The sequence below is a fragment of the Rhodomicrobium sp. genome (genome assembly GCF_047605405.1).
Taxonomy (GTDB): domain Bacteria; phylum Pseudomonadota; class Alphaproteobacteria; order Rhizobiales; family Rhodomicrobiaceae; genus Rhodomicrobium; species Rhodomicrobium lacus.
Genome location: NZ_JASGFR010000024.1, coordinates 1 through 57,671, shown reverse-complemented (window position 1 = coordinate 57,671; position 57,671 = coordinate 1). Strand labels below are relative to the sequence as shown.

Here is a 57,671-nt window from a genome sequence, read left to right as displayed (position 1 = left end):
CGTTGCACGGCTTGCGCCGGTACGGCAATGCCGTCGATGTCGATCGCTTCCTCAATAACCACTCGCACATACATCCCCGGAAGAAGTTCTGATTTCGGATTGGGGAATTCGCCTCTCAGCATCACCTTTGCGGTGCCGGGGTCTACGGTTACGTCCGAAAACAGGAGACGGCCGGGGAATGCATAGGCCGAGCCGTCATCGAATAGCAGGCGCACGCTCGCCGTGTCAGGCGACACGCGTCTGAGGTTCCCATCGGAAAGGGCTCGTTTCATGTCGTTGACTTCGGTCACGGACTGGGTGAAGTCGGCATAAATGGGATCGAGTTGCTGGATCGTCGCCATATGCGTGGCTTCGGTTCGGCCCACGAGTGCCCCCTCCGTAACAAGCGCGCGACCGATGCGCCCGGCAATCGGCGCGCGGACTGTTGCATAGTCGAGGTTGAGCTTGGCCTGCTCTACGGCCGCTTTCTGTGCGGCCACCTCTGCTTCCGCCTGTTGCCTCGCGGCAAGAGCGAGATCGTATTGCGCCTGGGTGGTCGTCTGGCCGGTCAGAAGCGTTTTCAGGCGTCCTTCCTGCCGCGTCGTCTGCTGGGCGACGGCCTGGGCCTTGGCCAGAGCGGCTTCCGCGCGGTCGAGTTCGACCTGAAACAGCGCGGGATCGATACGGTAGAGCACTGCGTTGGCCTTCACCAGGCTGCCCTGCTGAAAGGTTCGCTCGATGACGATACCGCCGACTCGCGGGCGCACCTCAGCGACGCGGATTGGCGTAATCCGCCCGGGAAGCTCCTTCGTGAGCGTGATCGGCGCCTTCGTCACGGTCAACACCCCGACCTCGGGCGGGAGGGCTGTGTTTGATGTCGTCGTTTTTTCCTCGGCGCAAGCACCAAGGACCAACGCAACGGCGGCAATAGCGAGCAACGGCGGCCGCAAGCCAAAGCGCGGACGCAACTGAAGGCCATTATGTAGGTGATAGCGCAAGCTTAAGTCCCAATCGACGACATTGTTTTATTCGACTCATCGGCTAAGATGACGATGCGGGATTGCACATTATTACGGGTTTATTGAACAGACCGTGCGCTAAACAGCAAGAATTTTCGACGAAACGAAAATTCCCGTTTAGAGGGCGGCGTTTTTCGACAGAGGCGTTTTTCGACAGAAATGAGTTCGAGCAGGCGCTCGCACGACGCGGTATGACCGAAGCACGCTCAGATGCGGATCAACCGCACGCTCTTCAGAAGGTCGCGGTGCTGCGCGCGGCGCAGATCACGCGGTGCACCCGACGAACAACAAACCGCCCGGCAGCATTAAACCCCGTGCACCTGAGAGCTGTTTCGCAATATTCGGCTTTTTGCTGAACATACCGCAGTTCGCGGTGGGGAGCCGTCCACAGTACGACCCGGTTCGCGCTTTGCTCGCACCAGAGTTTCCGTGCGTCGAAGAAGCCGTTCCCGCCCCTGACGATGCCCATGAAGAATGCCGTTGACACCACCGCTTGATACTCCGGTGGCAGATCAAGTCATTGATTTTGCTGTTGTATCTGAAGGAACAGACACTTGAAAAAATGTTGGCGCACCCGACAGGACTCGAACCTGTGACCCCTAGATTCGGAATCTAGTACTCTATCCAGCTGAGCTACGGGTGCGTGTGCCAAGGCATACCGGTTCGCAAACCGATATGCAAGCATCTGGCCGCAGCATAGCCGAAGCCCCGCGCCGTCGCAATAAGTCATCTCGGTCGGCGCGCGGGCAAACGTCATGCTGAAAGCGCTGGCGCCACTCACACGCCTGTCGATGCCCGCCGATTGGGGTTGGCCGGTCGCCTCGAACCCGCCTATATTCGCCGCATGACAGCCGCCCCATCGCTCGCCGAAACGCCCGTTTCCACCGCCCCCGCCGAAGCCGCCGTGCCGCCCGGCAGCCGCGTCTATCTTATCGACGGCTCGGGCTACATCTTCCGTGCCTTCCACGCGCTGCCGCCGCTGACGCGCCCGTCGGACGGGTTGCCGGTCGGCGCGGTGCACGGTTTCTGCAACATGCTGTGGAAGCTGCTTCGCGAGACGAAGGGCGAAAAGGCGCCGACGCATCTCGCGGTGATCTTCGACCACAGCCGCGCGAGCTTCCGCACCGAAATTTCCGCGGCCTACAAGGCGCAGCGCCCCGAGCCGCCAGCCGAACTCGTCCCGCAATTCGCGCTGATCCGCGATGCTGTGCGCGCCTTCAACGTCGCCTGCATCGAGCAGGAGGGCTACGAGGCCGACGACATCATAGCGGCCTACACCTGCCAGGCGGCGGACGCGGGCGCGGAAGTGGTGATCGTCTCGTCCGACAAGGATCTGATGCAGCTCGTCCGCCCCGGCGTGACCATGCTCGACACCATGAAGAACAAGGTGATCGGCGAGGCGGAGGTGATCGAGAAGTTCGGGGTGCCGCCGGCGAAGGTCGTCGACGTGCAGGCGCTCGCGGGCGACTCGGTCGACAACGTGCCGGGGGTGCCGGGCATCGGCATCAAGACGGCGGCGGAACTCATTCGCGAATATGGCGACCTCGAAAACCTGCTCGCCAATGCGCCGCTCATCAAGCAGAAGATGCGGCGCGAGCGGCTCATCGAGTTCGCCGACCAGGCGCGGCTTTCGCGCCGCCTCGTCGAGCTTAGCTGCGACATGCCCGTCGAAAAGCCGCTCGACCTCGCCGCCGTCGAAGAGCCGGACCCGCACGCGCTGCTCGAATTCCTGCGCACGATGGAATTCAACTCGCTGACGAAGCGGATTTCCGAGGCGTTCGGCGTGGAGCCGTCCACGGGGGAGATGACGCGCCCCGCACCCGGTGGCGAAGTCGACGCCGAGGCACCGGAGAAAGCGCCCGGCGGCGATACGCCCGCTGATGAGGTGCGCCGTGTGGAGGCGTGGCTGAAGGCGATCCCGTTCGACCGCTCGCTTTACCAGCAGGTGACGGACCTCCAGACGCTCGAAGACTGGATCGCAGCCGCCACCGAACAAGGGTTCGTCGCCTTCGACACCGAAACGACAGCGCTCGACGCCATGTCCGCGAAACTCTGCGGCGTGGCGCTGGCGCTCGAACCCGGCCGCGCCTGCTACATCCCGCTTGCGCATCGCGCGGGCGACGGCCTCGACTTTACGGGCGCGGGCGAGATCGCCCAGCTTCCGATGGAAAGCGCCCTGCCCCGCCTGAAAGCGCTCCTCGAAGACGACAGCGTGCTGAAGATCGGCCAGAACATCAAATACGACGCGCTCATCATGCGCCGCCACGGCGATATCCGCGTCACGCCCTACGACGACACCATGCTGATGGCCTATGCCTGCGATCAGGGGCGCGGCGGGCTCGCGGGTTTCGGCATGGACGAGTTGTCGAAGCGCCATCTCGGCCACACGCCCATCGCCTTCACCGATGTTGCGGGCAAGGGGAAGGCACAGTCCACCTTCGACTGCATCGCGGTCGACAAGGCGACGGAATACGCCGCCGAAGACGCCGACGTGACGCTTCGCCTGTGGCACTTGTTCCGCGCGCGCCTCGCCGCCGAGGGCATGGCCGCCGTTTACGCGACGCTCGAACGCCCGATGCCCGCAGTGCTCGGCACCATGGAATTCAACGGCATCAGGGTCGATCGCGCGGTCCTCTCGCGCCTTTCCGCCGACTTCGCGCAGAGCCTCGCGCGCCTTGAGGATGAGATCTACGAGCTTGCCGGCCAGCGCTTCAATATCGGCTCGCCGCAGCAGATCGCCGACCTGCTTTTCGGCAAGTTCGGCCTGCCCGGCGCGAAGAAGACTTCCACCGGCAAATGGAGCACGGGCGCGAAGGTGCTCGAAGACCTGGTATCGAGCGAAGACCTCACCGAAGACCAGCGCCGCCTGCCGGGCAAGCTCCTCGAATGGCGGCAACTCGCGAAGCTGAAAAGCACCTACACCGACTCGCTGCCGCAGCACATCGACGCCGACACGGGCCGCATCCACACCTGTTTCTCGCTCGCCTCCACCTCGACAGGGCGGCTGTCATCGACCGAGCCGAACCTGCAAAACATCCCCATCCGCACGCGCGAAGGCCGCATGATCCGCTCGGCCTTCATCGCGGAACCGGGCAAGAAGCTCATCTCAGCCGATTACAGCCAGATCGAGCTTCGCGTGCTCGCCCATATGGCCGACATTCCGGCGCTGAAACACGCCTTCGCCGAAGGGCTCGACATCCACGCGATGACGGCGAGCGAGATGTTCGGCGTGCCGGTGAAGGACATGCCGGGCGAGGTGCGCCGCCGCGCGAAGGCCATCAATTTCGGCATCATCTACGGCATTTCAGCGTTCGGCCTGTCGCAGCAGCTCGGCATCCCGCGTCAGGAGGCGGGGGACTACATCTCCAGGTATTTCGAGCGCTTCCCCGGCATCCGCGCCTATATGGACGCAATGCGCTCGAAGGTGCACGAAGACGGCCATGTGGAAACACTGTTCGGCCGCAAGATCCACTTCCCCGAGATCAACACACCGAAGTGGAACATGCGGCAGTTCTTCGAGCGCGCGGCGATCAACGCGCCGATTCAGGGCACCGCCGCCGACATCATCCGCCGCGCGATGGTGCGCGTGCCCGCCGCGCTGGAAAAGGCGGGCGTTCGCGCGAAGATGCTGCTTCAGGTGCACGACGAACTCGTGTTCGAGGCCGACGATGCGGAGGTGGAAGCCACGATCAAGGCCGTGACCCGCGTCATGGAGCGCGCCGCCGAGCCCGCCGTGGCCTTCTCCGTGCCGCTGAAGGTGGACGCCCGCGCCGCGCGGAACTGGGACGAGGCGCATTAGGTAACCCTCCGCTCACGAGGTAACCCTCCGCTCACGCGGACCCGGTTTGACGCAGGGAAGCTGATCGACAGCGGAAACATGGAGCGTCGGGCCGCCTCCGATTTGCGGCACCACGCTGTAGGCAAAAGAAGCGAGTTCCGATCTTGCATCGGAATTCGCTTCGAATGTTTTGCCCTATTCGGCGGCCTTTTTCGCCTGCACCTCGGCGGCGAGCTTCTTCAGTTCCTCGCCAAATTTGGGGCCGAGGTCGGAACGCGCCAGCGCAAATGCCACGTTCGCCGTGAGGAAGCCGAGCTTCGAGCCGCAATCGTAGCTCTTGCCGCGGAACTTGTAGGCGAAGAACAGTTGATCCTGCATCAGCGTGCGCATCGCGTCGGTAAGCTGGATCTCGTTGCCCGCGCCGCGCTCCTGATATTTCAGGATGTCGAAGATTTCGGGCTGGAGGATGTAGCGGCCCATGATGATGAGGTTCGAGGGCGACGTGCCCTTCGCGGGCTTTTCCACCATCGAATCGATGCGCCACAGACGGTCGCCCTCGACGCCCGCGAGGCCGACAACGCCGTAGGAACTCGTCTCCTCGGGCGCCACCTCTTCCACGGCGATGATGTTGATCTTCGCCTCGGGATATTTCTCCACGAGGCCGTCATAGACCCGGATCATCTGGCCGAGGCAGCTTTCGCCATCGGGCAGCACGATCACGTCGGGCAGAAGCAGCGCGAACGGATCGCGGCCCACGATGTCATGCGCGCACCAGACCGCGTGACCGAGGCCGAGCGGCTCCTGCTGGCGGGTGAAGCTCGTAGCGCCGGGCTTCGGCAGGTGCGTTTCGAGGTTCAGCAGCTCTTCCTGCTTGTTGCGCCGCCTAAGCACTTCTTCCAACTCGAATTGCCGGTCGAAATGATCCTCGATGACGCCTTTATTGCGCCCAGTTACGAAGATGAAATGTTCGATGCCGCCGGTGCGCGCCTCGTCGGCCACGTGCTGGATGATGGGGCGGTCGACCACGGTCAGCATCTCTTTCGGCATCGCCTTCGTGGCGGGGAGAAAGCGCGTGCCGAGACCGGCGACGGGGAAAATGGCCTTGCGGATAGGCTTGCTCATGGGACTTCTCGGTGAGGGTTTGAGCTTATCGACGAAGATTCTCGGGCGCTTCAGCGGTGAGACCGTTCGCGAACGATATAGCGAACGCGCGCCGAGATAGAAGCGCTAATTGCGGCTCCCGCGAGGCACGCTGAGGGAGAATCGATTTGCACAGGGTCGCCGCGCGGCTGGCCGCCGCGCTGATCGCGATGATGACGCTCGCAGGCTTCGGAAGCGCGCGCGCGGAGGAGTCACAGGACACGGCATTCGGCGCCCTGAAGTCGGAGCTTTGGCCCCTGGCGGAACGAGAAGGCATCGCACGCGACACATTCGACGCGGCTTTCGCGGGCCTCGAACCGGACCCGGAAGTGCTGCGGCTCGCCAACCGCCAGCCCGAATTCACGCTTACCGCGACACAATATCTCGACCGCATCATCACGCCCGCGCGCATTGCCGACGGCAAGGCCGCCTATCTCAAATATGAGGGAAAGCTCAAGGTGCTTGAGCGGCGCTATGGCGTGAGCCGCTTCATTCTCGTCGCGATCTGGGGCGCCGAATCCGATTTCGGCAACAAGCAGGGATCGTGGGCGGTCTTCCGCTCTCTGGCGACGCTCGCCGCAGCCGGACGCCGCGCGGATTTCTGGAAGACGCAAATCGTGGAAGCGCTCAAGATCGTCGAAAACCAGCGCATCTCGCCCGACAAGCTGTCAGGCTCCTGGGCGGGCGCCATGGGCCACACGCAGTTCATACCGTCCACTTACAACAAGTTCGGCATCAGCTTCTCGGGCAGGCCGCGCGGCGACATATGGGACGACCCGGCCGACGCGATGGCCTCCACGGCGAACTACCTCGCCCAATCGGGCTGGCAGCGGCGGCGAACCTGGGGCTACGCGGTCCGTTTGCCGGATGGCTTCGCGCCGACCGACGCACAGGAAGCCAGGCCCATCGCAAGCTGGCGCAAGATCGGCGTGGCGCGCGAAACGGGTGAACCTTTCCCGAAGCCGGGTGAAACCGCGCGCCTCTTCCTGCCGGAGAAAACAAATCCGTTCACGGGCGAAAAAACCAACACATTGGCATTTCTCACTGTCGCGAACTTCGATGTCATTAAGACATACAACAATTCGGATCTGTATGCTCTCGCGGTAGGGCTGCTCGCCGATCGTCTGGCCGCCGAGCTTTCATCGCGATAGACGTGCGATAAGCGTAAGCCGGGGTTCTGGCGGAGGGAAGCGCGCTCTCCCTGAGACAGGTGGAAAAAGGTGTGCGGCCACGGTGCAGGCTTGATCCTGACACATTCCCGCATAAAACAAGGCCGTGAGGCAAAATGGGGTGGAGTTTAGTCTTTGGCGCGTTCAGCGAGGATAATCAGATGACCTCGATATCCCGCGCCCTGGCGTCACTGGTCGCCATCGTCTTCGCCCTCGCCGCAGGGGGCGGGATCGTCCTTGCGCAGACACCGAACCCCCTCTCGTCGAGCTACGTGACGCCCTTTCCGCTGACGGATCGATATCAGGTCCGCATTATCGGCGACTGGCTCGGGCCGGGCCTGACAAACGGCCTTCAGGACGCTTTCAAGCAGGATGCATCGGTGCAGATTCAGGATGCGTCGAAATCGAATTACGGCCTCGCGCGAACGGAGCAGATCGGCCTCTTTGCCGACATCGACAAGCTGGTCGCGTCGACACCCCCCGTCAACGTCGCCGTGATCATGCTCGGCGTGAATGACGTGACCTCGATGAAAGCGCCGACCGGTACAGGGCGACTTCAGCCCGGCACCGCCGAATGGAAGGATGTCTACGGTCGGGAAGCCGAAAAGCTCATTCGCAAGCTGAAGGCCGCCAACATCTCGGTTTACTGGCTCGGCCTTCCCGTCATGGCGAATAGCCAGAGAAACGAAGCGGTAGCGGCCATGAACGACGCGGTACGCCAGTCGGCCTACGTCAACGGCGCAAAATTCATCGAAACGAGCGCGGGCTTTACCGATCAGTCCGGGGCCTACACGGCTTATGGCCCCGACCTCAGCGGACAGACGAAACGTTTGCGCGAAGGCGACGGCGTGGGCTTTACGGCGGCAGGCAGCCGCAAGCTCGCCAATTACGTGGAAATCGTGCTCAGGCGCGATCTTGCCCAGGCGAAGGCGCAGCGCAACATCCCGCTCGCGGGCGACGAGGAAGAACAGGCGCGCGTGGTCCCGGGTGCAAGCCGCTCGGCAAAGGGTGCTGGCGGCAAATCCGTCTGGACGACGGAAACGGATGCAAGGCCCGACGGCCCAGCCGCCGTTACAGGGACGGAAACGAAAGCTGCTTCAGCAAAAGACAATGGTCCGGCAGCGGGGCCAGACACCGCGCCGGCCGGCGCCGGCGACGAACGCCGCGAGCATGCTGCCTTCGCCGGTTCCTCAGGCTTTCAGGGCGGTGAACTGATCTTCGGCGACCTCGGCGACGGCATGACGGCCATTGCTGCCATATCGCCTGTGGGTGAATTCTCGATGCGGGAGATCCAGCGGCAGACGCCCCTCGCCGACCGCCTGTATTTCAAGGTTCTGAGCCGTGGCGATGCCTTGCCATCGAAAGAAGGGCGAGCCGATGATTTCACGTGGCGCGAAGACAGCGCCACGTCGCAGCAGTAATTCTACTTCGTGTTGTCAGATGTCGTCGAGTAAGTGTGCCGGAGTCTTCATGCAGGGAAGTCAACGACCCGATCGGCGCTTCTGGTGGAAGCGATTGCTGCCCGCATTGGGACTGGCAGCCCTTCCGCTTCTGGGCGGATGCCTGCCCGGCATGGGATGGAGCGACGATACGGGCCGTGCGCCTCTCGCGGAAGACAACGACGGCTCACCCGCGCTGAACCGGTCCTACAAGACAAACTTCCTGTCGTTCCAGTCTCCGTCTTCTGCCGGATCGCACCCCGCTCCGACGCTCATGCCCGACAGCGGACCGTCGCTCTTCGCGTTCTCCACCTTCGAAGCGCGCCGCCCCTCCCCTTCAGACGCCTCGCTCGCGCTTGCCCTCAACACAACAGAGGCTTACGAGCCGCAGGCCATCACCGCCGCCGAAGCATTGCAGAACTTTTACGGCGCGCTCACGCGGTTGAACGCCGGAAAGCGTTCGGGCGCGGCTAAGATCGTCCATCTCGGTGGAGACGAAATCGTTGACGACCGTTTCGCTGGCGCTCTCAGGGAGCATCTCACGAGCCGCTTCGGCAACGCCGGGCGTGGCCTCATGCTGCCCGGCCTCTATCCCGTGCGGGGGATGAAGATCGATCGCGGGGGCGCGTGGTCGCTTGCCAGCGCGGCGAGCAGCGCGTCGGGTCCGTTCGGCCTGTCCGGCGTGCGCGTGACCTCGGCCGCCTCTGATGCATGGCTGCGGTTCACCTCCGCGGAAACCGCCTTCGACTGGGTCGAAGCCTCTTTCATGACAGGGCCGCAGCAGGGCACCGTCGCCATCAGCGTCGATGGAGAGATGAAGCTCGTCCCGACGCGGGCGCCGAACGTGAGCCAGACCTCGATACGCATCATGGCGAAGGCGCGCGAAGTAACGATCCGCCCGCGCGGCGACGGCGAAGTGACGATGCTGTCGCTGACAACCGGCACGCAAACGCCAGGCATCGTTTATTCGAATGCCGGTGTCCCCGGCGCGACCGCGATGACGCTCGGCAAATGGTCCCGCGACTTCGCAGCGAATGATCTCAAGAAGCTCGACCCGGATCTCGTGATCCTGAGTTTCGGGAAGAAGGAAGGCTTCGATGACGATCTCGACATTCGCGATTATGAGGCCCGTCTCAGGCTGACGGTGGAGCAGATCAAGAGCGCCGTGCCAGGTGCGTCGCTCCTTTTGATCGGACCACCTGACGCAGCGCGGCTGCCGACCTTTTCCGGTTCCGGCGGCGCGCAGGTCTGCCGCGCCCTCAATCCGCAGGAAATTGCCGGCTACACGCGCCTTCTCGGCCGCAGCAACGAGCGCCTCGGCCGCTGGCACGCACCGCCGCGCCTCGAAGCGGTCCGCTCCGCGATCCGGCGCACCGCCGCAGCAAGCGGGGCCTTTTATTGGGACTGGGCGAAATACATGGGCGGCCACTGCTCGATCCATGCATGGACGACTGTCAACCCGCCATTGGCCGCCCCCGACCATTTCACGCTGACGGAGGCCGGAAATCTGCGTTCTGCGCGCGCGTTGTTCGCGGAACTGATGGCAGGCTTCGACGGGTATCAGCGCCTTGCCGCCGCGAAAGCCGCGCCGGCGCCACAGGCTGCAACCCTTGTCATCGCAGCGCCTCCGAAGGCCGCCGTCAAGAAACGCCGGTAGATCGAGCGCTATCAGGCCGGTTTACTGAATGGCCGAATAGCGGCAATTTCCTCCTTGATTGAACCGGGATTCAAGATGCGGGCCGGAGGAAGCCGGCATTGATGCCACGTTCCTCTTTCGCACGATCTGTGTCAGCGTGTGTTGCTCGACCGGCGGCGTGAGCAGCAGAGCGGCCACAGCCCGCTTTGATGACGCATTTTCCAGCGCTTGCGACGCGATCCCCCCGCGCGAGGGGCCGGAGGAGCTGGTCTCAAACTGGCCCTGAAAAAGGAAGCCCCGCCTTCCGCGTGAGGGGCCGGAGGGGGAGCATTCGTTCGCCAGCATTCCGATGAATCGGCATTGGCCCAGACATCGAGATTCTAGAGATCGACTGTCAACCCGCTCCGACTGGAGTCGACGAAGAAGCCTGCATCATTACGATCCGACGAAAGCGGCTCTGAAGAAGCCGTTTGTCCCATCCGCTCTCGTTTCCATAACTTCAGACGCGGCTGGGGTGACGCCGATGCGGCGTTACCGGACGACGGGCTCGTCGCACGGGCAAGATGGGCGGCCACGGCAAGCGAAGCCTCGTGCCGAGCAGCTCAAACGGGTGCCGCACGTTTCGCTGCACGAAAAGAAGCAGGTCGAGGCTGAAACATAAAGCGCAGGCCACATCGGACTTGCGGCAGGATGCAGCAAGGGCGGTGGCGCGCACCTTATTGCGAGATCCCGACCCGCGAAGGCGGCCGTCGCACGACAAGCTTACGCTCGCCAACGACCAAGAAGGCCGCTTTGGGCTCCGTCAAGTGGAGCGAATTTGACTTCTAAGCCCCGGTTGCTTCGAGCTTTCAATCAAAGGTAAAAATTCGAAAGCTCCATTAGAAAGCATCGCTTGCCAATGGTCCTTTTGATCCCGGCCCCGCAAGCGTGCTGCAAACGGATGCAATTGTCGGAATCGGACAACTAGATATCGCCGCGGCTCGCTACGATGCGAAGGCGCGTCGAAGCTGGCTTGGTTGCATCGACGATCTCCGGAAGTCTCACCGACTCCTGCTTGACAACGCCGGTCTTGGCCCTGACGCTCCAGTTCCAGAGCGCCTCGGCCGGGATGGGCAGCACGAGAAACCAGTGCTCGATGATGCCAAGCGCCAGGATTACGATCGAAAATGTCAGCGCGAGCGCGTCAAAGGGCGAATGCTGCATCTCGACCGCCTTGTGCACAAGGACGGCCGCGAAAACGGTCGATACGGTGATCGAAACCGGGAACAGGAGGTTCATCGGCTTCTTGCGCAGGTAGGAGCTTAGATAGCGCAGATGCTCGGGGAAGAAGTGATCGTTGAGATTGCGGACACCGAGGACGGCGTTCACCTTCGCGCTCGCATGCATGAGCCAGATCACCGTATACGTCCAGGACCCGATGTGATTCGTGCCGTTGAGCGTTGCGAAGCAAACGGCAACACCGAGAAGCGCCGCGCTAGCCTCGTGATAAAGGCAAGTTTCAGCGGCATGCCACATGTGCCGGGAGCCGGAGCAGCCCGGAGGACAAGCGGTCTTGCGCGGTCCGGTGATGACGCCGGTGTAGAACGTCAGTTGCGTCCACGCCCAGGCGAGAAGACCGCAGGTAAAGCTGACATAGGCTGCCAGAACCGTCTGGCTCTGGCTGGAGACGTACAGACCGTAGAGCGAGCCCAGCAGCACGAGCGTTCCGCCGAGCACGCTCCATTTGTAGGTGTGTTTTGGCAGATTATTGAGATACAGAACAGCGCCGGTGCTGAACCACCAGACAAAGAGAACGTAGAGGGTCGGAAGCCCGTAATGTATCAATGCCCTACCCTCGCTAGCTCGCCGTTCGCGACCGCACTGCCCGCGGCGCGCCAGGCGCCCTGAAAGGCAGCCGCGCGATAACCGCGCGCAAGGACAAAGCTGGCTTCCCCGATGAGCGCGATATTTCTTTCAGCGGCAAGCGCCGCGACGCGTCTGATGCATTTATGACAAATAGAGGCTCCCGATCCTTGATATCAATCAAGTCCGCTCGCCCGGGTTCGCCGACGCCGGGGTTCGCCCGCTTCTTCTGCGCTACAAGAACACGCCTGTTGCTCTGAAGCCACCGCAGCCGCACCGCCATGGAACGGCTCTGTGTTGCGAAGGAAGCAAGGGCACCGACGCCTTCCATGCTCTGTGGACACGGCGAGTTGCAAGCCACCGATGTTCTTTCGACAGCGTTCAAAAATCCCGGACCGGCATGCACGCCAAAAATCTGCGCGACCCCACGAGAGCCCCCTTCTGCGCGAACCGGCGTCATCGAGGCACGCTCGTATCGGGAAGGAGTTGCGCGAAGGTTTCGGCGTTCTTCTGACCGTAGGCGGCAAGCTCCACCGTTTCGCCGGTCGATGGGTCGGTCAGGGTCAGCCTGCCATCGCTCCACTGTGTGACGACGAACGGCGCGTCCGGCCCGGCCTTGGATCGCGCCTGACGCACCTGGCGAAGAATGCGCATCGCCGTCGCCATGAATGAATTCTTTTCGCGGTCGAGGATCTGGAAGGGCTCGGTTGCTCCCTGATCGAAGACGGCGATCCCCCCGGAAGGCGCGTCCCGGAAGATGACGGCCCGCGAAACGACGGGGCGGCGCGAAGCATCCGCCACGCCGCCGCCGAGCCTATCGACGACGCTTGAGCCGATGACGATAACGAGGAGAGCGGCGACGGCCGCGCTTCCCAGAAGCAGCGCTTTGTTCACACCCTTGAACATACCGGTGCGTTTCCAATTCGATTACGCTGCCTCGGCAGCGGGCTGACCGGGGTCAGTCACCTTTTTTTCCGCATCCTGCTGATCGGTTGCAGCCTGCGTCTCTTTATTTTCATTCTCATCTACGCTCTGCGCCGCAAACGGTGCAAGTGCCTGTTTGAGAATTTCGGCAACCTTTTCCGGCTCCGCTACCGAGCGGAGCATCGGCTGCGTCGGCGAAACGCGCCATGGCCGCGCATGAGGCCACAAGATGAGATAGGCGATGCGGTCCTTGCCGCTCGTTTCAAAAGCGATATCCGCGCAGCCGTTCGAATGCCTGTTCATGGCGACGTTCTTGACGAAGCGGAGCGGCACATTCACGGCCTTCGTCAACGCGATCCCGTAACGCAACACCACGCGGCGTGTCGTGACTGTGTAGATCGTCGTCTTGGCGAGAAGGATCGACCAGATCACCGCTATCGAGACCAGGATGCCGTTCAGCAGCGCGAGAAAGGCAGCGAGTTCGTACGCTTCCGATACGGGCTTGCCGTCGGCCGCTGTGGCAACGACCCTCCACGCGATCAAAAGCGCGAAATAGAGCGTGATCGTGCGCACATGGCAGAGATGAACGGCCAGGGACCGCCATTTAGGCGATCCCTGCCAAAGGATTTTTTCATCCTCGGGAAGCCGGTACGGGAGACCCCGTATCGGCTCGTAGTCGTATTCACTCATAAAAGAGGCTCCTGACGAGCCGGCGTAGCGTACAAGATGCCGCCCGCATAGTACGCGGCGACCTTGTCTTCCTCGAGTCGCGTCACGCGATCCGGGTTGGCGAGCTTCGGCGCATCTTCGATCTGGGCGCCGAGGATCGATTCGAGAACGACCTTGCCCTTGCCCTGGTCGACCTTGGCGAGCGTGATCGGAACGAGAACATTCCGGCCCTTCGGCGTCGTAACTTCGAGATAGCGGATGATGACTTCCGAGCGGTCGAGCCACGCATCGCGGATCTTGCCGGCCTTGGCACCATCGGCGCCATAAACCGTGAACCCGCGCGGGTCGCGGTCATGCTCGTCGACGGCATAATCGGTGGCGACGCGCAGGGGAGCGATGCGGGTCAGACCGTCATAGGTCAGATCCGGTACGTCCTGACGCTGCACCCACGCAGCCGGGCCGACGCCGTCGATCAACGGATTGCCGGTCGGAATGAGCGGCGAGCCGGGATGATTGGTCGCGGGCTTGGCCTTGATCTCACGCTCGGGCTTGTAGGGCTGAGGAGAGGTCGTCGTGCCGCCATGGAAAAGACGGAAGATCTTCTTGTCCGGGATCGTGAGATAGCCGTCGTTCTGCGGCTTGCCGGTCGATTCGTTGATCAGGGGATACCCCTCACGCCGGTCTTCACGGCGCAGGTAAAGGATCAGGAGCGCGAAGAAGATCCAGAACGCGTACAACGTCACCTGGGCGACGTCGAGATGTGATGTCAGTGCGCCGGTTGGCATTAAAACCTCCAAAGTTTTTTCTCAACCCGGATAATCAGCTAGGCCGAATTGCGGCGGCTTTTGCCTTGATGTATCACCCGCTGTGCGCACCAAGGGGCCGATGGCCACGAGCGTCGCGAACAACAGGGCAATTTCGATATGATAGACAATGAGGTAACTTGTGTCTGTGCGCATTAGCGCCTCACCCAGGCTACCGTTCGCCGCAAGGGTCGCGCTAATGTCACGGATGGCACCGCCGAGTGCAATTCCGCCTCCTGTCGCAGAGGCACCGACTGCACCCCACGCACCAAGCGCTAAACCGGCCTGAGAGGCTTTTGCAAGCTCCATTGCGGCCGTCAGAGTGCCTGCGGCAAAAAAGCCGCTGCCAAATCCGAGCGCCACGACGCCCACCTCGAACAGGAGGCGTTCGCCGACGGGCGCGGAAAAGACGAACGCAGCCAGCGCCGCGAGGCCGACCATCACGCCTTGCGCGGCGAGCCGGTGCGGATTGACGCCCCTGTCGAGGCGACGCGCGGCAATGGCGAGCGAAATGAGCGCGCCCAGCGCGAAAAAGGCCGTCAGCGCCGTCGTCTGCGACACCGTCATCCCGAGAACCTGACCGCCATATGGCTCGATCAGGATATCTTGCATGCTGAAGCCGACCGTGCCGAGCCCCAGCCCCACAAATATGCGCTTCCAGTTGCCGGTCGCCATGAACGTGCGCCACGCTTCCCCGAAATCGGGTTTGGGCTCGTGCTCGACGAGGCGGCGCGGCCTGCGCGGCTCCTGCTTCCACAATGCGACAATATTCAGCACCATGGTCGCGAGCGCTGTGCCCTGAATCACCTCGATAAGCCGCATCTGGCTGAAATTCGTGAGGAGATCGCCGAGAAGCAGCGCGCTTACGCTCATGCCGATCAGCAGCATGACATACAGGAACGCGACGACTCGCGGCCGCTTCTCGGCGGGCGACAAGTCCATCGCGAGCGCGAGTCCGGCCGTCTGGGTCGTGTGCATGCCCGCGCCGACGAGCAGGAAGGCGAGCGCGGCCGCGAACTGACCGAGGATCGGCGGCCCTTGCGTGTCGCCCGACAGGAGGATCAGAGCAAAAGGCATGATGGCGAGGCCGCCGAACTGGATCAGCGTGCCGAACCAGATGTAAGGCACACGCTTCCAGCCGAGGAGCGAGCGGTGCGTGTCGGACTTGAAGCCGAGGAGAGCGCGGAACGGTGCGAAAACGAGCGGGATCGCGATCATCAGGGCGACAAGCCACGCGGGCACGCCGAGATCGAGGATCATCACGCGGTTCAGCGTGCCGTTGACGAGCACCAGAGCCATGCCGACCGTCACCTGAAACAGGGAGAGGCGCAGCAGCCGGTGCAAGGGAAATTGCGGCGTCGCCGCGTCCGCAAAAGGCAGAAACTTCGGCCCAAGGCCCTTCAGGAACAGGAAAGCGGCGCTTGGATGTGAGGTTGCTGGCGGCGCCTTTGGTTCGGTTGCCTTTTGCGAGCCGGAAGGCTCCGACGGGTTTACGGTGGAAACCGAAATCGGCGGAATATCGGTTGCTTTGTCGCCCACTGAAGTCAGGGTGGCGTTAGCGGGCTGCGGCGCGGCGTAAGCTGTCGAATCGGACACGGCAGCTGTTTCGTCCGGCATCTCTTTCGGAGTGCCGGGCGCGCCTACCTGCCTATGACCTCCGACATCCGTCACGCGGCGACCAACTCCATGGCGTGCGAGGTGTAGAACCCGTTCACGATCCGCTCCGAGCGACCCTGTGTGAAGCCCGCAAGGCGGCTATCCTTCGTGATCATCCCTGAAAGTCTGGTTTCCGCAATAGGTTCGATGGCCGGCGACCGATCCGAACGGGGGAAAAGCTTGCCCGCGCTGTGCATGACGGAGAGCGCGAATGTCTTTGGCGCGAAGGTGAAAAGCACCTGCCGATCTGCAAGCGCGGCGAGACCCGAAAGCGCGCTTACGAGGTCGTCTGCCTTGTAGTGAATAAGCGAATCCATCGCGACGCAGAAATCGTAGCGACCGCGCGAAGCGTCCAGCATATCGCCGGAATGGAATTCGATTCGGTCGGCGACATCTTCCGGCATGCGCTCCTGAGCGATGCCGACGAGCGTCGGGGAGAGATCCACCGCCACCACATGCGCGCCGCGACGCGCCGCTTCGACCGAGAGAAGCCCCGTGCCGCAACCGGCGTCGAGAAGACGCGCGCCTGTCAGGTCGTCGGGAAGCCAGCTCATGAGCGTCGCGCGCATGCGGTCGCGGCCCGCGCGCACCGTCGCGCGCACGCCGCTGACAGGGGCATCGGTCGTCAGTTTCGCCCACGCATCCGCCGCAGTCCTGTCGAAATAGGTTTTGAGGTCGTGGCGGCGATCGAGGTAGGACTGCGTCGTCATCAGTTGAATCCCAGGAATTCGAAAATATCGCGGTCTTTCATCGGCGTGGCCTCCAGGGGCTCGGCGCCGTCCCACATCGCCTGCGCAAGCTTCAGATATTCCGACTGCGCGCGCTCCACATCCTCCGACGGGTCCATCTCGAACAGGGTCTTCTTCTTGAGACGCGAAAGGCGGATGCAGTCGAGGTCGGGGACGTGTGCCATGCGCTTCAGACCGATAGCGGCGTTGAAGCGGTCGATCTCGTCGGTGGCGCGGCTGCGGTTCGCCACAACCCCGCCAAGACGCACGCGGTAGTTCTTCGATTTCGCCTGAATGGCCGCGACGATGCGGTTCATCGCGAAAATCGAATCGAAGTCGTTCGCCGTCACGATCAGCGCGCGCTCGGCATATTGCAGCGGTGCCGCGAAGCCGCCGCATACCACGTCGCCCAGCACGTCGAACACCACGACATCGGTCTCGTCGAGCAGATGATGCTCCTTCATGAGCTTCACCGTCTGCCCCACGACATAGCCGCCGCAGCCTGTGCCCGCCGGCGGTCCGCCCGCCTCGACGCACATGACGCCGTTATAGCCCTCGAACATGTAGTCCTCGGGACGAAGCTCCTCGGTGTGGAAGTTCACCGTTTCGAGCACGTCGATGACCGTCGGAATCATGCTCTTCGTGAGCGTGAACGTGCTGTCGTGCTTCGGATCGCAGCCGATCTGGAGCACGCGCTTGCCGAGCTTCGAGAACGCGACCGACAGGTTCGACGACGTCGTGCTCTTGCCGATGCCGCCCTTGCCGTAGACTGCGAAAACCTTGGCATTCCCGATCTTCATGTTCGGATCGAGATGCACCTGCATGCTGCCTTCGCCGTCGCCTTCGTCCTGGCCTGCGGCGCCCTTGGCGCGATATTGCGGGATCGGCTGCGCCGGTATGCGCGTGTACATGCTCATGCGGCTTCCTCTACCATGCCAACCCCTTCGATCTGGTCTTCGAGTTCCTCGGACGCCTTGCGAAGAGCGTCGAGCGTCTCGTCGTCCGGCTTCCAGTAGTTGCGTTCGTAAGCTTCGTTCAGACGGTTCACCATGCGCGCGGTCGCTGTCGGGTTCAAGGCCGCGAGCCGCTTGCGCATCGTTTCGTCAAGCACATAGGTCTGCGTGAGGCGCTGATAGACCCATGGATCGACCTGCCCTGTCGTCGCCGACCAGCCCATCGTGTTGGTGACGGTCGCCTCGATCTGGCGCACGCCCTCATAGCCGTGCTCCAGCATGCCTTCGTACCATTTCGGGTTGAGCGCCCGCGTGCGCGTCTCAAGCGAAACCTGCTCGGAAAGCGTGCGCACCTTGCCCTCGCCGCGCGTCTGGTCGCTGATATAGACGGGCAGATCCTTGCCCCCTTTCGCGCGCTTGACCGACCGCGTGATGCCGCCCAGCGTATCGAAATACTGGTCGATGGTGGTCACGCCGAGATCGACCGAATCGAGGTTCTGATAGGCGAGATCGACGTCCGCGAGCATCGTCTTCAGGAGCGCGGGCTGCGCCATCGGCTTGCCCTGCCGTCCGTAGGCGAACGACTTGCGGCGGCTGTAGGTCTCGGCCAGTTCGTCCTCGTCCTGCCATGCGCCCGAATCGACGAGCAGGTTGACGTTCGCGCCGTAAGCGCCGTCTCCGTTCGAGAAAACGCGAAGCGAGGCCGTTTCCATGTCGCAGTTTTGCGACGTCTGATAGGCGAGCGCGTGTTTGCGGATGAAGTTCCTGTCGAGCGGCTCGTCCGCGATGGCGGCTTCGTAGGACGCTTCCGCGAGCAGCTTCATCTGCAAGGGCAAGAGGTCGCGGAAGATGCCCGACATGGTCATCACCACGTCGATGCGCGGGCGGCCGAGTTCTTCGAGCGGCACGAGCGAGGCACCGCACACGCGGCCATAGCTGTCGAGACGCGGGCGCGCTCCCATGAGCGCCAGCGCCTGCGCGATCGGCTCGCCTTCCGTCTTGAGGTTGTCGGTGCCCCAGAGCACGAACGCGACCGATTCGGGCAGCGCGTTGCCCTCCGCCATATGGCGGTCGAGGAGCCGCGCCGCCTGCTTCTCGCCTTCCTTCATCGCGAACACGCTCGGGATGCGGAAGGGGTCGAAGCCGTGGATGTTACGGCCGGTGGGCAGGATGTCGGGATTGCGGATGATGTCGCCGCCCGCGACGGGGCGGATGTAGCGGGCGTCGAGCGCGCGCACGATGGCGGGCAGTTCCGCGTCCTCGCCGAGGTGGTTGTACATCTCCGCGAGCTTGGCGAGCTTGGCGATATTCTGCTCTGAGCGTTCGAGCCCCGCGCGCTTCAGCGCGTCCTCCGGCGACTGGCCACCCGCTACGGCGCGGATCAGATCGTGAGGCGGGCTGAAACCGTCGAGCGCCTCGGCGGCGAAGGCGAGAAGGTCGCGCCGCTCGTCGTCGGTCGCCGGCTTTCCGACCACGTGGAGGCCGTGCGGGATCAGCGTCTCTTCAAGCTCGATCACGGCATTGATGAGCGCCGCCACCTTGCCTTCGACCTCGGCTGCGGGCCATTGCGGCTCGGCTTCGGCGAGATCGACGGCGGAAGCCTGCGCCTGAATGAGCGCTGCGAGTGCTTCCTTCTCGGCGTCGACCGTCTCCGGTGTGAACTCGCGCCAGCGCTGCACCGAAGCCTTGAGGTCGAGCAGCCCGCGATAAAGCCCCGCCTGCGTGACGGGCGGAGTCAGATAGCTGACGACCGTCGCGGCACTGCGGCGCTTCGCGAGCGTACCTTCCGACGGGTTGTTCGCCGCATAGAGATAGAAGTTCGGCAGGTCGCCAATGAGCCGGTCCGGCCAGCAGTCGCCCGAGAGGCCGGTTTGCTTGCCCGGCATGAATTCGAGCGCGCCATGGGTGCCGAAATGCAGCAGCGCGTGCACGCCGAAATCGTCGCGCAGCCAGCGGTAGAACGCCGAGAAGGCATGCGTCGGCGCAAAACCGCGCTCGAACAGCAAGCGCATCGGGTCGCCTTCATAGCCCATCGCGGGCTGGATGCCGACGAACACATTGCCGAACGTCTCGCCGAGCACGAACACCGTCGCGCCGTCGGTCTGCTGGCGGCCGGGAGCAGCGCCCCACGCCTTTTCGATCTGCGGCAGCCACTTCTCGGCGCGAATGTAATCGTTCACCGGGATGCGGGCCAGCACGTTGGCGGGCGTGCCGTAACGGGCCGAATTGCCGCCGATGACGCGTTCGCGCAGGGCATCGACGGACTCGGGCACCTCGACGGTGTAGCCTTCCGCCTTCAACCGTTGAAGCGTGTTGTAGAGCGACTCGAACACCGCAAGCGACATCGCCGTGCCGATGTTGCCTGCATTCGGCGGGAAACAGAACATCACGACGCCGAGCTTACGCTCCGCGCGCTCGCTCTTCCGAAGCTGGATCAGACGCTCGACACGCGAAGAGATCATTTCGGCGCGTTCGACGCAGGAATGCATGTCGCGCGCGGTCGAGGCCGGGAAGACGCAGCCGAGTTCGCAGCCGGGGCAAGGGGAGTCGGTGCAGTCGGATCGGCCGCCGAACACCGCCGGACCCGTGGCGCCGTCAAGCTCGGGGATCGCCACCATCATGGTGCTTTCCACGGGCATAAGCCCGCGAACGTCGCCCGCCCATTGCTGAAGCGTCTGGAATTCGACCGGCTGGACGGAGATATAAGGGACGTCGAGCCTCGCAAGAATTTCCTGCGCGCCCTTGGCGTCATTATAGGCCGGGCCGCCGACGAGCGAGAAGCCGGTGAGCGAGACGAGCGCGTCGATCTTCGTCCTGCCGTTCTCGATGAAATAACGCTCGATCGCCTCGCGCGCGTCGAGGCCGCTCGCGAAGACGGGAATCACGTTCAAGCCCCGCTTCTCCAGCGTCTCGATCATGCCGTCATAATGGAGCGAATTGCCCGCGAGCACGTAGGAACGCATGACGAGCACGCCGACCGTGCCCTTGTCGCTGCCCTTTGCGTGCGGCAGTTCGTCGATGCTATGGCCGACGCGATTTTTAAGCGTCGGGTGATAGACGCCGACCTCGGGATATTCCACCGGCTCGGCCGCGCTGATCTTGCCGCGCAGAGCCTGACGCGGGCCGCTCGCATAGCGGTTCACGAGATAGCGAACCATGTGCGCAATATTGTCGTCGGAACCGGCGAGCCAATATTGCAGCGTGAGGAAATAGGCACGCACATCCTGCGCGGCGCCGGGAATGAAGCGCAGGATCTTCGGCAGGCGGCGCAGCATGGCCATCTGCTTGGCGCCCGCGTTCGCCGGCTGGCTTTCGCCTTCCTTCTTCTTCGGCTTCAGCTTCTTTAAAAGCGACAGGACGCCCTTGTCGGAGCCGTCCATGTTGAAGCCGCCCATCTTGGTGACGCGCGCGACTTCGCTCGCCGACATGCAGGCAATCATGGCGTCGCAATGGTCGCGGCGCGCTTCGAGCGCAGGCAGCACCGCCTTGATGTGCTCCTCGATGAACAGCATCGTGGTGAGGATGATGTCGCCCTCGCGGATGTCGTCGAGGCACTCGTCGAGAAGCTCGGGATTCTGACCCCACTCGCTCGCGGCGTGAAGCGTGATGCGAAGGCCCGGCAGTTCGTCTGCCAGCGTCTCCTTGGCACGCTCGACGGCGCTCGCCAGATGGCTGTCGAGCGTTACAATGACGAAGCGCACGGGTGTGCTGCTAGCGGCTGAAGTGCGCTTTTGCATCGTAAAGTGTCTCTACCGTGATGTTCGAGATGCCTTTTTCGGCGGCGTAGCGCTCGGTGTTCCGTTTCGCCTTGCCGCGAACGAAGAAAGGAATTTTGCGAAGCTCGGCCTCGGCGTCGGGAAGCCAAACCGGCGCGCCGGGCGTGCCGGAGCTTTCCGCGGACCGCGCGGCCACCGCTACTTCGGCCTGAGCCGTGGCGACCGCAGCCTCTCGCGCGACGGGCGCTTCCTTCGGGGCTTGCGGCGCGGCGCCGAGATGCGAGGGGGCCTCCTGAAACTCGAAATCCTCGCGGAACATGCGAAGCAGATGCTCTTCGAGGCCCATCATCAGCGGATGCACCCACGTGTCGAACAGCACGTTCGCGCCCTCGAAACCCATCTGCGGCGAGTAGCGCGCCGGGAAATCCTGAACGTGGACAGGCGCGGAGATGACGGCGCAAGGGATGCCGAGGCGCTTGGCGACGTGCCGCTCCATCTGCGTGCCGAGCACGAGTTCCGGATTCGAGTCGCGGACTGCCGATTCGACTTCGAGGTAATCGTCGGTGATCAGCGGCTGGACCCCGTATTCGGCGGCGGCTGCGCGGATCTCGCGGGCAAATTCGCGGCTGTAGGTGCCGAGGCCGACGACCTGGAAACCGAGTTCCTTCGAGGCCACGCGGGCGGCGGCGAGCGCATGCGTCGCGTCGCCGAAGATGAAGACGCGCTTGCCGGTAAGGTAGGTCGAGTCGACCGAACGAGAGTACCACGGCAGCCGCGTACGCTCCGTCACGTCTGCGGAGACGCCAGCGATTTGGGCGACCTCGGCGATGAAGGCACGCGTCGCGGTGACGCCGATGGGCACGGTCTTCGTATAGGGCTGCTTGAAAGCGCGCTCCAGCCACTGCGCGGTCGACAGCGCGTGTTCGGGATAGAGCACGACGTTGAAATCCGCGTCGGGAATGCGCTGGATGTCGGCGGGCGAGGCTCCTAGCGGCGCTACCACGTTGACGCCGATGCCCATGCTGTCGAGAAGGCGCGTGATTTCGAGGATGTCGTCGCGATGGCGGAAGCCGAGAGCGGTCGGGCCGAGGAGATTCGCAAGGGGCCGCTCGTTCTTCGGGCGCTCCTGCCCCTGACGCGGGCCCGCGAGGGTGCGGACGATACGATAGAAGGTTTCGGCCGCGCCCCAGTTTTCTTTCTTCTGATAGGCGGGCAGTTCGAGCGGGATCACGGGAACCGGCAGGCCGAGCGCTTCGGCGAGACCGCCGGGGTCGTCCTGGATGAGTTCGGCCGTACATGACGAGCCGACGAGCAGCGCCTGCGGCTTGAACCGTTCATAGGCTTCGGCAAGCGCCGCCTGAAACAGTTCCGCCGTGTCGGTGCCGAGATCGCGCGCCTGAAATGTCGTGTACGTTACGGGCGGACGCTTGTCGCGGCGCTCGATCATTGTGAAGAGAAGGTCGGCGTAGGTGTCGCCCTGCGGCGCATGAAGGACATAATGAACGCCCGTCATCGCGGTCGCGACGCGCATCGCTCCGATATGCGGCGGGCCTTCATAGGTCCATACGGTGAGTTGCATCCGTTAAACCTCCAGCCGCCCGCGACGATTCAGCGGCCGCGCGAAAAGCTCCGCGAGATCGCCAGCCTGATCGTAGCCCTGGATCGGCGTAAATAGAAGCTCGATCGACCATTTTGTTGCGAGACCTTCCGCTTCGAGCGGGTTGGCAAGGCCGAGGCCGCACACCGTGAGATCGGGGCGCGCCTCGCGGCAACGGTCGAGTTGGCGTTCGACGTCCTGTCCTTCGCAGATCACGACGTCCTTGTGAAGCAGATCGAGTTCCGCCGCAAGATGCTGGCGGTGAAGATAGGGCGTGCCCACCTCCGCGAGCTTCATGTCGAGTTCCCGGCTCGCGAAGCGCGCGAGGGGCACCTCCAGCTGCGAATCGGGAAAGAAGAAGATGGATTTGCCCTCGAGCTTCGCCTTGTGCGCGGAGAGCGCCCGTCTTGCGCGTTCGCGCGGCGCGGCGACAACGGCCTCGAAGCGCTCGTCCGGCACGCCGAAGGTTCTCGCCGCAGCCTGCAGCCAGCCTGTCGTGCCTTCCTCGCCCAGCGGAAACGGAGCCGGGATGTGCCGCGCGCCGCGACGCTGAAGTGTGCGAGCGGTTTCCGTGAGGAATGGCTGCGCGAGAAGAAACCGGGTGTTCTCGCCGACCGGCGGCAGATGCTGACTGTCGCGCGGCGGGAAGAAATGCACATTTTCAAGGCCGATGTCGCGGAAAAGCCTTGCGAACTGGTCCTCCACCACATCCGCAAGCGTGCCGACGACCATCAGCGAGCGAGGGGCGTCCCGGCCAGCTTCCGGGAGAACCGGCACCAGCGACGCGAGACAGGTGTCCTCGCCCTGCGTGAAGGTCGTGTCGAGGCCGCTGCCGGAATAGCTGAAAATGCCGACGCGACCCGCGAAGTTCGCCGAAAGCCGCTGCGCCGCGCGATCGAGATCGAGCTTGATCACCTCGGATGGGCATGAGGCGACGAGAAACAGCATCCTGATGTCCGGGCGGCGTTCCAAGAGCCGGTTCACCACGCGGTCGAGTTCCTCGTTCATGTCGGCGAGGCCCGCCAGATCCCGCTCTTCTATAATGGCGGTGCCGAAGCGAGGCTCCGCGAAGATCATCACACCGGCGGCCGACTGAATCAGATGCGCGCAGGTTCTGGAGCCGACGACAAGGAAGAAGGCATCCTGAATCTTGCGATGCAGCCATACGATGCTGGTAAGCCCGCAGAAAACGGCTCGCTGGCCGCGTTCGTGACGAACCTGCCGATCCTGACAAGCGGCGTCAGCGACGGCGTTTTCAATGCTCATTGCGCCATCTCCGGCTCGACTGCGGCTTTCGGTTCGGCGGCGGCCCTCGCCTCGTCGAGGCGGGCAGCGCGAAGCTTGAGAAGGAATTGCACCGCGTTCACGACGTAAGCCGTGTAGGCCGCAAGCGCGATGAACATCTGCGTCCGCGTATCGAACACACCATAGACGAGAGCGGCGAGATAGGCGGTGTGGAGCGCGATGACGAGGAAGCTCATCACGTCTTCCCAGAAGAAGGCAGGCGCAAGCAGATACTGCCCGAAGACCTTCTTCTCCCAGATCGCGCCGGTAATCATGATCGTATACAGGACCAGCGTCTTGACGACGATGGACACCGTCGCCGCATATTCGCCCGTGCCGGTCGCGAGATAGCGGACCACAAGCCCAAGGCTTACAAGAAAGACGAGAAACTGCAATGGCGCGAGCACGCCCTGAACGATGGTCCAGGGGGAGGCGTCGCGGCGGATGCGTTCTTCAGGCGTGTAAAGCGGGCGTCGCGGTTTTTTGCCCAGCTTTTGTTGCATGCGCTATCCCCACAAAAAGTCGCTGGCATTTAGAACTGGTGTCAATGGACTGTCAACAAAACTTGACGTAACGCCCAATTTACAGTTACCTTAAGCTGTGTCGTTTGGAGAACGCTGGGCGCAGAGTGCGCTGGCGGCTGGCGGAATTCGTTTGAATAACGCATCCCTTTCAGCGTAAGCCTCGCCCAAGTCTCACCCCATCGATACAAGCGATCGTCGACCGGGTGTTACGCCGGGCTTGAAGATCGTGTCACTTATCGCCGGCAGGAGGAAAAGGCAAGCTGACGTGAAGGCGCAGGATTTGTGGCCCTCTTCGTCACCGGTTCGAACCGGAGGACTTGCCAAACGATGAGAGGGTGAGACCATTTCACGGCTTCTTGTTGCTCTTCAACCCGGCATGCCCATAAAGCCCGCAGCGGCTGACGCGGGAGATTTCACCTCAAGCGATATTGAGCGCTTCACGTCTCTCCTGTTGTCGCCCGACGGCTCGGGTGCGTCCGCCTTCCTCGACCGCAGGCGCGACGAGGGCTACGAGCCGGAAACCATCCTTCTCGGCCTTTTTGGACCTGCGGCAGTTCGTCTCGGACATCTCTGGGAATCCGACCATTGCGGCTTCACGCAGGTGACGATTGCCGTTTCGCGCCTTCGGGAACTGCTGCGGACACGCGCCGTTTCCTACGAATTCAACGCGCAAATCTGGCATCACGGACGGCGCGCGCTCCTTGCCTCCACGCCCGGCGACCAGCACACGCTGGGATTGTTCGTGGTCGAATCTTTTTTTCGACGCGACGGTTGGGATGTGTGGGGGGGACAGATTGACTCGAGCGAGGAAATTACCCACTTAGTCGGCAGGCAATGGTTCGCCGTCGCCGGGTTCTCTCTCAGTTCGGAGCGATTTCTGGATCGGCTGGCGTCGCTGATCCGAAGTGTCCGGCGGCACTCGTGCAACCGCGATATCGGCGTGCTTGTAGGCGGCGCGGTGTTCCTTCAGCAGCCTGATCTGGTGGAGCGGGTTGGAGCCGACGCATTTGCCACCGACGGGCGTTTGGCTGTCTTGCGTGCGCGAACCTTACTCGCGCAGAAGCCTCTGCGTAACTAGCGAGGCGAGAGGATATTTGGCGCAACAATGGAGATCCTGGTCTCTCGCAACGTGAACTCGTTTCAGGCACCGAAGAAGTCGCTTGGTTCGCTGAACGCCAGCGTCATCGCGAGGCTGATCTCCGCCGCGGCCGATGTCGCGCTCGTCGTCGACAAGAGCGGCATCGTCAAGGATATCGCCGTCGGCAGCGAAGACCTCGCCAACGCCGGTTTCGGCGAATGGATTGGCGTGCCCTGGGTCGACACCGTGACGCCGGAAAGCCGCCACAAGGTCGAGGAACTGCTCCGCGAGGCCGCGCTCAAGGTTCCCACACGGTGGCGCGAAGTCAACCACACGGCACCCGGCGGCGATCTCGTGCCGGTGCGTTATTCCGCGTTCCAGATTCGCTCCGACGGCCGCATCGTCGCCTTCGGACGCGACCTTCGCGCGCTGGCGAGCCTCCAGCAGCAACTCGTCGACGCACAGCTTTCGATCGAACGCGATTACGCGCGGCTGAGGCAGTCCGAGCTTCGTTACCGGCTGCTCTTTCAGATCGCGTCAGAAGCCATCGTCATCGCGGACGCCTGGTCCGGCCGCATCACCGAGGTGAACCCTGCGGCGCAGACGCTGATCGGCGAATCGTCGAAGAAGCTCACCGCGCAGACACTCGTCGACCTCGTCGATCCGGCCGACGCCGCCGCGCTTCATGACCTTCTCGCAACCGTCCGCTCCACGGGGGCGGGCGACAGTGTCGTCTTGCGGCTCGCGGGTCTCGACCGGCGCTTCACCTTTTCAAGCTCGTTCTTCCGGCAAGGGGCCAGCGCATTCATCCTCGCGCGGATCGCGCCTGTCGATCCTCAGGTGTGCGAATGCATGCCCGGCAAGACGGGCATGCTCGACAGAATTCTCGAACGGCTGCCCGAAGGCTTCGTCACGACCGATGCCGATGGGCGCGTGCTTTCCGCCAACACCGCCTTTCTCGATCTCGCGCAGCTTTCAAATCCCGAGCAGGCGCAGGGCCATGCTCTCGAAAACTGGCTTGGCCGCTCCGGCGTCGACATGAACGTGCTGATGGCCAACCTTCGCGAGCACGGCTCCGTTCGCGGCTTCCCGACAATCGTCAATGGAGCCTATGGCTCGCTGGAGGATGTCGAAGTTTCCGCCGTGTCCGTGCCGAATGGGCAGCAGCCCGGTTTCGGTTTCGTCATTCGTTCGTCCGCGACACGAGCCTCACAGCAAAAGGCCGCGCGCCCGGCGAACCTCGCGCGATCCGTCGATCAACTGACCGAACTTGTCGGGCGCGTCTCGCTGAAGGATCTCGTGCGCGAATCGAGCGACCTCATCGAGAAGCTTTGTATCGAGGCCGCGCTCGAACTGACCGGCGACAATCGGGCCTCGGCGGCGGAAATGCTGGGGCTGTCGCGCCAGAGCCTGTATGTGAAGCTTCGCCGCTACGGGCTCGGCGATCTGCAACCGGAAGGCAGCGGCGAATAGAGCGGACGCTGAAACAGCGAAATTGCGCTTCTCCCGACAAGCTTCGGCCGGATAGGATTTTTTGCCTCAGCCAGCGATACCGCCTGTAAACCCAAATTGACAGGCGCCAATGTAAAATCTAGTGTCCGGCCATGAACCGGCCCGACTTTGCAACCATCCTCGAATACATGAAGCCCATCACGTGGTTCGCACCCATGTGGGCTTTCGGCTGCGGACTGATCTCTTCAGGCTTCAGCTTCGGCAGCAACTGGCAGATCGTGGTCGCGGGCGTGCTGCTCGCGGGCCCCATGGTCTGTGGCACGAGCCAGGCCGTCAACGACTGGTACGACCGCCACGTCGACGCCATCAACGAGCCGAACCGGCCCATCCCGTCCGGGCGACTGCCCGGGAACTGGGGCTTCTATATCTCCGTCACATGGACGATCCTCTCGCTGATCCTTGCCACCACGCTCGGTTTCTGGGGTTTCGCCGCGGCGACCCTCGGCCTCATCCTTGCGTGGATGTACAGCGCGCCGCCCTTCCGCCTGAAGCAGAACGGCTGGTGGGGCAATCTCGCCTGCGGGCTCGCCTATGAAGGGCTGCCGTGGATTACCGCCGCCGCCATCATTGCCGCCGCGCTTCCCGACTGGCGCATCCTGACGGTCGCGCTTCTCTACAGCCTCGGCGCGCATGGCATCATGACGCTGAACGACTTCAAGTCTGTCGAGGGCGACATCAAGATGGGCGTGCGCTCCCTGCCCGTGCAGCTCGGCGTTCGCAACGCCGCTTGGCTCGCCTGCGTCGTCATGGCGTTGCCGCAGGTGATCGTGATCGGCCTTCTCGTCTCGTGGGACAGCCTGTGGCACGCGGGCATCGTCTCGGCGCTTCTCGTCGCGCAGTTCGTGCTGATGCGCCGCTTCCTCGGAAATCCGCGCGAGCAGGCGATCTGGTACAACGCCACGGGCACCACGCTCTACGTGCTCGGGATGCTCGCCACGGCTTTCGCATTGCGTCCGTTGTTGCAGGGTCAAATGTAGATGTCCACGACGCTCGGCTGGTTTGGCATCGTCCGCCTCGGACTCGTACAGATGTCGCTCGGCGGCATCGTGGCTCTCGCCACTTCGACGCTGAACCGGGTTATGGTGGTCGAGCTTCTGCTTCCCGCGACCTTGCCGGGCCTGCTGTTCGGCATCCACTACGCGGCCGAAATGCTCCGCCCGCGGTGGGGCCACGGCTCCGACAAGGGCGGCAAGCGCACACCGTGGATCATTGGCGGCATGGCCGTTCTCGCGCTTTCGGGTGTCGGTGCGGCCGGTTCCATTGCACTCATGTCCACGAACACGACGGCAGGCATCGCCTGCGCGGTCCTTGCCTATATCGGCATCGGCATCGGCGCGGGCGCGGCGGGAACGTCGCTTCTCGTCCTCGTCGCCAAGTCGACCGCCCCCGACCGCAAGGCTACCGCAGCCGCCATCGTCTGGACATTGATGATAAGCGGGACCGCGCTCGCGGCGGGCTTCGCGGGCTTCATGCTCGCCCCCTTCTCGATGGAACGGCTCATAGCCGTCAGCGCCTCGATCTCGGCCATCGCATTTACGATTGCCGTGCTCGCCATCTGGGGCGTCGAGCGGCGCGTGATCGACACGGCGGAGAAACCGAAGGAAAAGCCGGCCCACAGCTTTATCGAAGCCATGAAGGACGTCCTGTCAGAGCGTGACGCGCGCCGCATGACGATCTTCATCTTCATCTCCATGCTCGCTTTCAGCGCGCAGGAATTGCTTCTCGAACCGTTCGCGGGCTCGGTCTTCGGCCTGACGCCAGCCGAGACGGCAAAGCTGTTCGGCTCTCACCGCGCGGGCATCGTGCTCGGCATGGTGGCGGGCGGGCTCCTCGGCATCTTCTCCGCCAAGAGCAACTCTCTCGGGCGGTACTGGGTGGCAGGCGGATGCTTCGCCTCTTCCGCCGGGCTTTTCGCGCTCGCGGCCGTCGGTCTCGGCGCGGAGAGCGGGTTTCTCAAGAGCGTTGTTTTCTCGCTCGGCGTGGCAAACGGCATTTACGCGGTGGCCGCCATCGGCACCATGATTTCGATGGCGAGCATCGGCAAGGGTTCGCGCGAGGGCGTCCGTATGGGCATGTGGGGCGCGGCGCAAGCGGTGGCCTTCGGGCTCGGCGGCGTCGTGGGCACGGCTTCGGTCGATATCGCACGCGTCGTGCTCGGCTCCGCCGCTGCCGCCTATTCTCTGCTGTTCATCATTCAGGGCGTGCTTTTCGCGTTCTCGACCTACCTCGCCTTCCGGCTGACCGCGGCCGCCCAAGCCCCAACCGAATCGCATCGCGATACAGAGCTTTCTCACCAGACGAACGCCCCGTTGCGGGTCCATCCGGAGCAAGTTTGACAATGACCGATCTTGACACATTCGACGTCATCGTGGTCGGCGGCGGCCCCGCCGGTGCAACGGCAGCAAACGATCTCGCACGGATGGGCCATCATGTGCTTCTGCTCGACCGGGGGCACCGCATCAAGCCTTGCGGCGGCGCGATCCCGCCGCGAGCCATCAAGGACTTCGCCATTCCCGGCGAATGCCTCGTTGCGCGCATCACCTCGGCTCGCATGGTTGCGCCGTCCGGCAAGGAAGTCGACATGCCCATCGACGGCGGCTTCGTCGGCATGGTGGACCGCGCCACGTTCGACGAATGGCTGCGGAACCGCGCCGCGGCGTCCGGCGCCGAGCGCCGCAAAGGCAAGTTCGAGAAGTATTCGCGCGACGACAAGGGTCGCACCGTCATCACCTACAAGACACCCGAAGGGGATCGCGTCAACGTCACCGCGAAAGCCGTCATCGGCGCGGACGGGGCGAACTCGGAAGTGGCCAAGCAGGCGTTGCCCGACGTGAAGAAGGTGCCGCTCGTATACGCCTATCACGAAATTGTGAAGGCTCCGGTCGGCGGTTTGACGAACTACGATCCAACGCGCTGCGACGTTTATTATCAGGGCAAGCTGTCGCCCGACTTCTACGCCTGGATCTTCCCGCACGGCGACACGGTCAGCATCGGCACCGGCACCATGATCAAGGGTTTCGACATGCGTCAGGCCGTGGCGGACCTGCGCAAGCATGTCGGCCTCGACGAAGAGCATGCGGAAACGCTGCGCTGGGAAGGCTCGCCCATTCCGCTCAAGCCCCTGAAGCGCTGGGATAATGGCCGCGACGTGGTGCTCGCGGGCGATGCGTCCGGCGTGGTTGCCCCGGCCTCGGGCGAAGGCATCTATTACGCTCTGCTGGGCGGCCGGCTCGCGGCCGAAGCGGTAGCCGAGTTCCTCAAGACTGCCGACGCCAGGGCGCTCGCCACTGCCCGCAAGCGCTTCATGAAGGAGCACGGAAGGATTTTCTGGGTGCTCGAAATCATGCAGCACTTCTGGTACCGCAACGACAAGCGCCGTGAACGCTTCGTGAACATTTGTCAGGACAAGGACGTTCAGCGCCTCACCTGGCAGTCATACATGCATAAGGAACTAGTTCGCTCCAATCCTGTTGCCCATGCTAGGATCTTCTTCAAGGATCTGGCTCACCTTCTGGGATTGGTACGAACGTGACTTATACACACACAGACACCGCGGAAGCGCTGGCAGGGCCCCGGCCGGGGTTCTGGAAGCCATTTGGAATCGCATTTTTACTCGCCATGGTGGTCGGCGGCCTGGGAGCGCTGACGACCGACCTTTCTTCCTGGTATTTTTCGCTCAACAAGCCGTCGTGGCAGCCGCCGGACTGGGCGTTCGGACCGGCGTGGACGGTGATCTATGCCTTCACCGCGCTCGCCGCCGTCTACGCGTGGCGCGAGGCTCCCACCCGCGACGACAGGCTGACAATCGTCCTCCTGTTCCTCTGTACGGCGTTCTTCAACCTGCTCTGGAGCCTGCTTTTCTTTCGGCTTCATCGGCCGGACTGGGCGTTGATCGAGGTGGGCGCGCTCTGGGCCTCGGTATTCATTCCGATCGTCGTTCTGGCGCGTTACTCGAAGACGGCGAGCTGGTTGCTCGTGCCCTATCTGGCATGGGTGACCTTCGCAGGCTTCCTGAATTACACGGTGGTTCAGTTGAACCCGCAGATCGTCGCGCAATAGCGTCAACGTGGCCGGGTACGCCCGGCCATCTCTGCCCTTCCTGTCCGTTCCCCCGAATTCCGCCCCGCCTCGGGCTTTCACTTACATAAATCGGCTGCGCCATGACGACGCTTCTCGACATCATTCTCGTGCTCGTGCTGGTGGAATCGGCCGTCATCGCGGCGTTCCGCTTTCGGAGGAACGAGGCTTCTGCGATCCCGTCCGATCTCGCCTACCTCGCGTCGGGCTTTTTCCTAATGCTGGCGGTCCGTCTCGCCTGGACGGAGACGTCGCCCTTGCTGCCGGTGCTCGCGCTCGTCACGCTAGCCGGGATTTCACATGTGTTCGACATGGTGAAGCGGTTCAGAAAGCCGACCTGATCCTCTTGATTGTAAAGACAAGCTTTCCGCCGGAGAGCTGGCCAAGCGCATGCCGAAAATCGCGCCAGCGCTCCCGGGCATGCGGCAGATCCGACGCCGCGCGCTCGGCAGATTTGTCGTGTCGATTAGCCTGTCTGCGCCAGCTCGATCTGATTTCGTCGAGGACGGCGGCGCGGCCACAAGGCGCGCGCGGGCAGTCTCGCCCGATGGGCGGGCCCAAGCCGTCCGGGGCAACAAAAAAAGGCACCCTCGCGGGTGCCTTTTTCCGAAACCGACAGCGGCTTACTGGCCGTGCTGCGTCGCGAGATACGCGATGACGTCCGCGCGATCCTGCGGGTTCTTCAGGCCGACGAACACCATCTTCGTGCCCGGAACGACAGCCTTCGGATTTTCGAGATACTTGTCGAGGGTGGCTTCATCCCACGTCAGGCCGGAGTTCTTCATCGCGTCGGAATAGTTGAAGCCCGGGCGCGAGCCCGCCTTCGCGCCAACGACGTTGTTCTGCACGGGGCCGACGCCCGGCTTCGCCGTCGGGCCAACCTGGTGACAGATCTTGCATTGCTTGAAGACCTGCTCACCCTTCACCGGATCGCCAGCGGCATATGCCGAAGCCGACCAGACGAGAGCTGCGCCGACCATGGCGATTTTGACTGCTTTCATAGTTTCACCTGCACCGTTTAAGGTCACTCTGATGGCGTGTGTTTCAATCAGAAAATCGCGTGAAACACAATAATTCTAAACGTCACCTTAAAGAACTTAGAACCGCCTACCGCGTTTCAAGCCGCACGGAAAATAAAAAAGAATTCAGGTATAAGGAGGCATTGCGACAAAGTGCCCTCTTGGGAAAAACGCGTATCGACGCCCGCGGTTTCACCGCTTCTCTTGCACCCCATGGCCCCTTCTGATGCAATTCGCAGCGGGGCCTTGCCTCGCCGTTCAAGGAATCGCGTATTCTGACGCCATGCAAACTTACCTCGACCTCCTTCGTGACGTACGCCACCATGGCACCCGCCGGGACGACCGCACCGGTACGGGCACACTGAGCCTCTTCGGGCGTCAGGCGCGTTTCGATCTCGAAGCCGGCTTTCCGCTGGTCACGACCAAGAAGCTGCACCTGAAATCGATTGTCCATGAGCTGCTCTGGTTTCTCGCGGGAGATACAAACATCGCGTATCTCAAGGAAAACCGCGTCTCGATCTGGGACGAATGGGCTGACGCGAATGGCGACCTTGGCCCCGTCTACGGCGCGCAGTGGCGGTCATGGCCCGCGCGCGACGGCGGCACCATCGACCAGATCGCAGACGTCATCCATGCAATCCGCACCAATCCCGATTCGCGTCGCCTCGTCGTCTCGGCGTGGAACCCGGCGGACCTGCCGCGCATGGCGCTGGCGCCCTGTCACTGCCTGTTCCAGTTCTACGTCGCGGACGGCCGCCTGTCCTGCCAACTCTACCAGCGCTCGGCCGACATCTTCCTTGGCGTGCCTTTCAACATCGCCTCCTACGCGCTGCTGACCATGATGGCGGCACAGGTGACGGGCTTGCGTCCCGGCGACTTTGTGCACACCTTCGGCGACCTGCACCTGTACCTGAACCATATCGAGCAGGCCGACGAGCAACTTCGCAGAGCGCCGCGCGCGCTCCCGCGCATGACCCTCAACCCCGAGGTTCGCTCGATCTTCGATTTCACCTATGCCGACTTCAAGCTCGAAGGCTACGATCCCCATCCGGCGATCAAGGCGCCCGTGGCCGTATGAGCGAGGCGCGGTCTTTCACTCTCGCGCTCGTGGTTGCGGCCGCCGAAAACGGCGTCATCGGCCGCGACGGAAAGCTGCCCTGGCGGCTGAAAGGCGATCTCAAGCGCTTCCGTAAGCTCACGATGGGCCATCCCCTCATCATGGGCAGAAAGACGTTCGCCTCCATCGGCAAGCCGCTCGACGGTCGCGATTCCATCGTCCTGACACGCGATCCGGCAGCCATTTCTCCGCAGCCCTGTTTATTCACGGCGACGTCGATGTCGAACGCGATCGACATCGCCCGTGCGCGCGCCGAAGAGCGCGGCGTGGCCGGGGCTTTCGTCATCGGCGGCGCGGAAATCTTCGCCATCGCCCTGCCCTTCGCCGATCGAATCCACCTTGCCCGCGTCCACGCCTCGCCGTCCGGCGACGCACACTGGCAAACGCCGCCGGAAGAGGAATGGCTGGTTGTGTCCAGAGAGGAATGGCCCGCGAGCGAGTCCGACGAGTTTTCCGTGACCGATCTCACGCTGGAGCGGTCCTCGCGCGCTTGACGCGAGCGATAGCGGAAGCCATATGCGGAACACCTTCCGAGTGTGTCCGGCCCCGCACCCGAATGTGGCGGTCGCCCTGAAATTGACACGCAATTGTCAAACGCGGGCCACATTCGAACACCCTGTTACGAGCAGAATTCTGGCCCCGCTGGCCGGGGCGAAGCGGGGCTAAACCCGCCGATGGTAAAGGAAAACGCATTATGCCGTGGAATCAGAGTGGCGGCGGAGGCTGGAAGGGCGGTCCGAGCGGCGGCCCTTGGGGACAAGGCCCCGCCGGCGGTGGTTCGCCTCCCCCCGATCTCGAAGAAATCCTGCGCCGCAGTCAGGACAAGCTGCGCCAGGCCGTGCCGGGAGGTGTCGGCTTCGCGGGCATCGGGCTTCTCCTGTTCGTGCTCGCCGCCGCAGTCGGCTATTTCGGCTTCACGGTGCGGATCAATCCGGACGAACGCGGCGTCGTGCAGCGCTTCGGCGCATACGACCGCGAGCTTTCGAACGGCCTCAATTTCCGCTGGCCTTATCCCGTCGAGGAAGTGACCATCGTTCCGTTCACGCGCCAGAACCGCGTCGAGGTCGGCTTTTCGAGCGGCCCGACCGGGCCATTCGGCGCGATCCGCTCGTCTGCCCGCAATGAGGAAAGCCTCATGCTGACGGGCGACGAAAACATCGTGGAACTGAACTTCAACGTCTTCTGGAACGTCAAGGACGCGCCCGCTTACCTCTTCAACGTGCGGAATCAGGGCGACAGCCTCGATGCCAGTCCGAACGTGAAGGCGGTCGCCGAGAGCGCCATGCGCGAGGTGATCGGCCAGAACGATATCCAGCCCATCCTCACGAAGAGCAGGCAGGACATCGAGGAATCGGTCAAGACGCTTATCCAGCGCACGCTCGACAGCTACAAGTCCGGCATCAACATCACACAGGTCAATCTGCAAAAGGTCGATCCGCCAAGCGAGGTCATCGCGGCCTTCCGCGACGTTCAGGCCGCGCGCGCCGATCAGGAGCGGCTCAGAAACGAGGCGGAATCCTACGCGAACCGCGTCGTGCCGGAAGCCCGAGGCGAAGCGCAGCGCATCCTTCAGGGCGCGCAGGGCTATCGCGAGCAGGCGGTGGCAGAGGCCAAGGGCCGGACAGAGCGCTTCCTCAAGGTCTTCGAAGAGTATCAGAAGGCTCCCGATGTGACGCGCAAACGCATGTATCTCGAAACGCTGGAACGCGTGCTGGGCGGTATGGACAAGATCATCATCGATGAGAAATCCGGAACCAACGGCGTCGTGCCCTATCTTCCCTTGAACGAACTTCAGCGCACCCAGAGCGGAGGCCAGCGATGAGAACCGCGATTGTGGGATTCCTCATTCTCCTTGCAACGGGCCTGGTCATCGCGGTGGGTTTCTCCGCGTTCATCGTGCCGCAGACACATCGCGCGCTCGTGCTGCAATTCGGCGAGCCGGTCCGCACGATAGACAACCCCGGCCTTTACTGGCGGCTGCCGTTCGTGCAGACGGTCGTGCAGTTCGACCGGCGTATCCTCGATCTTCAGACCGAGGAGCAGGAAGTGATCGCAGCCGACCAGAAGCGTATCATCGTCGATGCCTTCGCTCGGTACCGGATCAGCGATCCGCTCGCGTTTTACCGGGCGTTCCGCAACGAACTTGCCGCGCGTCAGCGTCTCACTGCCATCGTCGATTCGACGATCCGCAGCGTTCTCGGCCGCGCGACCTTCATCGATCTCGTGCGTAATCAGCGCGAGGGGCTCATGAAGCAGACGCTCGCTTTCGTGAACAACGACGTTCGCGGTTTCGGCGTCGATGTCGTCGATGTCCGCATCCGCCGCGCGGACCTGCCGGAGGCGAACAGCCAGGCCATCTTCCGCCGCATGCAGACCGAGCGTCAGCGTGAAGCCGCCGAACTGCGCGCTCAGGGCGCCGAGCAGGCGCAGCGCATCAGGTCGACCGCCGACAAGGAAGTGACCGTTGTCACCGCCAACGCGAATCGCGACGGCGAGCGCATCCGGGGCGAAGGCGATGCCGAAAGGAACCGCATCTATGCCGACGCATTCGGCCGCGACCGCGATTTCTTCGCCTTCTACCGCTCCATGCAGGCTTACGAAGAATCGCTCAAGGGCAGCCACACCCGCATCGTGGTGTCGCCCTCGTCCGAATTCTTCCGTTATTTCAATGAGCCTATGAGCGCGGCACCCGGAAGCGTCAGGACGCCTTCGCCTGCCGGACAGACGGGGTCCAGCGCCGCCGCAGCTACGCCTTCGGTGCGCTGAATGAAGCGTTGAAAACGGAATATTACCTTTCACTACCTATCGTCGAGTGCAAGGACATTGCACTCGACGCCTTTATGTCTCACCTTATAGGCAGGCACGGATTCCCTCCGCATCTGCCGGCGGTTTCGGAACCCGAAGGGCATGGCGCGGTTTGCAGCGTTGTCTCGTGTGTTTTAAGGTGAGGCTAATGGCGATCCACCATCATCTCCGGCTGCTTCTTGGGGCAAGCCTTCTGGCTCTCGGCAGTTTTGCCGCCCCGCACCCCGTATTCGCAGTCGAGATGAAAACCGGCGAGTCCTTCTCCGATGTTGCCGCACGTGTGCGCAATTCGGTTGTAAGCGTGTCGGCCCAGGTCACGGAGGAAATCGGCGCTTCGGGAGCCCGGCGAAGCCGCGGCGAGGGCTCGCGCGGTCCGAAGGGGGGCCAGAGCGTGCTCCAGAAAACTTCGGTCGGTTCGGGCTTCATCATCGACGCGAGCGGCATCATCGTCACCAACAATCACGTCATCGAGGACGGCAACACGGTTTTTGTCGCCTTGCCCGACGGCTCGGAGGTGAAGGTCGACAGGATCGTCGGACGCGATACCAAGACGGATATCGCCGTGCTCAAGATCACGCCGAAGCCGTCGAGGCCGCTGACGCCCGTTTCGTTCGGCGACTCGTCGCAAATGCGCATTGGCGATTGGGTGATAGCCGTCGGCAATCCGTTCGGCTTCAAGGGCACCGTGACGGCAGGTATCTTGTCGGGGCGCGGCCGCGACATCAGCGCCGGGCCTTATGACGATTTCCTTCAGACCGATGCCTCGATCAACAGCGGCAATTCCGGTGGCCCGCTCTTCAATACGCGAGGCGAGGTCATCGGCATAAACACGGCGATTTTCTCACCGTCGGGCGGCAGCATCGGCCTCGGCTTCGCCATTCCGTCGAACACCGCGAAGCGTATTGTCGAGCAATTGCGCAAGCACGGCGAAATTCGCTGGGGCTGGATCGGCGCGCGTCTGCAAACGCCGAGCGACGATATCGCGGAACATCTTCATCTCGCCCATGCCGAGGGCGCGCTGATCGCTCGCGTCGACAAGGGAAGCCCCGCCGAAGCCGCAGGCTTGCAGGAGGGCGACGTGGTGCTGGCCTTCGCCGGCTTGCCCGTAAAACATGCGCGCCAGCTTCCGCGCTTCATCGCGCAATCCAATGTGGGCGAAGACGCCGATGTGCTGATCCAGCGCGCCGGCGAAAGAAAAACGGTCAAGGTCAAGGTTGGCCGCATGATCGAAGCCGACTGGTCGGGTGTTCTGCCTCCCGCGCAGCAAAAAGCCAAGCGGCAGAGGCTCGGAAAGATCAGCTTCGAGTCCCTGTCGGAGGATAGCCGCTCCAGACTTGGCCTTGCGGCTGACGCCGAAGGCGCTGTCGTTTCGGCCGACGACAGCCGGATCGTGGCGCACGGAAATCTCAATCCGGGGGAACTTGTGGTCGAAGCGGCGCACGCGCCGATCCGCTCTGCTGACGATCTCGACCAGCGCCTGAACGAGCTGCGGGCGCTCGCGCGGCGCGAAGCGACGCTGACGGTAAAGGATGCGAGCGGCTCCATCCGCTTCGAAGCCGTCTCCCTCGAAGACTAAGGCGTGACAGTCGACCTTCCAGCATTATTGAAGACGGTCGTAAAGGCGCCGGTTTACGTTTATCGATACGCGATCTCGCCGATCATCGGGCCGCGATGCCGCCATATGCCGACGTGCTCGCAATACGCGCTCGACGCAATCGACAAGAACGGCGCGTGGTTCGGCGGCTGGCTCACCATCGGGCGCATCCTCCGATGTCACCCATGGGGAAGTTCGGGTTACGATCCTGCGCCCGATCTACGGACGCAAGGAATCCCCTTCTGGGCACCCTGGCGCGTTTGGCGCTACAGGCGTTCCCAGACGCCATGCAATCACATAACAAGCTGATCAGGCACGTAAAATTGCCGATCACGCTTTAGCTGGCCCTTATCGCTTCTCCCCTATTCTCGAACGTGTCGATTATTCGAAGCGGGGGAACCGTCATGCGTCCTGCTAAAACCGCGCTCTTCGCCGGTCTTGCCATGGCTTGCGCCGGCGCAATTTCATCGGCCAGCGCGCAATGCGTTCAGGCCTACACGATCACCACGTTCAACGGCCCGTTCTGGAATTACCTTTGCGGCGACTGTCCTGCGCCGGTCGCGGTCAAGAAGGTCAAGCCCGCGCCGGGCAAATGCGGCGTCGGCAAGTTCTATCGGAAGGGAAAATGCGTGGCCCCGACAGTGGCGGCCACTTGGGAGAAAATCCGGTAACTCACGCAGGCGATGCCCCCGCATCAGAAGATGCGTTAAGCCGGGACGCACACCGCATGAACAAGGCGGCCACCATTGATCGCCTTTATCTTTCCCCGCCCGTCTCAGAGCATGACTGGGCGTCCATCCCGCCTGCATGAAACAGCGAAAAAAGGCCTACAAGGCCGATATTCCGGCAAGGCTGCGCGTTGACGAATGCGCGGCGTGCGTGGCTACGGCCCGGCGTTTCTAAAACGGGCTGCTGGCCGAGGGTTCCACCGAAGCCGCCGTTCGCCCTGCGCGGCTCGTTGCACGCAGTTCGGCCGTGGCATGCCGCATAACGACGGCCGCGCCTTGCAACCCGAGTGCTGCCATAATCGCGGCTACGACCAGATCAGGCCAGCCTGTGCCGGTTCCAAATACGCCGAGTGCCGCCAGCAGCACGGCAACGTTGCCCAGAACGTCGTTGCGCGAACACACCCACACCGAGCGCATATTCGATTCGCCGTTGCGATAGGCATAGAGAAGCGCGAGACAGATCGCGTTACTGATGAGCGCGGCAACGCCGACCAAGCCCATCGTCTGCGGCGCCGGCACCGTCCCCGCTTGCAGATGCCATACCACGGTTGCCATAACCCAGAGGCCGAACAGCCCCATGGTCGCGCCTTTGGCCAGCGCTGCCATGCTGCGATACCGCAGCGCCAGCCCGACGACGAACAAGCTGATCGCATAGTTCGCCGTGTCGCCAAGGAAGTCCAGCGCGTCGGCTTGCAGGGACGCTGACCCCGCTGCGACACCGGCGACAATTTCCACGACGAACATGACGGCGTTGATGAAAAGAACGATCCACAATACGCGTTTGAAGGAAGGACCGCCCCGACGAGTGTCCCCCTCGCAAACACCGTTATTGCAGCAGCCCGCCATCTGTTCCTCCCGTTACTCCGCAGCCCGCGCCGACACCTTCGCCTTCCCTTTCGCTGCGGGGCGGCGCTGGAGCAGCTCCTTCAGGAACCGCCCCGTATAGCTCGCCTCCGCCTCCGCGATGTCCTCCGGGCGGCCCTCAGCCACGATGCGGCCGCCGCCGTCGCCGCCTTCGGGCCCAAGGTCGATCACCCAGTCAGCGGTCTTGATCACTTCGAGATTGTGCTCGATCACCGCCACCGTGTTGCCCGCGTCCACAAGCTGGTGCAGCACTTCGAGCAGCTTCGCCACGTCGTGGAAATGCAGCCCCGTGGTCGGTTCGTCGAGGATGTAGAGCGTCTTGCCGGTTGCTCGCCGCGACAGCTCCTTCGACAGCTTCACACGCTGCGCCTCGCCGCCCGACAGCGTCGTCGCCTGCTGACCGACCTTGATGTAGCCGAGGCCGACGCGTTGCAGCGTCTCCATCTTGTCGCGCACGGACGGCACCGCCTTGAAGAACTCCGCCGCCTCGTCCACCGTCATGTCGAGCACGTCGGCGATGGACTTGCCCTTGAACCTGATGTCGAGCGTCTCGCGATTGTAGCGGTGGCCCTTGCAGACGTCACACGTCACATAGACGTCCGGCAGGAAGTGCATTTCGATCTTGATGACACCGTCACCCTGGCACGCCTCGCAGCGTCCGCCCTTTACGTTGAACGAGAAGCGTCCCGGCAGATAGCCGCGCGCCTTCGCCTCGGGCAGCCCCGAGAACCAGTCGCGGATGGGGCCGAACGCGCCGGTATAGGTGGCCGGGTTCGAGCGCGGTGTGCGGCCGATGGGGGACTGGTCGATGTCGATGACCTTGTCGAGAAATTCGATGCCGTCGAGCGCGTCGAACGGTTCGGGCGTCTCGCCTCCCCCGTTCAGCCGCCGCGATGCCGCCTTCTGGATCGTCTCGATGAGGAGCGTGGACTTGCCGCCGCCAGACACGCCCGTGACCGCCGTGAAGCAGCCGAGCGGGATCGAGGCCGTGACGTCCTTCAGATTGTTGCCCCGCGCGCCGCGCACCGTCAGCATGCGGCGCTTGTCGATCTTGCGGCGCGCCGTCGGCAGCGGCACCGCTCGTTTACCCGTAAGATATTGCCCGGTGAGGCTTTCCGGGTGCGCCTTGATCTCGGAGGGCGTGCCTTCGGCGATCACGCGTCCGCCATGAACGCCGGCGCCTGGGCCGATGTCGACCACATGATCGGCGGTGAGGATCGCGTCCTCGTCATGCTCGACCACGATCACCGAATTGCCGAGGTCGCGCAGGTGCTTCAGCGTGTCGAGGAGCCGCGCGTTGTCGCGCTGGTGGAGGCCGATGGACGGCTCGTCGAGCACATAGAGCACGCCCGTCAGCCCCGAGCCGATCTGCGAGGCGAGCCGGATGCGCTGGCTTTCACCGCCGGACAGGGTGCCCGAGTTGCGGCTGAGCGCGAGGTAATCGAGACCGACGTCGTTCAGGAAGCGCAGCCGCTCGCGGATCTCCTTCAGGATGCGCGTCGCGATTTCGTTCTGCTTCGGCGTGAGCTTGCCCGACAGCGTCGCGAACCAGTCGTTTGCCGCCTTGATCGACATCCGGGACGCCTCGCCGATATGCAGGCCGTCGATCTTCACCGCGAGCGCCTGCGGCTTCAAGCGGAAGCCGTTGCACTCCTCGCAAGGCTGGTTCGACTGGTAGCGCGAAAGCTCCTCGCGCACCCATTGGCTGTCGGTTTCCTTCCAGCGCCGCTCGATATTCGTGATGACGCCCTCGAACGCCTTGCGCGTGGTGTAGGTGCGCATGCCGTCGTCATAGGTGAAGGCGATCACCTCGCCGCCCGAGCCGAACAGGATCGTGTCCTGCACCTTTTTCGGCAGCTTGCTCCACGGCGTTTCCATGGAGACGTTGAAGTGGGCGGCGATGGCGTCGAGCGTCTGCGTGTAATAGGGCGAGGTGTTGCCGGTGCGCGCCCAAGGCACGATCGCGCCCTTGCGCAGCGAAAGCGACTGATCGGGCACGACGAGCTGCGGCTCGAACTTCAATTCCGTGCCGAGGCCGTCGCATTTCGGGCAGGCGCCGAACGGGTTGTTGAACGAGAACAGGCGTGGCTCGATCTCGTCGATGGTGAAGCCTGAAACGGGGCAGGCGAAGCGCTGCGAGAAGGTGATGCGGCGCGGCTCGTCCGCCTTCGCGGCGGCTTTTTTCTTCTTGCCGCCGCCGTCCGCTTCCGGCTCGGCCTTGGCCGCGTCGGCGAATTCCACGATGGCGATGCCGTCCGCGAGTTCGAGCGCCGTCTCGAAGCTGTCCGCAAGCCGCGTGCCGATATCGCCGCGCACCACGATACGGTCCACCACCACGTCGATGTCGTGCTTGAACTTCTTGTCGAGCGCCGGCGCGTCCGGGATCTCGTGGAACGTGCCGTCGATCTTTACGCGCTGGAAGCCGCGCTTCTGAAGGTCCGCGAGTTCCTTGCGATATTCGCCCTTCCGGCCCCGAATCATCGGCGCGAGCAGGTAAAGCCGCGTGCCCTCGGGCAATTCGAGCACGCGATCCACCATCTGGCTGACGGTCTGGCTCTCGATGGGAAGCCCGGTCGCTGGCGAATAGGGCACGCCGACGCGCGCCCACAAAAGGCGCATGTAATCGTAAATCTCGGTGACGGTGCCAACGGTGGAGCGCGGATTGCGGCTCGTCGTCTTCTGCTCGATGGAGATGGCGGGCGAAAGGCCGTCGATCAGGTCGACGTCGGGCTTCTGCATCATCTCAAGGAATTGGCGCGCATAGGCCGACAGGCTTTCGACATAGCGGCGCTGGCCCTCGGCATAGATGGTGTCGAAGGCGAGGCTCGATTTGCCGGAGCCGGACAGGCCCGTGATGACCACGAGCTTTTCGCGCGGAATGTCGAGCGAGACGTTCTTGAGGTTATGCTCGCGCGCGCCGCGTATCGCGATATGTGTCTGTGTCAAGGAAGTCCTGTCCCTGCGCGTTCTGCCGCAGGTTATAGCGCCTTAACTCGCCCCGGTCGCGCGGAATTTAAAGGGGCGGGCGTTCTGTGCCCGGCTTAGTAAGCGGTGCAAAACGAGCGCACCTTAGATAGAAGTGCTTTTTGATTGTCGCTCCCCCGCTCTTGACACAGCCCGGCGCAGAAGCCAATACGGGGGCATCCCAACATCTTACCCGCGCAAGTAGGCGGGAGTGAGAGGCACACCATGATTACGCTGACGTTTCCCGACGGTTCCGCACGCTCTTTCGACGCCGCCATCACCGGCGCGGAACTCGCCGCATCCATCTCGAAATCGCTGGCTAAAAAGGCCGTGGCGGTCGCGCTCGACGGCAAGCTTGCCGACCTCGCCGACCCGATCGAGGCCGACGCGCGCGTCAAGATCGTCACCCGCGACGACCCCGAAGCGCTGGAACTCATCCGCCACGACGCCGCCCACGTGATGGCCGAGGCCGTGCAGGAGCTTTTTCCCGGCACGCAGGTCACCATCGGCCCCGTCATCGAGAACGGCTTCTATTACGATTTCTACCGCGAAGAGAGCTTCACGCCCGACGACCTCGAAAAGATCGAGGCGAAGATGCGCGAGATCATCGCGGCCGATAAGCCCTTCGTGAAGGAAGTGTGGTCGCGCGAGAAGGCGCAGGACTTCTTCGCCGCCGAAGGCGAGGGCTTCAAGGTCGAACTGATCGACGCCATCCCCGAGGGTCAGGATCTTAAGATCTACAGGCAGGGCGACTGGCTCGACCTGTGCCGCGGCCCGCATCTGCCCTCGACGGGCAAGGTCGGCAAGGCGTTCAAGCTGATGCGCCTCGCGGGAAGCTACTGGCGCGGCGATTCGAACCGCGAGCAGCTTCAGCGCATCTACGGCACGGCCTGGGCGAGCGACGAGCAGCTCAAGTCTTACCTCACCATGCTGGAGGAAGCCGAGAAGCGCGACCACCGCCGCCTCGGCCGCGAGATGGACCTGTTCCACCTGCAGGAAGAGGCGCCGGGCTCGGTCTTCTGGCACCCGAAAGGCTGGACGGTGTTCCAGGCGCTCATCGCGTTCATGCGCCGCCGCCAGCACGCGAGCGGCCATGTCGAGGTGAATTCGCCCGACATGATGGAACGCAAGCTCTGGGAGCAATCGGGTCACTGGGAGAAGTTCGGCGAGAACATGTTCGTCACCGAGACGCCCGACGAGCGCGTGTTCTGCTGCAAGCCGATGAACTGCCCCGGCCATATCCAGATCTTCAAGAACGGGCTGAAGAGCTACCGCGACCTGCCGCTTCGCATCGCGGAGTTCGGCAAGGTGCACCGCTACGAACCGAGCGGAGCGCTTCACGGCATCATGCGCGTGCGGCACTTCACGCAGGATGACGCGCACATTTTCTGCACGCCCGAGCAGATCACGGAAGAGTGCGTGCATCTGAACAGCCTCCTCTTGTCGATCTATCGCGACTTCGGCTTCGAGGACGTCGCCATCAAGCTGTCCACGCGTCCCGAGAAACGCGTCGGCTCCGACGAGGTCTGGGACAAGGCGGAGGCCGCGCTGAAGGCCGCCGTGGAAGCGGCGGGCGAGCCCTATACGCTGAACCCCGGCGAAGGCGCGTTCTACGGCCCGAAGCTCGAATACACGCTGCGCGACGCGATCGGCCGCGAATGGCAATGCGGGACGATCCAGCTCGACTTCAACCTGCCGGTGCGGCTCGGCGCGTTCTATATCGGCGAGGACGGCGCGAAGCATACGCCGGTGATGATCCACCGCGCGCTGTTCGGCAGTCTGGAGCGCTTCCTCGGCATCCTGATCGAGAACTACGCCGGGCATCTGCCGCTGTGGCTCTCGCCGGTTCAGACCGTGGTGGCGACCATCGTTTCCGACGCCGATGCTTATGCGGGCGAGGTCGAGGCGGCGCTGGCGGCGGCGGGCGTTCGCGCCGAAACCGATCTTCGCAACGAGAAGATCAACTACAAGGTGCGCGAGCACAGCCTTGCGAAGGTGCCGGTGCTGTTCGTCGTCGGCAAGCGCGAGGCGGAAGAGCGGACCGTGTCCGTGCGCAGGCTCGGCAGCCAGGCGCAGGAGACGCTGCCGCTCGACGAGGCCGTCGCGCGGATCGCGGCCGAGGCCGTGCCGCCGGATCTGCGCCGGTAGCGTTCCGCGTCAAAGGATTGAGCAAAAAGGCCGGGGCTTTCCCGGCCTTTTTTGTGCGCGCCGTCGGGACCGCGTGCTGCCCGGGCGGCCGTCATGTCCAATTGTAATGAAATGTGAAACGCGAAGCCTGTTCGATTCAGCTACCCTCAGTAGCATACGAAAGCATAACAGGCATGCACTGCGGGATCGTTTTATCATTACGCGGTTTTGAAGAGCATACACTGGAGAAAATCGATAGACTGAATCTGAAGAGCGGTTTTGGGAGCATATGGTTGAATTGGCAAATACACTGGCCGCCCCGGCCCTGCCTCGCCTTCACGCGAGGGTAAGAAACAACACTATCGAGATTCCCAGAAATGCTCTGTTTTCGAGCCTTTCGCGCGCGCAAATCAGGCTCATTCTTCCCCACGTAAAGTATAAGCGTTTCAAGCCGGGTCGGGAGATCTTGGCCGAAGGGCAACGAAATCCCGGCAAGATTTTCATCGTCATCGAAGGGCAGGTAGCCGCCACGAAGCTCGGGCTTTCGCCCATCGAAGGGGTGCCCACGTCATACGAGATCGGCCTGATGCGGCGAGGCGACATCTTCGGCGAACTCTCCTTCGTCGACGGAAAGCCGAGCGCACTGACCTTCACGGCGACGGTCGAAGCGACGGTGGCGGTGCTCGACCTCAGCGGTTCGGCACGGCTCCGCCGCACAAGGCGGCTCAGGGAGATCGTGACGAGCAAGCTTCGCCACCATATCGCCCGCCATGCCGATGAATCGGTGACCCTGCGTGTGAACACGCTACAGCTCGAAAACGAATTCTCCGCGTACCGCAACGGCGTCGGACACATCGTCGTCACCACCTTGTGTCTTCTGTCCTTTTACACGCTGACGCTGAGTTTCCTGCCGGCCTTCAAAAGCGTGGCGCATGCAAATTTCGCGCTTTCGCCGCTCATCATCCTGCTTTTCAGCCTCTCCTTCATACCCATCATCGCGACAAGCGGCTTTCCGCTGAGCTTCTTCGGGCTTCAGCTCCGCAACTGGCGTCCGGCATTGGCGTATTCGCTGCGCGTGTCGGCAATGTTCATACTGTTCTTCATCACCGTGAAATGGCTGCTCATCAGCAGCACGCAGAGCTTTGCGGACCTCCCCCTTATCGACAGGGCCGACGTTCAGGTGGATGGGCATCTGGGGAGCGGTTCGGCGTGGTACTGGGTCGCGCTTGCGGTTTATCTGTTGTTGACCCCGATGCAGGAGTTCGTCGCGCGTTCCGGCATTCAGGCACCGCTCTACGCGTTTCTGCACGGGAGCGAATTGAAACGCCGCTGGGCCTCCATCCTCGCGTCCAACCTCGTGTTCGCGGCGGCGCATGCGCATATCAGCCTCGCCTTCGCGCTTGCAGCGTTCCTGCCCGGCATTCTCTGGGGATGGATCTTCGCCCGCACCAACTCGCTGATGGCGGCGACGGTGTCCCACATTCTCATCGGCGGCTCGGGGATGTTCCTCTTCGGCGTCGAAACCATGGTGGAGCGCCTTTCCGCCTGACGCAGGACGTCGGGCGCCATCCTTCGACTGTCAATCGTGTTTCACCGCGACAGGCACGCCGCCGGAGGACTCTGCCTCGCGGTCGGTTTCCGGCCGGTAAGACAGCGATGCCCCGGCCCCTTCGGGCAATCGCCAGAACGACACCGTCGCCAGTGCCGATAGAGCCGCCACGACCCAGAATGACGTTGCGAAATCGGCCTGCGTCAGCGCGGGCTCGCCCCTCGTCGCCTGTGACGCCTGCAAGACGAGCGCTCCGATAGCGACGCCGAGCGAAAGCGAAACCTGCTGCGCCACGCTCGCGAAACTCGTCGCGCGGCTCATCTGGGACGGCTTGACGTCGGCATAGGCCAATGCGTTGATGGCCGTGAATTCCAGCGAACGGAAGAAGCCGCCCGCGAGGAGAATGGCCACGATGGCGGCGTGTGGAGTCGCGTCGGTAAAAAAGCCCGACAGAGCGATGAACGCCGAACTGACGGCGGCGTTGACGATCAGCACATTGCGAAACCCGAAGCGCCGGATGATCACCGGTGCCGTCGTCTTCATGACGAGCGCGCCTGCCGCCGCTGCAAGCGTGAGCATGCCCGACTGAAACGGCGAAAGCCCAAAACAGAGTTGCAGCATCAGCGGCAAAAGGAACGGCATCGCGCCGATCCCAATCCTGAACACCGACCCCCCTATCACCCCGGCGCGGAATGTGGAAATGCCGAGAAGCCTGAGGTCGATCACCGGGTTGTCGACGCGAAAAGCATGACGCACATACGCGGCGCCGAAAAAGACGCCCCCCAACGTCATGGCCGCGCCCGTCAGCATGGACTCGTGAGTTTCGCCCAGAAGCGCGAGCCCGAACACGATGGCGGCCAGCGCGAGGCCGGATAGAACGAAGCCCGTCCTGTCGAGCGGTGGCGAGCGCTCCTCGCGTATGTTCTCGAAAAAACGCCACGACAGGAACAAGCCGAGCGCTCCGATGGGCACGTTCACGTAGAAGATCCAGCGCCAGTCCAGGTAGGTCGTGATGAAACCTCCGAGGGGCGGCCCGACCACCGGGCCGAACATCGCCGGGATCGTCAGCCATGCCAGGGCGCGGATCAACTCATGCTTCGGCACGGAGCGGAGGATCAGGAGCCGGCCAACCGGCACCATCATGGCCCCGCCAATTCCTTGCAGGATGCGAAAGGCTATGAACTCGGGCAGGCCGTTCGACAGTCCACACAGCATCGATCCCGCCGCGAAGACGACGATAGCCGCCATGAAAACCCTGCGTGCGCCATACTTGTCCGCCACCCAGCCGGAAATCGGGATGAACACGGCAAGGCTGAGAAGGTAGCTCGTCATCGCGAGCTTCAGCGTGATCGGGTCTTCGTTGAGGCTCGCCGCGATGGCTGGCAGTGACGTGGCAATGACCGTCGCGTCGAGGCTTTCCATGAACAGCCCGCAGGCAACGACGAGAGGAATGATCATGGGCGCGGCATGGCGAACTGTTCTGCGGGAATGGCGCGGTTGGCGGGTGGATATCGCAGCCGCTCCCGGAGAAAGGGAGCGTCTGCCGTCCATATATAGGCGATCAAGTAGCGGCGGCGAAGCGTACCGGTCGCTTTCGCGTAACGGCGCGCCGAAGAGCCCAAAGCGTTCTTGTGTCGGCCCGCGTCAAGTCAGCATCGATCGCCGGAGACAGGAGAGAAAGCCGACGTTGTTCGCAAGAACGGTGCCCCGAAGCTTCCATCGCTCGAACGCGCCCCGAACCCTCTCGCGGATGAGATCAGCGCCCCCGCTTTATGCCGTTGCCGGCTCCTTCCCGCTCCCCCGCCGTGCCGTCGCCACGAACCAAACTCCCAGCGCAATCATCGGCAGCGAATACACCACGCCTTCCGAGAAATAAGCCGTCGTGAAGAACTGGCCGAAGTCCCATTCCTTGAAATACTCCGCGACGATGCGGAACACCCCATAAGCCGCCAGAAAGACGCCGGTCACGAGCCCCGGCCGTTCCAGCGCAAGCCGCGTATGCGTGAAATAGCGCAACAGGAAAAACATCGCGAGACCTTCGAGTGCTGCCTCGTAAAGCTGCGTCGGGTGGCGCGGCCCGGCGGCGTCGCCCGCCAGCAGCACGCGCGCGGGAAACTCCACCGCCCAAGGAACATCGCTGAGCCGCCCGTAAATCTCGCCATTGATGAAATTCGCGAGCCGCCCGAAGAAGAGCCCGAACGGCACCGCCGCCGCCGCCAGGTCCATCAGCGAGCGCACGGGGATGCGGTTCAGCCGCGCGAAAATCCAGATCGCCGCGCCCACGCCGAGCAATCCGCCGTGAAACGCCATGCCGCCTTCCCAGAGGCGGAAAAAGCGCAGCGGATCGTGCAGCAGCATTGTCGGTTCGTACATCAGGAAGAAGCCGAGCCGCCCGCCCAGAACGGTGCCGAGCGTCGCCCAGAAAAGGAAGTCGTCGGCCTGATAAGGCGTCATCGGCGACGGGCCGCCCCAAAGGCGTTCGTTTCCGCAGAGACGGCGCATGTAGAGCCAGCCGAGCAGCAGCCCCGCCATGTAGGCAAGGCCATACCAGCGGATGCCGAGCGGCCCGATATATACCGCCACGGGGTCGTTGAACGGAAATGCAATCGCCATCAGGTCCATCGCCGAGCCTCCCGCGCTTCGCCTAGCTCCGCTTTAGCAGGAGATGGAGCGACCGCCAACCGGCGGTTGGGGGGCGACGCCGCGCCTTACACCGCGACGGCTCCGCGCAAGGTCCATCCGTGAAAAAAGCCCGGGCGAGAGCTGCCCCGCCGCGAGATAAACGCTTCGTTGCTGCTTTCCTGGCGCTTCGTTACCATCGCGCATCTGGCTCATATTAAACATATTATCGTTCTAAATTAGATATTTACCATTGAATACCCCCTTCGCCGCAGACTATACTCCGGCAAGATTCAGGCGGAGGAGGACCGGATGTTGGAGGACGGCATTCCGGCCCGTGGCGAGCGGCTTCGGGGCGGCGCACTCAGGGAAGCGATACTTCGTCTGAGGGAAGCGGAAAAACTGCGCGCGCGCGACGCCGCCACACGTCTCGGCGTCAGCGAGGCGGAATTTGTGGCGGCAAAAGTTGGGCACGAGGCCATCCGCCTAGAACCCGATTTCGCAGACATCGTTCGCGCGCTATCCGGCGTCGGCGAGGTGCTGGCGCTTACGCGCAACGAGCATTGCGTCCACGAGAAGCACGGCACGTTCGAAACCGTCGCCATCGATGGCGACGCCGTCAGCGTGCGCGGCGAGGGATTGGAGCTTCAGCTCTTCCTTGGCCACTGGCGCCACGCCTACAAGCTCACCGACGAAGGCGAGATGGGCATGATCATGACCAGCCTTCAGTTTTTCGACGCGGATGGCACGGCGGTGCACAAGGTCTACCAGACCGAGAACACCGACCGCGCGGCCTTCGACGCCATCGTCGGGCACTTCATGCACGCCGAGCAATCGAACGAACTCGACGTGACGCCTTCCCGCCTTGCGCCACCGGATCCAATGCCCGGCCACCGTACCCGCGTTGCCCCGCGCGCGCTCCGCGCCGCTCTCGAAAAGGCGGCGGCAACGGCAACGCCCATCGGCGTCGTCGTCGGCAATTCCGGCGCGATCCAGAGTTACACCGGGCCAATCGCCAAGGTCATGGCGACAGGCCCCTGGTACAATATCCTCGATCCACGCTTCAACATGCACCTGCATGAAGCGGCCATCTGTTCCGCATGGGTAGCGCGCGAGCCCTCCGCTGACGGGATCTTCACCTCGCTCGACCTTTTCGACGCCCGAGGGCTTCGCATCGTGCGGGTCTTTAGCGCACAAAGCTCCGACCAGTTACAGTCCCCGGCGTGGCTCGAAATAGCCGCCAGCCTTCCCCTTTTCGATGCAGCGTAGAGAGGTTCGAATGAAGCCTGTATCGCGGCTCCTTTTGCTTATGGCCGCTCTTTTGGCAGCCGCGCTTTCCCCGGTCCGGGCAGCCGACGGCGGCAAGCGCGTCATCACAGTTGGCGGCGACGTCACAGAAATCGTGTTTGCGCTCGGCGAAGGAAGCAGCGTCGTCGGCCGCGACACCACCTCGACATATCCAGCCGAGGCCGGTGCCCTGCCCGATGTCGGCTACATGCGCCAGCTCGGCGCGGAGGGCGTGCTGTCGCTGAAGCCCGATATCGTGATCGCTGCCGCAAGTGCAGGCCCCGCCGAGGTGCTGAAACAGATCGAATCCGCGGGCGTTCGCGTGGTACGCGTCCCCGATCCGCACAGCGCCGAGGGCCTGATCCAGAAGGTGACGACCATCGCGGACGCGCTGAACGCGAAAGCGGCAGGAGCGACGCTCACGACAAGGCTTGTACAAGACCTGACGAAGGTCAAAGCCGAGATCGCGGACCTGCCCGGCCACCCGCGCGTTCTCTTCATCATCACCGCTGGCAGCGGGCCGCCTATGGCCGCCGGTACGGGCACCGCAGCCGACTCGCTGATCCGGCTCGCGGGTGGCGAGAATGTCTTCGCAGCGCACACCGGCTACAAGCCGATTTCGCTCGAAGCAGCAGCGGCAGCCTCTCCCGATGCCATCGGACTGATGGATCAGACGCTGCAACAGATGGGCGGCGTCGACGCGGTGGCGAGCAATGCGGCGCTTCGGCTCACCCCCGCCGCGAAGGAGAAGCGCATCTTCGGCCGCGAAGGCAGCTATCTCCTGAGCTTCGGCCCGCGCCTGCCGCAGGCGCTGTCCGATTTCGCCCACGCCATCCGTGAGAAAGCGGCGGAGAAGAAAGCGTTGTGACAAGCGCAGCCATAGAAGTGAGTGCCCGCATCCGCGACATGCGCGCGGCGCAGATCAGAACGAGGCGGCTTTTTCTCGTATGCCTCGCGGCGGGGCTCAGCGTCGCTTCTCTCGCGGGGCTCGTCGTCGGGGCCGTGCCGATCCCGCTCGGCGATGTTTTCGGCGCCCTCTCGCCCTTCCACGAGGCGCAGGGGCCCTATGGCGAAATCGTCCAGTCCATCCGCCTGCCCCGGCTTGTTCTGGGGCTGTGCGTGGGCGCGGTGCTGGGCCTGTCGGGCGCGGCGCTGCAAGGGCTTTTCCGCAATCCGCTGGCCGATCCCGGTATCATAGGCGTGTCGAGCGGGGCGGCGCTCGGGGTCGCTTTCGTGATCGTGCTGGGCAACGCGGTGATCCCGGGAGCGCTTGCCATCGCGGGACCGTTCGCGCTTCCCGTTGCCGCGTTCGGAGGCGGCATGGCTGCGCTTCTCGGCGTTTACGCCCTGTCCAGGCGAGCGGGAGCGCTGTCCGGCTCGTCGCTGATCCTCGCGGGCATCGCGATCAACGCGATAGCGGGCGCGGCGCTCGGCTATCTTTCCTTCGCGAGCTCGGACGAACAGCTTCGTCAGGTAACGTTCTGGACGCTGGGCAGCCTCGGACGCACGAACTGGGCGAGCCTCATCCCCGCCGCCGTCGCCATGATCGCGGCATCCGTCCTCCTGCTGCGGCTGGCACCGGTTCTGAACGTCTATCTGCTTGGCGAGCGCGAGGCGGAGCATCTCGGCGTGAACGCCGGGCGCCTCAAAAATCAGGTCATCATGCTGTCGGCGCTCGGCGCAGGCGCGGCCGTCGCCGTCTCGGGCATCATCGGCTTCGTCGGCCTTGCCGCGCCGCACATCGTGCGCCTGTTTGCGGGCGCGGATCATCGCGTCGTTTTGCCGGGATCGGCGCTGCTCGGCGCGCTCTTGCTCGTCTCGGCGGATCTCATCGCGCGCACCGCCGTGGCGCCCGCGGAACTGCCGGTCGGCATCCTCACGAGCGCGCTCGGCGGGCCGTTCTTCCTGTGGCTGCTGAGCCGTTACCGCCGCGAGCTATTGTAGCGGCTGACGCGCCGCCTCCGACTTACCGCAACAAAAGCCGCCCTACCCTGCGCGCGCCGCCAGTTTCCTGCGTGTCAAAGAGCCTGGCTCTGGCCCCGATCTCAGGCGGGCGCGCTCACGGCTTTTCGATTGCACGATGAATGCTTCCCCCATAATACCCGTAGGGATCAGGCGAGAGGCTGTGATGAGATGAATAGCGATAAGCTCACTTTTTTATATCTGGATCTTGCGAAGCAGGGCGGACTTTCGACGTCAGAGCCGCGCGTCCTGTATCTGGAAGCCTTGTATAGTATCTCTACCCTTCGCGCCGACCTCGATGATAATTCTTCGATTGTCGTTTACACAAATGTTCCGGCCGATTACAAGAACATCCCTGTTCAGGTAGAAGATGTCAGTGCGGTCATGGCCGAAATGATGGGGCCGCATTCCTACCTCTTCCGCGCGAAGCCATGGATAATGCTTCACGCCATCAAACAGTTCGGCGGCACCTGTGTTTTTCTGGATACGGATACGTTCATTTTGCCTGGCTTCGTGCGTGCTATCCGCGACAGGATAGGCGACGGGCCTATCGTGCACGAAATCAGCAGTGCCACGGCACCTGCCTATGCGCAGCGTGTGACGAAGCCGTTTCCGCATCAGGACCGCCATACGGAAAATCGGACCTGCTTTGAATGCAATAGCGGCGTGATCGGCGTTCGTTCAGGTTGGGGCGAAGCGCTCATCGAAGACACACTTCACATCATCGATGAAATTCTGCCCACGCGCGATTGGCAGCGCACACTGGAACAGTCGGCTTTGGCGGATGCAATCGGGTTGCATGGCCTTGCTGCGGAGCCCATCGCCCCCTGGATCAATCATTACTTTAATCGAAGTAAAAAACGCTATATGCATTCCCAAATAAAACGGCTTTTACGAAGGAATGGCGGCGAGATTGATGCAACGCGCCCCTGTATCGCAATAAATCCATATCGCGTTAAGCTTTATCAATATTTTCACGACACAAAGGCTCTCTTCAAGAGCTATCGTTCATATGACACTCGCATTGTAGAATAAGTGACGACATGACTTGAGGCTATCTGGATTATCGCGTGCTTACTGTAGCGGGCGCGTCTTCGGGCGCGGTCGCGGGCAAGCCTTGAGCCTGCGGTAGAGCGTGTTGCGGCTGATGCCGAGACGGCGCGCGGCCTCCGACATGTTGCCTTCGCTTGCGAGCACGGCCCGCTCGATCATGATGTCGGAACTGGCGCGAAGCGAGTCGGCTGCGCAGGCGTCATCCGCCATCCTGGACGGGGTATCGAGGTTCTGAAGATCCTCGATCAGGTCGTCCGGCAGGTGCCGCCAGCCGATCACGACCTCACCCTCGTCGACCACGGCGCATGCAAAAAGCAGCGCATTCGAAAGCTGGCGCAGATTGCCCGGCCAGCGATAGCGGGCAAACGCGGCGGCCACGTCCGGCGCCAGCATCAGCGACCTTCCCGGCTCGAACGCCGAGAGCATGCGCGCGACGATGGCCGCGAAATCGGTGCGCTCGCGGAGCGCCGGAAGCTTCAGTGTAAGGCCGTTCAGCCGATAATAGAGATCGGCGCGGAAGCGTCCTGCCTCCACCTCGGCCTTGAGCGGCTTGTGGCTCGCCGCGATCAGGGCAAAATCCACCTTCGCGGGCTTGCCGCCGCCGAGCGGAACCACCTCGCGCTCCTGAAGCACGCGCAAGAGGCGCGATTGCAGCGAAAGCGGCATGTCACCGATCTCGTCGAGAAACAGCGTGCCGCCGTTCGCCTCGCGGATGCGGCCGGGTGATCCCTCGCGGCGAGCGCCGGTGAAGGCACCCGGTGCATATCCGAACAGCTCCGATTCGATCAGGTGTTCCGGCAACGCCGCGCAGTTCACCGCGACGAACGGCGCATCCTTGCGCGGCCCGGAAGCATGGATAGCGGCGGAAACGCGCTCCTTGCCTGCGCCCGACTCGCCCTGAAGCAGGATCGGGATCGGCTTGCCCGCCACCTTGCGGGCCCGGTCGATCACGAGCTTCATCGTCTCGTCGCCCGTGTCGAGGTCGGCGAGCGGATCCCGAAGCGGCAGGGCAAGCGGCGTCTCCCGCCGGCGCGGCGGAGCGATCCGGCTGCCCGGTTCGATGCGAAGACACAGAGGCCGCCCCGCGCGGCTGACGGTGGGTTCGACGCGGCCCGTCTGGCGGCGCGCGAGATCGCAAAGGCGCGCCATGTCGAGCGACAGGACGGCGCCGATCGCGGCGCTTCCGATGTCTTCGGCCCGGAGGTCGAGAAGCACGCGCGCCGCATGGTTCGCACCGGCGATGCGGCCGTCCTCGGCGAGCGCGACAAGCCCTTCGGCGAGCGTGCCGATGCCTTCCGCCTGCGGATGAAGCCGAAGCCGCATGTGGCTCTCGTGGTGAAGTTCGAAAAGGCGATTCTCGATCATATGGCTCGCCGCGCTGACAAGACCCGACGTGTGCGGATGCCGTACGCGATGATGGCCCGACACATCGATGACACCGAGAATGCGCCCGTCCGAACCCGTCACGGGCGCGGCGGCGCAAGTCAGAAAGCGGTTGTGCTCAAGAAAATGCTCGGCCCCATGCACAAGCACCGCCGCGCCTTCGACGATGGCGGTTCCGATGGCATTGGTGCCCCGGCTCGTTTCATGCCACGACGCCCCCGGCTTGAGCGCAACGCGCGAGGCACGCTCCACGAAGTCGGCGTCGCCCAGCGCCTCGATCAGCACGCCCTGCTCGTCGGCGAGGACGACCATGCTGCCGGAGCCGCGCACCTGCGCATAGAGATAGTCCATGACGGGACGCGCGCGTGTCAGAAGCTCGCGCCGGCGCTCCAGCGTTTCCTTCAGGCGCGCGGTGGAAATCCGGTCTTCCGCATTGAACCGCGGAACAAGCCCCGCGCCGAGACATCGTTCCCAGCTTCGCGAGACGGTCGCGCCAACGAGGGCGGCGGGCGGAATTTCCCCGCGATCCAGCATCTTGCGGGCGCGATCCAACGACGACGCGCCCTTTGCGGCGTTCTCCATCGGCATGTCTCCCTGTCAGGATGCGCTTCGAGGGCATCCTTTGAATTTGGTAACATTGTCACCGAAAAGGCGGCCAACGCGCAAGAAAAACATAAGTCTTATAAAAGCGCCTGTCTCGTTCTGGCACAGTGTCACGAAATACCACAGCGCGGCGAAACAGTTCACCCGCCGCAATTTCGCATTATTTCAAATACTTAGCACTATGGCACGGTCCCTGCTTTGATGTCCCGCAGCAGGGCGCTCGACCGTCCCGCCCCTTGAAGAACGGGAGAAGCCGCGCGGCGCACCAGCGTGCGCCGGATAAAAAGCTCTCATGGAAGGAAACGCACCATGGCGGAAACCACTTTTTTCATCCCCTCGCTCAATCTCTTCGGCGCGGGCTGCCTCTCGGGGGCGGCCGATCACGCGAAGGCCAAGGGCTTCAGGCGTGCGCTGATTGTTACGGACATGGGCATGTACAAGCTCGGCGCTGCGGAGAAAGTCGCCTCCCTCCTGACCGAGCGCGGCGTGTCGAGCGCGATCTTTCCCGGCGCCCAGCCAAATCCGACCGTGAAGAACGTCGAGGACGGGCTTGCGCTGCTCCGGCAGGAAGAGTGCGATGTCGTGATCTCGCTCGGCGGCGGCTCCGCGCATGATTGCGCGAAAGGCATTGCGCTGACAGCCACCAACGGCGGCAGCATCAAGGATTACGAGGGTGTCGACAAATCGCCCAAGCCGCAGCTCCCGCTGATCGCGATCAACACCACGGCGGGCACGGCGAGCGAAATGACGCGCTTCTGCATCATCACCGACGAGGACCGTCACGTGAAGATGGCCATCGTGGATCGGCACACGACGCCGATCCTCTCGGTCAACGATCCCGTGCTGATGCTCGGCAAGCCCGCGCCGCTGACCGCCGCCACCGGCATGGACGCGCTGACCCACGCCATAGAGGCCTACGTTTCCATCGCCGCCACGCCCATCACGGACGCCTGCGCGCTGAAAGCCGTGTCTATCATCTCGAACAACCTTCGCGACGCGGTCGCCGACGGGCAGAACCTCGCCGCTCGCGAGGCGATGTCCTACGCGGGCTTCATGGCGGGCATGGCGTTCAACAACGCATCGCTCGGCTATGTGCATGCGATGGCGCATCAGCTCGGCGGCTTCTACGACCTGCCGCACGGCGTCTGCAACGCAATCCTGCTGCCGCATGTTCAGAGGTACAATGCGGAGGTCGCCGCAACGCGGCTCAAGGATGTGGGTCACGCCCTGGGCGTCGACACCACGGGCATGTCGGACGAGAAAGGCGCCGATGCGTGCATCCATGCGATCCAGCGGCTTTCAACGGATATAGGCATTCCGGCGAGCCTCACCGAACTCGGCATGAAGGACGAGGATGTACCCATACTCGCCACCAACGCCCTGAAGGATGCCTGCGGCTTCACCAATCCGAAACAGGCCACCCAAGCCGAGATCGAGGCGATCTTCCGCGCGGCGGCATAGTTCGCAACGGTTTCCGTCCGCCCCTCCCAAAAGGACGGATTGGCTCGGAGTCTGGCGTTGGCTCCGAGCCTCTTTTGTTTGTCCTCGCGGCCGCCTCAAACCACATTGTCCGGCGCGAGCACGCAGGACTCGGCATCGCCGTACTCGATCTGCAGCGTGACATGCTGAATGCCGAAACCGGCGTGCAAGTCTTGGCCCGCGCGCGCGATGAACGCGTCGCCCGGATGCCCCCCTGGCATCACGAGATGACAGGTCAGCGCGCTTTCGGTGGTGCTCATCGCCCAGATGTGAAGATCGTGGATGCAGGCAACGCCGGGCAGCGCTTCGAGGTGGCGTCGCACCGCGCCCGGATCGATACCGGGCGGCACGCCTTGCAACGCCATGTTCACCGAATCGCGCAACAGCCCCCAGGTGCCCGCCACGATGACGCCCGCGATGGCAAGGCTCACCGCCGGGTCGATCCACATCCAGCCCGTCTGCCAGATCACGAAGGCCGACAGCAGCACACCCACTGAAACGCCCGCGTCCGCCGCAAGATGCAGATAGGCGCCGCGGATGTTGATATCGCCGTGGCGCCCTCGCATGAACAAAAGCGCCGTGCCGCCGTTTACCACCACACCGATGGCGGAGGCGATCATCACGCCACCCGCCGCGACCGGCTCGGGGTAGAAAAACCGCCGCACTGCCTCCAGCGCGATGGCACCGACGGCGATCAGGAGAATGATGGCGTTGGCAAGCGCGGCGAGAATCGACGTCGAGCGATAGCCATAGGTGAAGCGCTCGGTCGGCGCCTTTTTCGCCGCCGTGGCGGCACCCCAGGCAAGGAGCAGGCCGAACACGTCGGAGAGGTTATGTCCGGCGTCGGCGAGGAGCGCCACGGAGTTCGCGATCACACCGTACACGGCTTGTGCCACGACGAGCGCGATATTCAGGGCCACGCTGATGGCGAAGGCCGACTGGAAGTTCTGCGGGGCATGGGCGTGGCCGTGCGCATGGCCGTGAGCGTGCGAATG

The 57,671-nt window shown here is 63.3% G+C and carries 45 protein-coding genes and 1 tRNA gene (1 of these 46 running past the window's edge); 25 read left to right on the top strand and 21 right to left on the bottom strand.

All coding sequences use genetic code 11. The annotated features are described in order from the left end of the window. Together QM659_RS11055 and QM659_RS11050 are read right to left on the bottom strand one after the other, a co-directional pair. Positions 1-947, bottom strand: partial view of an efflux RND transporter periplasmic adaptor subunit gene (locus QM659_RS11055; RefSeq protein WP_415188471.1) — the 5' portion only. Its footprint begins 226 nt before the window's first position; the window shows 947 of its 1,173 coding nt (coding positions 1-947); its start codon is at positions 945-947; its stop codon lies beyond the left edge, outside the window. 617 nt (positions 948-1,564) lie between these two features. Then, a tRNA-Arg gene (locus QM659_RS11050) sits at positions 1,565-1,641 on the bottom strand. A 201-nt stretch (positions 1,642-1,842) separates the two neighbouring features. On the opposite strand from QM659_RS11050, the gene polA reads away from it, so the two are divergent. Continuing rightward, the gene (polA, locus tag QM659_RS11045; RefSeq protein WP_415188469.1) at positions 1,843-4,797 is read left to right on the top strand and encodes a DNA polymerase I; all 2,955 of its coding nucleotides are present in this window, start codon (positions 1,843-1,845) and stop codon (positions 4,795-4,797) included. 174 nt (positions 4,798-4,971) lie between these two features. Here the strand turns inward: polA and QM659_RS11040 are convergent, their stop codons facing one another. Then, complete coding sequence (locus QM659_RS11040) at positions 4,972-5,898, bottom strand: UTP--glucose-1-phosphate uridylyltransferase (protein WP_127076181.1); 927 nt, start codon at positions 5,896-5,898, stop codon at positions 4,972-4,974. Between the two features lie 146 nt (positions 5,899-6,044). On the opposite strand from QM659_RS11040, the gene QM659_RS11035 reads away from it, so the two are divergent. The 3 genes from QM659_RS11035 (at position 6,045) to QM659_RS11025 (ending at position 10,181) form a co-directional block, all read left to right on the top strand. After that, positions 6,045-7,067 (top strand): lytic murein transglycosylase, encoded by a 1,023-nt coding sequence (locus QM659_RS11035; RefSeq protein ID WP_415188468.1) that lies wholly within the window; start codon positions 6,045-6,047, stop codon positions 7,065-7,067. Between the two features lie 179 nt (positions 7,068-7,246). Then, positions 7,247-8,506, top strand: a complete 1,260-nt coding sequence (locus tag QM659_RS11030) for a GDSL-type esterase/lipase family protein (protein WP_415188467.1) — start codon at positions 7,247-7,249, stop codon at positions 8,504-8,506. A 49-nt stretch (positions 8,507-8,555) separates the two neighbouring features. Next, positions 8,556-10,181 carry a GDSL-type esterase/lipase family protein gene (locus QM659_RS11025; RefSeq protein ID WP_415188466.1) on the top strand — a complete coding sequence of 542 codons (1,626 nt, stop codon included), beginning with the start codon at positions 8,556-8,558 and terminating at the stop codon, positions 10,179-10,181. Positions 10,182-11,123: 942 nt separating this feature from the next. Here the strand turns inward: QM659_RS11025 and puhE are convergent. From puhE to bchF, 11 genes are all read right to left on the bottom strand, one after another. Continuing rightward, positions 11,124-11,984, bottom strand: coding sequence for a putative photosynthetic complex assembly protein PuhE (gene puhE, locus QM659_RS11020; RefSeq protein ID WP_415188465.1), 861 nt, complete (start codon positions 11,982-11,984; stop codon positions 11,124-11,126). A 474-nt stretch (positions 11,985-12,458) separates the two neighbouring features. Continuing rightward, a complete protein-coding gene (puhC, locus tag QM659_RS11015; RefSeq protein WP_415188464.1) occupies positions 12,459-12,908 on the bottom strand; it encodes a photosynthetic complex assembly protein PuhC in 450 nt (149 codons plus the stop codon). A 21-nt stretch (positions 12,909-12,929) separates the two neighbouring features. Then, a complete protein-coding gene (puhB, locus tag QM659_RS11010) occupies positions 12,930-13,616 on the bottom strand; it encodes a photosynthetic complex putative assembly protein PuhB (RefSeq protein WP_415188463.1) in 687 nt (228 codons plus the stop codon). Further along, entirely contained in the window at positions 13,613-14,380 is a 768-nt protein-coding gene (gene puhA, locus QM659_RS11005; RefSeq protein ID WP_303486393.1) for a photosynthetic reaction center subunit H, read from the bottom strand. The genes puhB and puhA overlap by 4 nt, the downstream gene beginning before the upstream one ends. A 21-nt stretch (positions 14,381-14,401) precedes the next feature. Continuing rightward, the gene (locus tag QM659_RS11000) at positions 14,402-15,808 is read right to left on the bottom strand and encodes a BCD family MFS transporter (RefSeq protein ID WP_164729865.1); all 1,407 of its coding nucleotides are present in this window, start codon (positions 15,806-15,808) and stop codon (positions 14,402-14,404) included. Positions 15,809-16,065: 257 nt separating this feature from the next. After that, positions 16,066-16,764, bottom strand: coding sequence for a magnesium protoporphyrin IX methyltransferase (bchM, locus tag QM659_RS10995; protein WP_415188462.1), 699 nt, complete (start codon positions 16,762-16,764; stop codon positions 16,066-16,068). Next, positions 16,764-17,606 carry a ferredoxin:protochlorophyllide reductase (ATP-dependent) iron-sulfur ATP-binding protein gene (gene bchL, locus QM659_RS10990; RefSeq protein WP_245433941.1) on the bottom strand — a complete coding sequence of 281 codons (843 nt, stop codon included), beginning with the start codon at positions 17,604-17,606 and terminating at the stop codon, positions 16,764-16,766. Before bchL ends, bchM begins: the two co-directional genes overlap by 1 nt. Before the next feature lie 89 nt (positions 17,607-17,695). After that, entirely contained in the window at positions 17,696-21,472 is a 3,777-nt protein-coding gene (locus QM659_RS10985; protein ID WP_415188461.1) for a magnesium chelatase subunit H, read from the bottom strand. Then, positions 21,447-23,030, bottom strand: a complete 1,584-nt coding sequence (gene bchB / locus QM659_RS10980) for a ferredoxin:protochlorophyllide reductase (ATP-dependent) subunit B (protein WP_415188460.1) — start codon at positions 23,028-23,030, stop codon at positions 21,447-21,449. Before bchB ends, QM659_RS10985 begins: the two co-directional genes overlap by 26 nt. Positions 23,031-23,033: 3 nt before the next feature. Further along, complete coding sequence (locus QM659_RS10975; protein WP_303486386.1) at positions 23,034-24,314, bottom strand: ferredoxin:protochlorophyllide reductase (ATP-dependent) subunit N; 1,281 nt, start codon at positions 24,312-24,314, stop codon at positions 23,034-23,036. Further along, positions 24,311-24,835 carry a 2-vinyl bacteriochlorophyllide hydratase gene (gene bchF / locus QM659_RS10970; RefSeq protein WP_303486384.1) on the bottom strand — a complete coding sequence of 175 codons (525 nt, stop codon included), beginning with the start codon at positions 24,833-24,835 and terminating at the stop codon, positions 24,311-24,313. Before bchF ends, QM659_RS10975 begins: the two co-directional genes overlap by 4 nt. Before the next feature lie 397 nt (positions 24,836-25,232). On the opposite strand from bchF, the gene QM659_RS10965 reads away from it, so the two are divergent. The 7 genes from QM659_RS10965 to QM659_RS10935 all read left to right on the top strand — a co-directional run bounded on the left by QM659_RS10965 (position 25,233) and on the right by QM659_RS10935 (position 31,864). Beyond that, positions 25,233-25,934, top strand: coding sequence for a B12-binding domain-containing protein (locus QM659_RS10965; RefSeq protein ID WP_303486382.1), 702 nt, complete (start codon positions 25,233-25,235; stop codon positions 25,932-25,934). Positions 25,935-25,961: 27 nt separating this feature from the next. After that, positions 25,962-27,407 (top strand): transcriptional regulator PpsR, encoded by a 1,446-nt coding sequence (ppsR, locus tag QM659_RS10960; RefSeq protein WP_303486380.1) that lies wholly within the window; start codon positions 25,962-25,964, stop codon positions 27,405-27,407. A 131-nt stretch (positions 27,408-27,538) separates the two neighbouring features. Then, positions 27,539-28,423: a chlorophyll synthase ChlG gene (chlG, locus tag QM659_RS10955; RefSeq protein ID WP_415188459.1), complete on the top strand. Its 885-nt coding sequence runs from the start codon at positions 27,539-27,541 to the stop codon at positions 28,421-28,423. Next, complete coding sequence (locus tag QM659_RS10950) at positions 28,424-29,782, top strand: BCD family MFS transporter (RefSeq protein WP_415188458.1); 1,359 nt, start codon at positions 28,424-28,426, stop codon at positions 29,780-29,782. Between the two features lie 2 nt (positions 29,783-29,784). Continuing rightward, positions 29,785-30,978 (top strand): geranylgeranyl diphosphate reductase, encoded by a 1,194-nt coding sequence (locus tag QM659_RS10945; protein WP_415188457.1) that lies wholly within the window; start codon positions 29,785-29,787, stop codon positions 30,976-30,978. Beyond that, the gene (locus tag QM659_RS10940) at positions 30,975-31,505 is read left to right on the top strand and encodes a TspO/MBR family protein (protein ID WP_210210967.1); all 531 of its coding nucleotides are present in this window, start codon (positions 30,975-30,977) and stop codon (positions 31,503-31,505) included. The genes QM659_RS10945 and QM659_RS10940 overlap by 4 nt, the downstream gene beginning before the upstream one ends. A gap of 101 nt (positions 31,506-31,606) precedes the next feature. Further along, positions 31,607-31,864 (top strand): hypothetical protein, encoded by a 258-nt coding sequence (locus QM659_RS10935; protein WP_127076200.1) that lies wholly within the window; start codon positions 31,607-31,609, stop codon positions 31,862-31,864. A gap of 282 nt (positions 31,865-32,146) precedes the next feature. Here QM659_RS10935 and QM659_RS10930 read toward each other — a convergent pair whose 3' ends face one another. Next, positions 32,147-32,524, bottom strand: a complete 378-nt coding sequence (locus QM659_RS10930) for a c-type cytochrome (protein ID WP_415188456.1) — start codon at positions 32,522-32,524, stop codon at positions 32,147-32,149. A gap of 301 nt (positions 32,525-32,825) precedes the next feature. On the opposite strand from QM659_RS10930, the gene QM659_RS10925 reads away from it, so the two are divergent. The 7 genes from QM659_RS10925 to QM659_RS10895 all read left to right on the top strand — a co-directional run bounded on the left by QM659_RS10925 (position 32,826) and on the right by QM659_RS10895 (position 38,729). After that, on the top strand, positions 32,826-33,620 hold the full coding sequence (locus QM659_RS10925; protein WP_303486337.1) for a thymidylate synthase: 795 nt from the start codon (positions 32,826-32,828) through the stop codon (positions 33,618-33,620). Continuing rightward, positions 33,617-34,153 (top strand): dihydrofolate reductase, encoded by a 537-nt coding sequence (locus tag QM659_RS10920; protein WP_415188455.1) that lies wholly within the window; start codon positions 33,617-33,619, stop codon positions 34,151-34,153. Before QM659_RS10925 ends, QM659_RS10920 begins: the two co-directional genes overlap by 4 nt. 200 nt (positions 34,154-34,353) lie before the next feature. Next, positions 34,354-35,481 (top strand): FtsH protease activity modulator HflK, encoded by a 1,128-nt coding sequence (hflK, locus tag QM659_RS10915; RefSeq protein ID WP_415188454.1) that lies wholly within the window; start codon positions 34,354-34,356, stop codon positions 35,479-35,481. Continuing rightward, a complete protein-coding gene (gene hflC / locus QM659_RS10910; protein ID WP_303486335.1) occupies positions 35,478-36,425 on the top strand; it encodes a protease modulator HflC in 948 nt (315 codons plus the stop codon). The genes hflK and hflC overlap by 4 nt, the downstream gene beginning before the upstream one ends. Positions 36,426-36,612: 187 nt before the next feature. Next, a complete protein-coding gene (locus tag QM659_RS10905) occupies positions 36,613-38,040 on the top strand; it encodes a trypsin-like peptidase domain-containing protein (protein WP_415188453.1) in 1,428 nt (475 codons plus the stop codon). A 3-nt stretch (positions 38,041-38,043) separates the two neighbouring features. Further along, complete coding sequence (yidD, locus tag QM659_RS10900; protein WP_415188452.1) at positions 38,044-38,367, top strand: membrane protein insertion efficiency factor YidD; 324 nt, start codon at positions 38,044-38,046, stop codon at positions 38,365-38,367. Between the two features lie 95 nt (positions 38,368-38,462). Next, positions 38,463-38,729, top strand: coding sequence for a hypothetical protein (locus QM659_RS10895; protein WP_415188451.1), 267 nt, complete (start codon positions 38,463-38,465; stop codon positions 38,727-38,729). A gap of 228 nt (positions 38,730-38,957) precedes the next feature. Here QM659_RS10895 and QM659_RS10890 read toward each other — a convergent pair whose 3' ends face one another. Further along, on the bottom strand, positions 38,958-39,632 hold the full coding sequence (locus tag QM659_RS10890) for a cation transporter (RefSeq protein WP_415188450.1): 675 nt from the start codon (positions 39,630-39,632) through the stop codon (positions 38,958-38,960). 12 nt (positions 39,633-39,644) lie between these two features. Further along, positions 39,645-42,596 (bottom strand): excinuclease ABC subunit UvrA, encoded by a 2,952-nt coding sequence (gene uvrA / locus QM659_RS10885; protein ID WP_415188449.1) that lies wholly within the window; start codon positions 42,594-42,596, stop codon positions 39,645-39,647. 243 nt (positions 42,597-42,839) lie between these two features. Between uvrA and thrS the strand changes: the two genes are divergently transcribed. After that, on the top strand, positions 42,840-44,762 hold the full coding sequence (gene thrS, locus QM659_RS10880) for a threonine--tRNA ligase (RefSeq protein WP_415188448.1): 1,923 nt from the start codon (positions 42,840-42,842) through the stop codon (positions 44,760-44,762). A gap of 268 nt (positions 44,763-45,030) precedes the next feature. Beyond that, complete coding sequence (locus QM659_RS10875) at positions 45,031-46,290, top strand: type II CAAX prenyl endopeptidase Rce1 family protein (protein WP_415188447.1); 1,260 nt, start codon at positions 45,031-45,033, stop codon at positions 46,288-46,290. A gap of 30 nt (positions 46,291-46,320) precedes the next feature. Here QM659_RS10875 and QM659_RS10870 read toward each other — a convergent pair whose 3' ends face one another. Both QM659_RS10870 and lgt read right to left on the bottom strand, forming a co-directional pair. After that, a complete protein-coding gene (locus QM659_RS10870) occupies positions 46,321-47,748 on the bottom strand; it encodes a DHA2 family efflux MFS transporter permease subunit (RefSeq protein WP_415188446.1) in 1,428 nt (475 codons plus the stop codon). A gap of 312 nt (positions 47,749-48,060) precedes the next feature. After that, positions 48,061-48,912: a prolipoprotein diacylglyceryl transferase gene (lgt, locus tag QM659_RS10865; protein WP_415188445.1), complete on the bottom strand. Its 852-nt coding sequence runs from the start codon at positions 48,910-48,912 to the stop codon at positions 48,061-48,063. Positions 48,913-49,221: 309 nt separating this feature from the next. Between lgt and QM659_RS10860 the strand changes: the two genes are divergently transcribed. The 4 genes from QM659_RS10860 to QM659_RS10845 all read left to right on the top strand — a co-directional run bounded on the left by QM659_RS10860 (position 49,222) and on the right by QM659_RS10845 (position 53,193). Continuing rightward, positions 49,222-50,178 (top strand): ChuX/HutX family heme-like substrate-binding protein, encoded by a 957-nt coding sequence (locus QM659_RS10860; protein WP_415188444.1) that lies wholly within the window; start codon positions 49,222-49,224, stop codon positions 50,176-50,178. Between the two features lie 10 nt (positions 50,179-50,188). After that, positions 50,189-51,064, top strand: a complete 876-nt coding sequence (locus QM659_RS10855; protein ID WP_415188443.1) for a heme/hemin ABC transporter substrate-binding protein — start codon at positions 50,189-50,191, stop codon at positions 51,062-51,064. Next, positions 51,061-52,140: a FecCD family ABC transporter permease gene (locus QM659_RS10850; RefSeq protein ID WP_415188442.1), complete on the top strand. Its 1,080-nt coding sequence runs from the start codon at positions 51,061-51,063 to the stop codon at positions 52,138-52,140. Before QM659_RS10855 ends, QM659_RS10850 begins: the two co-directional genes overlap by 4 nt. A gap of 189 nt (positions 52,141-52,329) precedes the next feature. After that, complete coding sequence (locus tag QM659_RS10845; protein WP_415188441.1) at positions 52,330-53,193, top strand: hypothetical protein; 864 nt, start codon at positions 52,330-52,332, stop codon at positions 53,191-53,193. 39 nt (positions 53,194-53,232) lie between these two features. Here the strand turns inward: QM659_RS10845 and QM659_RS10840 are convergent, their stop codons facing one another. Further along, entirely contained in the window at positions 53,233-55,176 is a 1,944-nt protein-coding gene (locus QM659_RS10840) for a sigma-54-dependent Fis family transcriptional regulator (RefSeq protein WP_415188440.1), read from the bottom strand. A 330-nt stretch (positions 55,177-55,506) separates the two neighbouring features. Here QM659_RS10840 and yiaY point away from each other — a divergent pair, with 330 nt between their 5' ends. Beyond that, the gene (gene yiaY / locus QM659_RS10835; protein WP_415188439.1) at positions 55,507-56,658 is read left to right on the top strand and encodes an L-threonine dehydrogenase; all 1,152 of its coding nucleotides are present in this window, start codon (positions 55,507-55,509) and stop codon (positions 56,656-56,658) included. 95 nt (positions 56,659-56,753) lie between these two features. Here yiaY and QM659_RS10830 read toward each other — a convergent pair. Then, positions 56,754-57,671: cation diffusion facilitator family transporter (locus QM659_RS10830; protein WP_415188438.1), on the bottom strand; the 918-nt coding region annotated here is incomplete at its 5' end.

Bases quoted from the DNA above. Each gene is read 5' to 3' on its own strand.
- QM659_RS11030 (WP_415188467.1), top strand. From the start codon at position 7,247: ATGACCTCGATATCCCGCGCCCTGGCGTCACTGGTCGCCATCGTCTTC.
- QM659_RS10920 (WP_415188455.1), top strand. From the start codon at position 33,617: ATGAGCGAGGCGCGGTCTTTCACTCTCGCGCTCGTGGTTGCGGCCGCC.
- QM659_RS10895 (WP_415188451.1), top strand. From the start codon at position 38,463: ATGCGTCCTGCTAAAACCGCGCTCTTCGCCGGTCTTGCCATGGCTTGC.
- bchL (WP_245433941.1), bottom strand. From the start codon at position 17,606: ATGCAGGTGCATCTCGATCCGAACATGAAGATCGGGAATGCCAAGGTT.
- QM659_RS10925 (WP_303486337.1), top strand. From the start codon at position 32,826: ATGCAAACTTACCTCGACCTCCTTCGTGACGTACGCCACCATGGCACC.
- QM659_RS11025 (WP_415188466.1), top strand. From the start codon at position 8,556: ATGCAGGGAAGTCAACGACCCGATCGGCGCTTCTGGTGGAAGCGATTG.
- hflC (WP_303486335.1), top strand. From the start codon at position 35,478: ATGAGAACCGCGATTGTGGGATTCCTCATTCTCCTTGCAACGGGCCTG.
- bchB (WP_415188460.1), bottom strand. From the start codon at position 23,030: ATGCAACTCACCGTATGGACCTATGAAGGCCCGCCGCATATCGGAGCG.
- QM659_RS10855 (WP_415188443.1), top strand. From the start codon at position 50,189: ATGAAGCCTGTATCGCGGCTCCTTTTGCTTATGGCCGCTCTTTTGGCA.
- QM659_RS10845 (WP_415188441.1), top strand. From the start codon at position 52,330: ATGAATAGCGATAAGCTCACTTTTTTATATCTGGATCTTGCGAAGCAG.
- QM659_RS10965 (WP_303486382.1), top strand. From the start codon at position 25,233: ATGCCCATAAAGCCCGCAGCGGCTGACGCGGGAGATTTCACCTCAAGC.
- thrS (WP_415188448.1), top strand. From the start codon at position 42,840: ATGATTACGCTGACGTTTCCCGACGGTTCCGCACGCTCTTTCGACGCC.
- hflK (WP_415188454.1), top strand. From the start codon at position 34,354: ATGCCGTGGAATCAGAGTGGCGGCGGAGGCTGGAAGGGCGGTCCGAGC.
- QM659_RS10945 (WP_415188457.1), top strand. From the start codon at position 29,785: ATGACCGATCTTGACACATTCGACGTCATCGTGGTCGGCGGCGGCCCC.
- QM659_RS10905 (WP_415188453.1), top strand. From the start codon at position 36,613: ATGGCGATCCACCATCATCTCCGGCTGCTTCTTGGGGCAAGCCTTCTG.
- chlG (WP_415188459.1), top strand. From the start codon at position 27,539: ATGAACCGGCCCGACTTTGCAACCATCCTCGAATACATGAAGCCCATC.
- QM659_RS11040 (WP_127076181.1), bottom strand. From the start codon at position 5,898: ATGAGCAAGCCTATCCGCAAGGCCATTTTCCCCGTCGCCGGTCTCGGC.
- bchM (WP_415188462.1), bottom strand. From the start codon at position 16,764: ATGACGACGCAGTCCTACCTCGATCGCCGCCACGACCTCAAAACCTAT.
- QM659_RS10950 (WP_415188458.1), top strand. From the start codon at position 28,424: ATGTCCACGACGCTCGGCTGGTTTGGCATCGTCCGCCTCGGACTCGTA.
- QM659_RS10870 (WP_415188446.1), bottom strand. From the start codon at position 47,748: ATGATCATTCCTCTCGTCGTTGCCTGCGGGCTGTTCATGGAAAGCCTC.
- QM659_RS10875 (WP_415188447.1), top strand. From the start codon at position 45,031: ATGGTTGAATTGGCAAATACACTGGCCGCCCCGGCCCTGCCTCGCCTT.
- puhC (WP_415188464.1), bottom strand. From the start codon at position 12,908: ATGTTCAAGGGTGTGAACAAAGCGCTGCTTCTGGGAAGCGCGGCCGTC.
- QM659_RS10930 (WP_415188456.1), bottom strand. From the start codon at position 32,524: ATGAAAGCAGTCAAAATCGCCATGGTCGGCGCAGCTCTCGTCTGGTCG.
- QM659_RS10975 (WP_303486386.1), bottom strand. From the start codon at position 24,314: ATGAGCATTGAAAACGCCGTCGCTGACGCCGCTTGTCAGGATCGGCAG.
- lgt (WP_415188445.1), bottom strand. From the start codon at position 48,912: ATGGACCTGATGGCGATTGCATTTCCGTTCAACGACCCCGTGGCGGTA.
- QM659_RS10890 (WP_415188450.1), bottom strand. From the start codon at position 39,632: ATGGCGGGCTGCTGCAATAACGGTGTTTGCGAGGGGGACACTCGTCGG.
- yiaY (WP_415188439.1), top strand. From the start codon at position 55,507: ATGGCGGAAACCACTTTTTTCATCCCCTCGCTCAATCTCTTCGGCGCG.
- QM659_RS10985 (WP_415188461.1), bottom strand. From the start codon at position 21,472: ATGCAAAAGCGCACTTCAGCCGCTAGCAGCACACCCGTGCGCTTCGTC.
- bchF (WP_303486384.1), bottom strand. From the start codon at position 24,835: ATGCAACAAAAGCTGGGCAAAAAACCGCGACGCCCGCTTTACACGCCT.
- ppsR (WP_303486380.1), top strand. From the start codon at position 25,962: ATGGAGATCCTGGTCTCTCGCAACGTGAACTCGTTTCAGGCACCGAAG.
- QM659_RS10840 (WP_415188440.1), bottom strand. From the start codon at position 55,176: ATGGAGAACGCCGCAAAGGGCGCGTCGTCGTTGGATCGCGCCCGCAAG.
- puhB (WP_415188463.1), bottom strand. From the start codon at position 13,616: ATGAGTGAATACGACTACGAGCCGATACGGGGTCTCCCGTACCGGCTT.
- polA (WP_415188469.1), top strand. From the start codon at position 1,843: ATGACAGCCGCCCCATCGCTCGCCGAAACGCCCGTTTCCACCGCCCCC.
- QM659_RS10860 (WP_415188444.1), top strand. From the start codon at position 49,222: ATGTTGGAGGACGGCATTCCGGCCCGTGGCGAGCGGCTTCGGGGCGGC.
- puhA (WP_303486393.1), bottom strand. From the start codon at position 14,380: ATGCCAACCGGCGCACTGACATCACATCTCGACGTCGCCCAGGTGACG.
- QM659_RS10935 (WP_127076200.1), top strand. From the start codon at position 31,607: ATGACGACGCTTCTCGACATCATTCTCGTGCTCGTGCTGGTGGAATCG.